Source organism: Rhizobium indicum, assembly GCF_005862305.2.
In the GTDB taxonomy this organism is placed as follows: Bacteria; Pseudomonadota; Alphaproteobacteria; order Rhizobiales; family Rhizobiaceae; genus Rhizobium; species Rhizobium indicum.
In genome coordinates, this window is sequence record NZ_CP054021.1 from 1,406,810 (window position 1) to 1,460,703 (window position 53,894).

63 protein-coding genes and 2 pseudogenes (1 of these 65 cut by a window edge) are annotated in these 53,894 nt (G+C 59.8%); 25 read left to right on the forward strand and 40 right to left on the reverse strand.

The window, feature by feature from the left end:
• Positions 1-121: 121 nt before the first annotated feature.
• Together FFM53_RS06980 and FFM53_RS06985 are read left to right on the forward strand one after the other, a co-directional pair.
• Complete coding sequence (locus FFM53_RS06980; RefSeq protein ID WP_138387822.1) at positions 122-304, forward strand: DUF3606 domain-containing protein; 183 nt, start codon at positions 122-124, stop codon at positions 302-304.
• A gap of 335 nt (positions 305-639) precedes the next feature.
• Positions 640-840 carry a hypothetical protein gene (locus FFM53_RS06985; protein ID WP_128403799.1) on the forward strand — a complete coding sequence of 67 codons (201 nt, stop codon included), beginning with the start codon at positions 640-642 and terminating at the stop codon, positions 838-840.
• Between the two features lie 612 nt (positions 841-1,452).
• Here the strand turns inward: FFM53_RS06985 and FFM53_RS06990 are convergent.
• The 10 genes and pseudogenes from FFM53_RS06990 to FFM53_RS07035 form a co-directional block, all read right to left on the reverse strand.
• A complete protein-coding gene (locus tag FFM53_RS06990) occupies positions 1,453-1,638 on the reverse strand; it encodes a hypothetical protein (RefSeq protein ID WP_012556939.1) in 186 nt (61 codons plus the stop codon).
• A 127-nt stretch (positions 1,639-1,765) separates the two neighbouring features.
• A complete protein-coding gene (locus tag FFM53_RS06995; protein WP_138387823.1) occupies positions 1,766-2,194 on the reverse strand; it encodes a DUF1515 domain-containing protein in 429 nt (142 codons plus the stop codon).
• A 16-nt stretch (positions 2,195-2,210) separates the two neighbouring features.
• The gene (locus FFM53_RS07000) at positions 2,211-3,818 is read right to left on the reverse strand and encodes a hypothetical protein (protein ID WP_138387824.1); all 1,608 of its coding nucleotides are present in this window, start codon (positions 3,816-3,818) and stop codon (positions 2,211-2,213) included.
• The gene (locus tag FFM53_RS07005) at positions 3,815-4,027 is read right to left on the reverse strand and encodes a hypothetical protein (RefSeq protein WP_138388027.1); all 213 of its coding nucleotides are present in this window, start codon (positions 4,025-4,027) and stop codon (positions 3,815-3,817) included. Before FFM53_RS07005 ends, FFM53_RS07000 begins: the two co-directional genes overlap by 4 nt.
• Positions 4,028-4,046: 19 nt before the next feature.
• On the reverse strand, positions 4,047-4,409 hold the full coding sequence (locus FFM53_RS07010; protein ID WP_138387825.1) for a hypothetical protein: 363 nt from the start codon (positions 4,407-4,409) through the stop codon (positions 4,047-4,049).
• A pseudogene (locus FFM53_RS07015) lies at positions 4,409-4,868 on the reverse strand (lysozyme). The gene FFM53_RS07010 and the pseudogene FFM53_RS07015 overlap by 1 nt, the downstream one beginning before the upstream one ends.
• Positions 4,843-5,097 carry a DUF7940 domain-containing protein gene (locus FFM53_RS07020; RefSeq protein WP_138387826.1) on the reverse strand — a complete coding sequence of 85 codons (255 nt, stop codon included), beginning with the start codon at positions 5,095-5,097 and terminating at the stop codon, positions 4,843-4,845. The pseudogene FFM53_RS07015 and the gene FFM53_RS07020 overlap by 26 nt, the downstream one beginning before the upstream one ends.
• Before the next feature lie 300 nt (positions 5,098-5,397).
• Positions 5,398-5,958: an acyltransferase gene (locus FFM53_RS07025; protein WP_029874374.1), complete on the reverse strand. Its 561-nt coding sequence runs from the start codon at positions 5,956-5,958 to the stop codon at positions 5,398-5,400.
• Between the two features lie 50 nt (positions 5,959-6,008).
• On the reverse strand, positions 6,009-7,367 hold the full coding sequence (locus FFM53_RS07030) for a hypothetical protein (protein WP_138387827.1): 1,359 nt from the start codon (positions 7,365-7,367) through the stop codon (positions 6,009-6,011).
• 260 nt (positions 7,368-7,627) lie between these two features.
• Positions 7,628-9,313 carry a hypothetical protein gene (locus FFM53_RS07035; protein WP_138387828.1) on the reverse strand — a complete coding sequence of 562 codons (1,686 nt, stop codon included), beginning with the start codon at positions 9,311-9,313 and terminating at the stop codon, positions 7,628-7,630.
• A gap of 410 nt (positions 9,314-9,723) precedes the next feature.
• Here FFM53_RS07035 and FFM53_RS07040 point away from each other — a divergent pair, with 410 nt between their 5' ends.
• From FFM53_RS07040 to FFM53_RS07070, 7 genes are all read left to right on the forward strand, one after another.
• A complete protein-coding gene (locus FFM53_RS07040; RefSeq protein ID WP_246413104.1) occupies positions 9,724-10,791 on the forward strand; it encodes a lysylphosphatidylglycerol synthase transmembrane domain-containing protein in 1,068 nt (355 codons plus the stop codon).
• 3 nt (positions 10,792-10,794) lie between these two features.
• The gene (locus FFM53_RS07045) at positions 10,795-12,126 is read left to right on the forward strand and encodes a glycosyltransferase family 2 protein (RefSeq protein ID WP_138387829.1); all 1,332 of its coding nucleotides are present in this window, start codon (positions 10,795-10,797) and stop codon (positions 12,124-12,126) included.
• 2 nt (positions 12,127-12,128) lie between these two features.
• Positions 12,129-12,911, forward strand: a complete 783-nt coding sequence (locus FFM53_RS07050) for a methyltransferase domain-containing protein (protein ID WP_138387830.1) — start codon at positions 12,129-12,131, stop codon at positions 12,909-12,911.
• Positions 12,912-12,913: 2 nt separating this feature from the next.
• The gene (locus FFM53_RS07055; protein ID WP_138387831.1) at positions 12,914-13,663 is read left to right on the forward strand and encodes an FkbM family methyltransferase; all 750 of its coding nucleotides are present in this window, start codon (positions 12,914-12,916) and stop codon (positions 13,661-13,663) included.
• Between the two features lie 16 nt (positions 13,664-13,679).
• Positions 13,680-14,543, forward strand: a complete 864-nt coding sequence (locus FFM53_RS07060) for an FkbM family methyltransferase (RefSeq protein WP_138387832.1) — start codon at positions 13,680-13,682, stop codon at positions 14,541-14,543.
• A 313-nt stretch (positions 14,544-14,856) separates the two neighbouring features.
• Complete coding sequence (locus FFM53_RS07065) at positions 14,857-15,864, forward strand: fatty acid desaturase family protein (RefSeq protein WP_138387833.1); 1,008 nt, start codon at positions 14,857-14,859, stop codon at positions 15,862-15,864.
• A gap of 51 nt (positions 15,865-15,915) precedes the next feature.
• Positions 15,916-16,845, forward strand: coding sequence for a class I SAM-dependent methyltransferase (locus FFM53_RS07070; protein ID WP_138387834.1), 930 nt, complete (start codon positions 15,916-15,918; stop codon positions 16,843-16,845).
• A 13-nt stretch (positions 16,846-16,858) separates the two neighbouring features.
• Here the strand turns inward: FFM53_RS07070 and FFM53_RS07075 are convergent, their stop codons facing one another.
• The 15 genes from FFM53_RS07075 to FFM53_RS07145 all read right to left on the reverse strand — a co-directional run bounded on the left by FFM53_RS07075 (position 16,859) and on the right by FFM53_RS07145 (position 30,543).
• Positions 16,859-17,497 carry a hypothetical protein gene (locus FFM53_RS07075; protein ID WP_138328652.1) on the reverse strand — a complete coding sequence of 213 codons (639 nt, stop codon included), beginning with the start codon at positions 17,495-17,497 and terminating at the stop codon, positions 16,859-16,861.
• A 279-nt stretch (positions 17,498-17,776) separates the two neighbouring features.
• The gene (locus FFM53_RS07080) at positions 17,777-18,082 is read right to left on the reverse strand and encodes a hypothetical protein (RefSeq protein ID WP_173883551.1); all 306 of its coding nucleotides are present in this window, start codon (positions 18,080-18,082) and stop codon (positions 17,777-17,779) included.
• Positions 18,082-19,086 (reverse strand): tail fiber domain-containing protein, encoded by a 1,005-nt coding sequence (locus FFM53_RS07085; RefSeq protein ID WP_138387836.1) that lies wholly within the window; start codon positions 19,084-19,086, stop codon positions 18,082-18,084. The genes FFM53_RS07080 and FFM53_RS07085 overlap by 1 nt, the downstream gene beginning before the upstream one ends.
• On the reverse strand, positions 19,052-19,468 hold the full coding sequence (locus FFM53_RS07090) for a GNAT family N-acetyltransferase (RefSeq protein ID WP_138387837.1): 417 nt from the start codon (positions 19,466-19,468) through the stop codon (positions 19,052-19,054). The genes FFM53_RS07085 and FFM53_RS07090 overlap by 35 nt, the downstream gene beginning before the upstream one ends.
• A complete protein-coding gene (locus tag FFM53_RS07095) occupies positions 19,465-21,288 on the reverse strand; it encodes a hypothetical protein (protein WP_138387838.1) in 1,824 nt (607 codons plus the stop codon). Before FFM53_RS07095 ends, FFM53_RS07090 begins: the two co-directional genes overlap by 4 nt.
• Complete coding sequence (locus FFM53_RS07100) at positions 21,285-21,992, reverse strand: phage adaptor protein (protein ID WP_138387839.1); 708 nt, start codon at positions 21,990-21,992, stop codon at positions 21,285-21,287. Before FFM53_RS07100 ends, FFM53_RS07095 begins: the two co-directional genes overlap by 4 nt.
• A gap of 16 nt (positions 21,993-22,008) precedes the next feature.
• On the reverse strand, positions 22,009-22,581 hold the full coding sequence (locus FFM53_RS07105; RefSeq protein ID WP_138388029.1) for a hypothetical protein: 573 nt from the start codon (positions 22,579-22,581) through the stop codon (positions 22,009-22,011).
• Positions 22,582-22,912: 331 nt separating this feature from the next.
• Positions 22,913-23,698, reverse strand: coding sequence for a hypothetical protein (locus tag FFM53_RS07110; RefSeq protein ID WP_138387840.1), 786 nt, complete (start codon positions 23,696-23,698; stop codon positions 22,913-22,915).
• Positions 23,699-23,720: 22 nt separating this feature from the next.
• Complete coding sequence (locus FFM53_RS07115; protein WP_018068848.1) at positions 23,721-24,695, reverse strand: phage major capsid protein; 975 nt, start codon at positions 24,693-24,695, stop codon at positions 23,721-23,723.
• Positions 24,696-24,711: 16 nt separating this feature from the next.
• Complete coding sequence (locus FFM53_RS07120) at positions 24,712-25,785, reverse strand: hypothetical protein (protein ID WP_138387841.1); 1,074 nt, start codon at positions 25,783-25,785, stop codon at positions 24,712-24,714.
• Between the two features lie 35 nt (positions 25,786-25,820).
• A complete protein-coding gene (locus tag FFM53_RS07125; RefSeq protein ID WP_138387842.1) occupies positions 25,821-26,132 on the reverse strand; it encodes a hypothetical protein in 312 nt (103 codons plus the stop codon).
• 12 nt (positions 26,133-26,144) lie between these two features.
• On the reverse strand, positions 26,145-28,274 hold the full coding sequence (locus FFM53_RS07130; protein WP_138387843.1) for a hypothetical protein: 2,130 nt from the start codon (positions 28,272-28,274) through the stop codon (positions 26,145-26,147).
• On the reverse strand, positions 28,274-29,845 hold the full coding sequence (locus tag FFM53_RS07135; protein WP_138387844.1) for a terminase: 1,572 nt from the start codon (positions 29,843-29,845) through the stop codon (positions 28,274-28,276). The genes FFM53_RS07130 and FFM53_RS07135 overlap by 1 nt, the downstream gene beginning before the upstream one ends.
• Positions 29,811-30,284, reverse strand: coding sequence for a terminase small subunit-like protein (locus FFM53_RS07140; RefSeq protein WP_138387845.1), 474 nt, complete (start codon positions 30,282-30,284; stop codon positions 29,811-29,813). The genes FFM53_RS07135 and FFM53_RS07140 overlap by 35 nt, the downstream gene beginning before the upstream one ends.
• A gap of 22 nt (positions 30,285-30,306) precedes the next feature.
• Complete coding sequence (locus FFM53_RS07145) at positions 30,307-30,543, reverse strand: spike base protein, RCAP_Rcc01079 family (protein ID WP_003546281.1); 237 nt, start codon at positions 30,541-30,543, stop codon at positions 30,307-30,309.
• A gap of 988 nt (positions 30,544-31,531) precedes the next feature.
• On the opposite strand from FFM53_RS07145, the gene FFM53_RS07150 reads away from it, so the two are divergent.
• Both FFM53_RS07150 and FFM53_RS07155 read left to right on the forward strand, forming a co-directional pair.
• On the forward strand, positions 31,532-32,566 hold the full coding sequence (locus FFM53_RS07150) for an NAD(P)H-dependent flavin oxidoreductase (RefSeq protein WP_138387846.1): 1,035 nt from the start codon (positions 31,532-31,534) through the stop codon (positions 32,564-32,566).
• A 197-nt stretch (positions 32,567-32,763) separates the two neighbouring features.
• Complete coding sequence (locus tag FFM53_RS07155) at positions 32,764-33,645, forward strand: dienelactone hydrolase family protein (RefSeq protein WP_138387847.1); 882 nt, start codon at positions 32,764-32,766, stop codon at positions 33,643-33,645.
• Between the two features lie 105 nt (positions 33,646-33,750).
• Here the strand turns inward: FFM53_RS07155 and FFM53_RS07160 are convergent, their stop codons facing one another.
• The 5 genes from FFM53_RS07160 to FFM53_RS07180 all read right to left on the reverse strand — a co-directional run bounded on the left by FFM53_RS07160 (position 33,751) and on the right by FFM53_RS07180 (position 36,279).
• Positions 33,751-34,209, reverse strand: coding sequence for a hypothetical protein (locus tag FFM53_RS07160; RefSeq protein WP_138387848.1), 459 nt, complete (start codon positions 34,207-34,209; stop codon positions 33,751-33,753).
• Positions 34,210-34,238: 29 nt separating this feature from the next.
• A complete protein-coding gene (locus tag FFM53_RS36245) occupies positions 34,239-34,763 on the reverse strand; it encodes a hypothetical protein (protein ID WP_246413107.1) in 525 nt (174 codons plus the stop codon).
• A gap of 162 nt (positions 34,764-34,925) precedes the next feature.
• Positions 34,926-35,399 carry a nucleoside deaminase gene (locus tag FFM53_RS07170; protein ID WP_138387849.1) on the reverse strand — a complete coding sequence of 158 codons (474 nt, stop codon included), beginning with the start codon at positions 35,397-35,399 and terminating at the stop codon, positions 34,926-34,928.
• Between the two features lie 14 nt (positions 35,400-35,413).
• A complete protein-coding gene (locus tag FFM53_RS07175; protein WP_138387850.1) occupies positions 35,414-35,833 on the reverse strand; it encodes a nuclear transport factor 2 family protein in 420 nt (139 codons plus the stop codon).
• Entirely contained in the window at positions 35,830-36,279 is a 450-nt protein-coding gene (locus tag FFM53_RS07180) for a VOC family protein (RefSeq protein ID WP_138387851.1), read from the reverse strand. Before FFM53_RS07180 ends, FFM53_RS07175 begins: the two co-directional genes overlap by 4 nt.
• A 51-nt stretch (positions 36,280-36,330) precedes the next feature.
• On the opposite strand from FFM53_RS07180, the gene FFM53_RS07185 reads away from it, so the two are divergent.
• A complete protein-coding gene (locus FFM53_RS07185; protein ID WP_138328671.1) occupies positions 36,331-36,933 on the forward strand; it encodes a TetR/AcrR family transcriptional regulator in 603 nt (200 codons plus the stop codon).
• Between the two features lie 22 nt (positions 36,934-36,955).
• Here the strand turns inward: FFM53_RS07185 and FFM53_RS07190 are convergent, their stop codons facing one another.
• A complete protein-coding gene (locus tag FFM53_RS07190) occupies positions 36,956-37,894 on the reverse strand; it encodes an AraC family transcriptional regulator (protein ID WP_138387852.1) in 939 nt (312 codons plus the stop codon).
• A gap of 79 nt (positions 37,895-37,973) precedes the next feature.
• Here FFM53_RS07190 and FFM53_RS07195 point away from each other — a divergent pair, with 79 nt between their 5' ends.
• On the forward strand, positions 37,974-38,801 hold the full coding sequence (locus FFM53_RS07195) for an oxidoreductase (protein WP_138387853.1): 828 nt from the start codon (positions 37,974-37,976) through the stop codon (positions 38,799-38,801).
• A 25-nt stretch (positions 38,802-38,826) separates the two neighbouring features.
• Here the strand turns inward: FFM53_RS07195 and FFM53_RS07200 are convergent, their stop codons facing one another.
• The 3 genes from FFM53_RS07200 to FFM53_RS07210 all read right to left on the reverse strand — a co-directional run bounded on the left by FFM53_RS07200 (position 38,827) and on the right by FFM53_RS07210 (position 40,174).
• Positions 38,827-39,063, reverse strand: a complete 237-nt coding sequence (locus FFM53_RS07200; protein WP_138387854.1) for a hypothetical protein — start codon at positions 39,061-39,063, stop codon at positions 38,827-38,829.
• Positions 39,060-39,380: a hypothetical protein gene (locus FFM53_RS07205; protein ID WP_138387855.1), complete on the reverse strand. Its 321-nt coding sequence runs from the start codon at positions 39,378-39,380 to the stop codon at positions 39,060-39,062. Before FFM53_RS07205 ends, FFM53_RS07200 begins: the two co-directional genes overlap by 4 nt.
• Positions 39,381-39,454: 74 nt before the next feature.
• Positions 39,455-40,174 carry an SOS response-associated peptidase gene (locus FFM53_RS07210; protein WP_138328676.1) on the reverse strand — a complete coding sequence of 240 codons (720 nt, stop codon included), beginning with the start codon at positions 40,172-40,174 and terminating at the stop codon, positions 39,455-39,457.
• A gap of 197 nt (positions 40,175-40,371) precedes the next feature.
• Between FFM53_RS07210 and FFM53_RS07215 the strand changes: the two genes are divergently transcribed.
• The 3 genes from FFM53_RS07215 to FFM53_RS07225 all read left to right on the forward strand — a co-directional run bounded on the left by FFM53_RS07215 (position 40,372) and on the right by FFM53_RS07225 (position 42,475).
• Positions 40,372-40,962: a TetR/AcrR family transcriptional regulator gene (locus FFM53_RS07215; RefSeq protein WP_138328677.1), complete on the forward strand. Its 591-nt coding sequence runs from the start codon at positions 40,372-40,374 to the stop codon at positions 40,960-40,962.
• Positions 40,963-41,033: 71 nt separating this feature from the next.
• Positions 41,034-41,663, forward strand: coding sequence for a hypothetical protein (locus FFM53_RS07220; protein WP_138387856.1), 630 nt, complete (start codon positions 41,034-41,036; stop codon positions 41,661-41,663).
• A gap of 233 nt (positions 41,664-41,896) precedes the next feature.
• The gene (locus FFM53_RS07225; RefSeq protein WP_138387857.1) at positions 41,897-42,475 is read left to right on the forward strand and encodes a DUF308 domain-containing protein; all 579 of its coding nucleotides are present in this window, start codon (positions 41,897-41,899) and stop codon (positions 42,473-42,475) included.
• Positions 42,476-42,651: 176 nt separating this feature from the next.
• Here FFM53_RS07225 and FFM53_RS07230 read toward each other — a convergent pair whose 3' ends face one another.
• The gene (locus FFM53_RS07230) at positions 42,652-43,032 is read right to left on the reverse strand and encodes a hypothetical protein (RefSeq protein WP_138328680.1); all 381 of its coding nucleotides are present in this window, start codon (positions 43,030-43,032) and stop codon (positions 42,652-42,654) included.
• A 374-nt stretch (positions 43,033-43,406) separates the two neighbouring features.
• On the opposite strand from FFM53_RS07230, the gene FFM53_RS07235 reads away from it, so the two are divergent.
• Together FFM53_RS07235 and FFM53_RS07240 are read left to right on the forward strand one after the other, a co-directional pair.
• Complete coding sequence (locus tag FFM53_RS07235) at positions 43,407-45,341, forward strand: adenylate/guanylate cyclase domain-containing protein (protein ID WP_138387858.1); 1,935 nt, start codon at positions 43,407-43,409, stop codon at positions 45,339-45,341.
• 119 nt (positions 45,342-45,460) lie between these two features.
• The gene (locus tag FFM53_RS07240) at positions 45,461-46,195 is read left to right on the forward strand and encodes a phosphotransferase enzyme family protein (RefSeq protein WP_138328682.1); all 735 of its coding nucleotides are present in this window, start codon (positions 45,461-45,463) and stop codon (positions 46,193-46,195) included.
• Between the two features lie 149 nt (positions 46,196-46,344).
• On the opposite strand, the gene FFM53_RS07245 is transcribed toward FFM53_RS07240, so the two are convergent.
• Both FFM53_RS07245 and FFM53_RS07250 read right to left on the reverse strand, forming a co-directional pair.
• Positions 46,345-46,839, reverse strand: coding sequence for an SRPBCC family protein (locus tag FFM53_RS07245; protein WP_138387859.1), 495 nt, complete (start codon positions 46,837-46,839; stop codon positions 46,345-46,347).
• Positions 46,820-47,182, reverse strand: coding sequence for an ArsR/SmtB family transcription factor (locus FFM53_RS07250; RefSeq protein WP_138387860.1), 363 nt, complete (start codon positions 47,180-47,182; stop codon positions 46,820-46,822). The genes FFM53_RS07245 and FFM53_RS07250 overlap by 20 nt, the downstream gene beginning before the upstream one ends.
• Positions 47,183-47,323: 141 nt before the next feature.
• Between FFM53_RS07250 and FFM53_RS07255 the strand changes: the two are divergent.
• From FFM53_RS07255 to FFM53_RS07275, 5 genes and pseudogenes are all read left to right on the forward strand, one after another.
• Positions 47,324-47,486 (forward strand): annotated as a pseudogene (locus FFM53_RS07255) (SRPBCC domain-containing protein); the annotation flags it as partial.
• Between the two features lie 95 nt (positions 47,487-47,581).
• Entirely contained in the window at positions 47,582-47,914 is a 333-nt protein-coding gene (locus tag FFM53_RS07260) for an ArsR/SmtB family transcription factor (protein ID WP_138387861.1), read from the forward strand.
• Entirely contained in the window at positions 47,907-48,392 is a 486-nt protein-coding gene (locus FFM53_RS07265; protein ID WP_138387862.1) for an SRPBCC family protein, read from the forward strand. The genes FFM53_RS07260 and FFM53_RS07265 overlap by 8 nt, the downstream gene beginning before the upstream one ends.
• Positions 48,385-49,005, forward strand: a complete 621-nt coding sequence (locus FFM53_RS07270; RefSeq protein WP_173883552.1) for a glutathione S-transferase family protein — start codon at positions 48,385-48,387, stop codon at positions 49,003-49,005. The genes FFM53_RS07265 and FFM53_RS07270 overlap by 8 nt, the downstream gene beginning before the upstream one ends.
• A 110-nt stretch (positions 49,006-49,115) precedes the next feature.
• On the forward strand, positions 49,116-49,490 hold the full coding sequence (locus tag FFM53_RS07275; RefSeq protein ID WP_130701419.1) for a VOC family protein: 375 nt from the start codon (positions 49,116-49,118) through the stop codon (positions 49,488-49,490).
• A 359-nt stretch (positions 49,491-49,849) separates the two neighbouring features.
• Here FFM53_RS07275 and FFM53_RS07280 read toward each other — a convergent pair whose 3' ends face one another.
• On the reverse strand, positions 49,850-50,782 hold the full coding sequence (locus FFM53_RS07280) for a LysR family transcriptional regulator (protein WP_138387863.1): 933 nt from the start codon (positions 50,780-50,782) through the stop codon (positions 49,850-49,852).
• Positions 50,783-50,903: 121 nt separating this feature from the next.
• Between FFM53_RS07280 and FFM53_RS07285 the strand changes: the two genes are divergently transcribed.
• Positions 50,904-51,596: a type 1 glutamine amidotransferase domain-containing protein gene (locus tag FFM53_RS07285; protein WP_138387864.1), complete on the forward strand. Its 693-nt coding sequence runs from the start codon at positions 50,904-50,906 to the stop codon at positions 51,594-51,596.
• 65 nt (positions 51,597-51,661) lie between these two features.
• Here FFM53_RS07285 and FFM53_RS07290 read toward each other — a convergent pair whose 3' ends face one another.
• Both FFM53_RS07290 and FFM53_RS07295 read right to left on the reverse strand, forming a co-directional pair.
• Positions 51,662-52,135 (reverse strand): AtaL-like protein, encoded by a 474-nt coding sequence (locus FFM53_RS07290; protein ID WP_138387865.1) that lies wholly within the window; start codon positions 52,133-52,135, stop codon positions 51,662-51,664.
• A gap of 33 nt (positions 52,136-52,168) precedes the next feature.
• Positions 52,169-53,038: an SDR family oxidoreductase gene (locus tag FFM53_RS07295; RefSeq protein ID WP_138328691.1), complete on the reverse strand. Its 870-nt coding sequence runs from the start codon at positions 53,036-53,038 to the stop codon at positions 52,169-52,171.
• Positions 53,039-53,142: 104 nt separating this feature from the next.
• Between FFM53_RS07295 and FFM53_RS07300 the strand changes: the two genes are divergently transcribed.
• Positions 53,143-53,894, forward strand: partial view of a LysR family transcriptional regulator gene (locus FFM53_RS07300; protein ID WP_138328692.1) — the 5' portion only. It continues 139 nt past the right edge of the window; only the first 752 of its 891 coding nucleotides appear in the window; the start codon lies at positions 53,143-53,145; its stop codon lies beyond the right edge, outside the window.

Here is a 53,894-nt window from a genome sequence, read left to right on the forward strand (position 1 = left end):
TCTTTAATTGAGACCAGGATTCAGATTCTAGGCCGACCCGGCCTAAATCATCCTGTTCTAGTGCTGACGCGCGGCGACATGAGCTGATGTCCGGCGCAACATTGCCTTGAAAGGAAAAATCATGACCAACGACACAACCAAAAGGGCCCAGCCCGCCAAAGCGGCCGTGGCTGACGCCCCCTACGACGTCATCTATTTCGCGAAGAAACACCGCATTTCCAACGAGGATGCCAAGGACATCATCGAAAAGCACGGCGCCAATCGCAAAGAGGCGGACAAGGCGGGCCGGCGTATCAGCGTTTAGGGCAGAAAATAACCTCGCAGGCGTTCGAAACTAAAGTCTTTATTTGATGCATGTCGTTGTCCCAAAACCGCTGTACGGTTTTGGGCGAGATGCAGCAGCCTCTATAGTCTTTGCATCTGCTAGCGATGCCACGATGCAACAGCAACGGACGAATTAACCCTACTGGCTTACCTTAATATCAGCATGCGCTTGAATACGTCGACTCCTGTGCCATCGTAGCCTCACGATAAGACTTCTGGTTCGTGAAGCAGCTCGCCGGAACCGTGGCCCGCCTTTCCGGGGAGAGGCCGGCTTGCCTTTACAGGGGCCGAGCTCAATCAAATGGAGGGTGTGCCATGAACAACGTCTTGGAATTTCGTCCAAAATGCCCGCATGTCGAAAGCCTGTCCGACTGCCGGGAAGCCCTTGAACCGGCCGTGATGAAAATCGTCAGCGACGCCATCGGCAGGGGATACACGGCAGCGGAAGCCGCCATGGTGGTTGCCGATATCGCCGACGATTACATCCTGATGCTGTCGCGGCAACTGCAGCATTGACCCACTTTGCGGGCGCGCAACTGTGCCTTCTTGAGCCATCGCAGGAGCTGAACTCGGCGCGGATCGCTGTGTCTTTGCAGGTCTGGATCTTCCAACAGGCCAGGTGACGGATGACAAAATAGCTTCGCGGTTGCCGATAGCCGGGAGCAACGCCCTTTCTTGAGACGCTTGCATGAGTGGATCGCGCAGCAACTGCAGGGGTAGCAGTGGGGTACAGGAGACGAGACCTGCCGCGCGATCCGCCGGCAAAACCCCTGATATTGTCGGAAGTTCCCCGGCAGAGATACGACGCCACAACCCCGGAAATTCCGCCGAGGATCATTGACAACCTGCCCGGGCACGTTGCGACCATCACACCGATGAGCTCCCGCCGGGCGAAAACCGACAGGCAAATCACAACGCCAACGAAAAACCCCGCCGGAGCGGGGCTTTCAGCGGTCCAAGTGGAGCAAGCCGAACATTCGGCCCACGTCTCAAACAAGATCGATCATTTCAAAACCCGGCAAAAGCACCTCTTTCGCGAGCGTTCAGGGCGCTGCTCTGTTCCGCTCAATCTTTGAATCATTACCGTAATGTAGCGTGTAATGATCACGTGCGAGGTGACCCTCCCACCTAACGCCACCTTGGCTGGCGGGGCGGAGCATTGGCCTGGATTTCGTGCAACGGCGCCCGCGCCCCGAGAAGTTTCTTCAGCTTCTTCTCCTCCGCCGGGCCGATCCCAAACTTGCGGCAATGCTCCGCAACATCGTGCTCTCGCGGGCCGGGAATGCGAACTTGGCGATTGCTCATGCTCTTCATGTCTGTTTCCTCCTGAGAGGAAAACCAGCAGGCGGCCGTTTTGTTCGTTAGGGACGTCTAAAATTTGGGGGTTTTGATTGCTTCGGTTTTGGGGCACGTCAGTCTGCTGGCGCCTGGTGCTCGCCGATCAATTGATCTTCAACCAATGCCGAAGCGCCGCCACCGCGCCGTCGCTGGCATAGGCAATCATCCCGCCGATCGTCAGGCCGGCGAAGGCGATCAGGCCTGAAATGCCGTAGCCGATCGATTTCATCCGTTTCCACTCTTCAAGCGGCGGCTCGACAGCATCGTGGTTCTTCTCGACGGTCTCCTTGAGGGTTCTGATTTCCTCGCGGATCTGCACATCCGCGCCGCCGCTGATCGCCACCTTGGTATCGAGTTGGGCGATCTGCCTGGCCTGCTCGTCGAGCCGCTTGTGGATCACGGCGCGGCTGTCATGGGCGTTGGCCTTTTCGTCGCTGACCTCGTTGCGGAGAAGCGCGACGTTTTCCTCGATGCCTGTTAGCCTGCCTTCGACGCGCCCGAGAGCGCGGAGGATATCGTCATTGGATGTCATCTCTCTCAGCGCTCGCCTAAGGGTAAAATTTCAGCTTTTCGGATTGCGGCAAGCGGCTGACAAATCGCAAGACCCCCTGCAGCACCGGATGGACGTAAGACGAAACGTCGAGGTTCATGCCGTGGGCGAGCAGCGCCGCATTGTCCTGGACATTGGTGGCAAAGATTTCAATGACCTTATAGTCCGCCGTCCCATCGCCATTGTCGACGCGGTCGTAGGTGGTTCTCGATGTCCAAAGACCAGGCTGATATTCGAATATGATGCGAGTGCCGTTCGGAACCGAAGCCGGCAGGCTGATCGTGTCCCACGTCGTCACGCCGTCCTGATTTCCGGGATGCCCGACGACGTTTCCGAGCGGAAACATTTCAGCGGCCGGCGACTTCGTCGGATCAGTGTCCGCCGTGAAGGCAAGCAACTGATCGATGACCTTGGCGTAACGAGAACTTGCCTTGATGGTGTTGTTCACCGTCGCCAAGGTGGTTGTCCATAAGGCGGGAACAGTATAGCCGGCGACCGTCCGGCCGCTGTCCGACGAAGCGGTCATGGTCGGAATTATGGTGACGCCAACGACATGGATGCCCGCCCCATAGCGCGTCTTGACGCGGTCGACCAAGCCAAGCTTGGCGTTCGACCAGGTGCTTGCCGTGGCACTGTTATCGTTGCGGCCGGACTGGTCGAGAACGAACGTCCAGATATTCTTGCCGCCATTGTATGTGTCCCGGATCGCATCGATCATAGCCCAGCGCTTGGTTGCCGACGTCGCCAGTTCCTGCACCGACTTCGAGCCTGGGACGCCCATGACGAGGGGTATGATACTGCCCCATACCGGATCTCGGACATCAAGCCAGCGCAGCCACATGCCCATATTACGCCTGGCATCGGCCGTGGCGGCAATCTCCTGGCGCTCGATGAGGCTATCGGACAGGACCATCGGAACCGGCCGGCCGTCCCACCCCTTGGCCAGGACCATTGCAGGGCCATAGGCAAGAGGCTGCGAGTTGCTCTCATTGCCGACCGTATTATAGAACGTATCGCGGGTTGGCGTGCTCGCCCCGTTCGCCAGGGCCAGCGCCCGAATCGACGTCAGATCGGTGGCCGCCCAATATTTTTCGCCCCGATGGCGCTGGCAGCGATAGCCGCCAATATAGGTCTGCCCGATCGTACCGTGCCACACCGTTCGAATGCCGAAGACAGACCAGGCCGGCAGGGCGCTTGGCAGCGTCACCTGCCCATAGACAATGCCGGTCGACGCCGTGACGGTCGCGGCCGCGTTGCCGCCGAAGAGCACCGGGTATTCCGTGCCGTTCGGATGGATGAAAAACACCTCATCGATCGCAATATCGGCATTCGGCAAGATCGTCTCCTGCGGCGCAAGGCCGCCCTCTGTGCAGCCGAAACCCACAAAGGGAATAAGGAAATCGTTGGTTTCGTAATCAGGTGAGCCGAAGAACAGCTTCGAACATTGGTAGTTCAAGCCGGCCGCGTAGGTCTGCGTGAAACCCGCAGGCCAGCGGGTGCCCGTGGCAGCCGGCATATAGCGGTTGACATCCGGCACCCATGGCGGGGGTATCGCAGGGGCCCCGCCCATCGGCTTCGTCAGGGCAAGCGAAATGGCATTCATCATCGGCGTGTTCCGTACTTGCTGGTGAGGTCGTCGTAGAACTGAATGGTGCGCCCCTGGCGGGCATTGGCGCGCTCCAGCGCCTGGCGCTCGCGGGCGAGGATGGCGATGACGGGCTCGCCTTCCACAACAGGCGCATGCGCTTCCTGCCGGCGCAGATCGTCCGGCAGCGGCGGCAGAGCGATGCCGGCCGCCGCCTGCCCCTTCGTCACCGCCGCCTTGTTCAATCGCTCAGTGGCGGAGCAGCCACTGACGATCAGCAGCAGTGACAGCGCAAGCGCGGTTCTTTTCCGAAAGCTGAAGCTCATAGGATTGGATCTCGGTTTCGAGTGTGTCTCTGGCGGCCTGCTCGGCGGCTTCTGCGGCCTTAAGGCGCTTGCGATGCTCCTCGTTCGCCCAGGTGGCGGCGTTGCGCTGGCGCTCCATCTCGGCCGCCTGGGCCTCGGTTGCGCTCTTTTCGGCAACAAGGACATAGCCGGCGCGCGCCTGCCTTGCCGCCGAGGGGTAGCCGATCGAGACCGCATAGAGGTGATAGAGCATCAGGCCACCGGCGAGGCCGGCGCCCAACTTGAGCGTGTCGAGGAGCCCGAACATCAGATGCCCTCAAGGCAGAACTGGCGCTCTTTCTGCCGGCGCCTGACAAGGCCTGGAAAGACGATGCCGGCGGCGCGGTTCCACTTCAACAACGCCTCGCAGCCCTCGGCCGTCCTGCCCTGGTTGATGAGCTTCACTCGAACCGCAGGCGGCCTTGACGCCGACATTATAGGCAAAGGAGGTCAGCGCGATGAAGCGCGCATCCGGCAGGGCCACGCGCACACAACTTTCGACGCCCCCGGCATAGGTCTGCAGCTCCAGCGCCAGAAGCGCCTTGCACTGCTCCACCGTCTTGCGGTCCCCCGGCTTCACGCCATTGGTGCTGCCATAGCAGATCGTCCACGGTTTCCCTCGCGTCGCCGGATCGGGATAGGCATTCTGCCGCAATCCCTCGAACGATCCGACAAGCGCCACAGCCATGGCCGCGGCGGCACTACCCTTCTGCAGGCGGTTTGCCATTCAAATCTCCTGAGATTTTCTGCTGGACGAAGATGCGGGCGATGATCGCCGCAACGGTCAAGAGGCCGGTGATCGCCGACATGGCGAGTTGGATGTAAATGTTGCGCGATACCCAGGTGGCGGCGACGAAGGTGTAGACGGGCTCAACGATGATGAAGAGCAGCGCCAGCGCCATCAACCGCACCGACCAGGCACGCTTCAGCACCTCGCGCCAGTTATGGACGAGCATGGGGTGGGCTCCGGGTTGTGATGGGTGTCGTAGGGCGCGGCTCACGGATGGAGACTCGGCGTGAGTTGACGTCTCAATGGTGCGGGGGTGTCCCGTCCAACAAAAGAGGAAACTAGAGCGCGTCAATTGAACGCGGAATCGGCTTGAGGATTCCGCTTTTACGCGACTTCCGATTCCATTGCCTCCGTTGGTGATTTCGTCGGAGGTAGACCCGTGCTTTTAGCGATGATCTTCGCAGCCGCGTTCTGGCTGTGTCACATGATGGAATGTCAGCGCGACCGGACGAGCCGTGTCTGACCGCTATTCACGATATTTGACAACCCTTGCCGGCGAACCGACAGCGATTGCATATTCTGGGATATCGCTTATCACAACGGCGTTCGCTCCAATCACGGCGCCATTGCCGATTTTGACGTTCATCAGGATCTTCGCTCCGGCGCCTATCCAGACATCGTTACCGATCTCAACTGTGCCGATCTCAGCCTTCTGAAGCCTGATCGGCGTATCGCGCCTCATGCCGTGGCCGTGATCGATGATCTGGACATCAGAGCCGATCAGGACATCATTGCCGATTGATATTCGGTTCTTCGCCGTGATGATGTTGCGCCGGCCGATTACGGTGTTGTTGCCGATGAAGACTTTGGGCTCTGGCATTGTAAGTTGAAAGAACGACTGATCTTGGATGGTGACGTTATCGCCAACCTCAAGGACGGCATGACCGACCAGGCGGAACTCAGCGCTACGCTTCACCACAAGATTTTCGCCGGCCGCGGCGAAGTAGCGGAAGCGCTTGTAAGCAGTGACGAGCCGTTGGATTACGCCGCCTCGATTGCGATATGATGCCTTGTCGACCTGTGCCATTTCTACTCCTGGCGTGATGGCAGCATGTCAAACACAGGTGTGGAGCTTATTCAAGAGCTCCTTCCGCAAGGAAAATGGAAGCCATCATTCCAGATCCAGATGCTGCCGGTAGCGCCGCCCAATGTCATGCGAATTTGCCGACTTGTATTTGTCCATATCTCCTGCGATCCCACTGCGAAACCGTTTGCTACCTGGATAGTGCCGACGTTGGCGCCATCACTGCCGGCGCCGGCAACAAGCACACCTTGTGCAGGGTCGGATAGCAGAACTGCGTTAGTCGTTGCCGACGATGTGAACTCGAAACGCAGCTTCGCCTTGACCTTCACCCCATTTGGCACTGTCAGCGCCAGAAGTGCCGAAGTCGTCGAGATAGCGACACTCACTGCGTCCTTGACCGGCGTCAGGAAGGTATATTCGTCACGCGGATACAGCACAAACGGCCGAATGTTCGAACTTCCATCGGTCAGCACGACGCCGATGCATTTCACGATGGTATAGCCGGTGAGTAGCGTCGTGGTGATGCCGCCGACCGTTGGGGAAGTCGAAAGAACCACATCAAAAGACAGGTCGGCGTCCTTGCGCAGGGCATATGTGAAATAAGCGGCGTTCGCCGCAACGGCGCCGGCGTCGAGGCCGCCCGCGCCCGTTCCGGCCGCAAATGTTCCAGTCACCCTTTTGGTGAATGACGCTGCGCTGGAAACGAAGCTTGCCCCCGATCTGGCGGAGCCGGCGGTGAAATCGATATGGGTGTTCGGGTTGCCGCCGTTGTTGGAAAGGATGAGCCCGACGACGAAATCGCCTACCGCCGAGCTGTCAGCTTTACTCTGTATCCTGGCGAAGAGCTTGTTGGTGAAGAAAGCCGCACCGGAACATATGATGTTGACGCTATAGCCGTCCTTGAGGACAAGCATGGTCGCGCCGTCGATCGTCTCCACCCCGTTGGGATCAATCGTCACGTCCCCGCCGTCGGCAATGACGCAATAGTGCCAGTTTGCGCCGAGCGTCGACGCTGCGGTCAGGGTGAGTGTCGCGGCCGCCGTGAAGCGATGAACCGCATTGTCGTCGGATGCAAGCGCGGTGTAGTCGCCTGACTTGGCCGCATAGACCGAAGCCTTGTCGAACGAGACGTCGACGCCGTTCTGGGTGAACCCAAGCAGGCCGCCGCCCTTCAGATAGAGGCCGGTCTGCGGAGTCGAGGCAAAGCCGAGGCCCGGGCCGGACACGGTTCCGCCTGCGGCCTTGAGGGGCGCGACCATCGGCGCCGAGCCGTCGCGCGGCAGCGAGTTGGTGATCTCGTTGCCGAGGTCGGTGGTCAGCGCGTTCCACGGCACCGGGTCGATAACCTGGCCGACGGAAGGTGTCGTGCCGGCGGGTTTGGAATAGACGCCGGTGGATGGGTTTCTGGGCATTCATCATCTCCAAAGAAAAAGGCCCCGCGGATTGCGAGGCCATTGTGGTGGTGTGGCGACGGCGGGTGCATGGGCGGCCGTATTTTGCACGAGTTGAGCACCTGGAAATCGACAGCCTCGATCTGCCGCCTCAAGATCGTGGATATGGCAATGCACCCGTCTCTTCCAAGGCGGTATTTCAATTTGTCCGTTGTTGAGATCGGGCAACGGGGGGAAGGCCGGACCCGAGAGAGCCACCCGGCTTTCGGCTGACCTGACCCTCAAAGCGCCCGCAGCGTTACATTTACCAGTTCAGCCAGATAATTTTTCAAGCCACTAGGCTCGATGAAGCGGTAATAGAGATATGCAGATGCGACGGAAGCATTGTTCCATGGTCTTTGCGTGGGTGTAATTTCCAGTTCCGCTTGCGGACCGCTCAAATCAATATCTTTTGCGCTGGCCCAAGCATTGCAGAAATATGCGATGCGATCAGGAAGTTTGGAGTGGACGGGTCTCACGCCCGGCTGTGTATCAATACCGAAGAATGAGATGTGCCCGGGTGTGAAAGCCATTCTGGTCTGTCCGCCCCAATGCATGCGAAATTTGGAGGTATAGTCAGCAAATCCGTACTCCGAGGCTTCCGGAGACATCGGAAGTTTGTCGGCTATCCAATAAACAGAAAAAGCAGACCATTCAGGATGATCAGCGAGATACTGAGACACAGCCAGATCCTTCGCTGCCCGCGCTTGCCATGCCGCGTAACTCTCCCACCACCGGCCGGTAAACACGATGAGAAGTGATACAAACAGTACAATTGCAACGCTATGGCTTCGAAGGTTGGTCGATCTGAATTTGACAACTCGCCATATGCCGATGCCCACCACGGATATTGGCAACGGCATAAGCATCGCGTTTCTCATCAATACGCCGGGTGCAGGGCTCTTATTAACAAGGATATAAGGGAGCGTTCCACATAGCAGCAAAAAGAGCCCAAAGCCGATAATCTTGAAACCGTCGCCACGTCGTTCATCTAATTCAGCGTTTCGAGCATCTCCCCTGTTCACGAACACGAAGCACGCGACAAAAAGGATCGAACTCACCGCAGCTCCCAGGTAAAGAAAAGAATTCCAATCATCAAGGCTCTTTGCCAAAGGAAAGACTATTCCATTGACAATGAATTGGTAGGAATTCTTTGCAATGCTTTCAACATCGAGGCTGAAGCCGTTGTAGTTACTGTATAACCCTGATCTTTGATAGAAAATTGCCTTATAAACCCAGTACACAAGGGGCAGAAGGGTGAAATCCGCTCGGGCCAGGCAGAATGACCAAAATGTCGAGATCAATTCCCGCGCATGACGAACTCGGCGCCCTGTCCTTCTCAGCCACACTGCATAGACGAGCACGAAACCAGCCGCATAGAGCACCAGCAAGGAGTTGAGCGTGAATGCAATGAAATAGACGCAAATTGCCAGCGCTCGGAGGAGATAGTGGCTCCTCCCCCGCATCCATTCAATTGACAGAAACAAATACGTAGCCAATAGAAAAAGGGCATAGGCAGCAAAGTATATCGAATATGTAAAAATAACCGTTATTGTGGGGATTGGCAGCAACTGCGTGAATATTGCGAGCACCAAAGACTCTCGCTCCGAAAAAAATCCAGACTTTGAAGCGAGGAGATAGGAGAAGATCGCAATAAAGTAGACGCCGATTATGACAGTGGATTTTAAAAGAAAAACATTCCCAACGAAGGCCATCGGCCAAACATAATACGTAAAGACCGGCACCCCTGCTGAGGAAAACATGTCCGCGATGGCGATCCAATCATTGTAGATCAACGTTGGAAATAAACCAGCATCCTCGGCAAAGATTCCTTCATTGAAGAAGGCCATCCAATGGGTGAAGAGAACAGCAATCGTCAGCAAAAGCAAACTACTCAGTTTCGGCTTGGCTTGAAGCTGATCACGCATCTCATTTCCCGCGCACTAGAATTTTCGGATATCGAGCCTTTGCGGAGCGATTTTCTAAATCAATCACGGTCGTAAGCAAGAGCAAATCCCGCTCATCCATGCTTGGTATTTATCTGCCCCGGTTCGCGCCGACCTACCGAACCAACTGATTCAGCTTGCTTAAGCTCCTCTTTCGCAGAGCACCACTCAAGGCAACGAAAGCAGCAACTCGCCGCCGGGCGATGGTTCGGCGCCGTTGGCCGCGGCGGAATAAACACGCCTTCGTGCGACCCGGAAATAGGAGACTTGTGGGTACCGTAAATTGATATTGCGCCGCAATAAAACTATTGGTAGCGGGCCGCCGGTTTGTGTTGTAGGGGGTCGTTTCATCCTTGACTCGCACTTGCCGCCAATTGAAACGCAGGCCCTTTATGCTCAAACGTCTCGTCAAAAACGCTCTACCCAGTTCGCACTGGCGGATGCGTGAGAGGTTGCACAAATCATCGAGCAAAGCAGCGGCGGCGGCTCCCGCGTATCAACGGCTGCAGATGCTTATAGCCTCGGCAATAAGCGTTGTCCTCCTGATATTCCTGCTAAGGGCGGTGGATTGGGAGGAAGCCATCCGCATTTTTCGTAGCGGAATATCCGTCACATCGCTCCTGTGGTTTCTGCTTGTTACCTTCGGTATCGCTGTAGGTTATGCGGTGCGATGGCGCCTGTTGCTGGATGGTAAGATCGGTTACGGAACGTCCCTCATGGCCTCCCTACTCGGTCTGGGCGCCAACATGTTCCTTCCTGCGAGAGGTGGAGACCTTTTGCGTGTACATTACAGCCGGGTTGTCGCGACTGTCCCCTACGCAGACGCTCTTGGTAGGCTTCTGATCGAAAAGATGGTTGACTTGGTGACGATCATTTCTGTCGGCATATTTTCTTTGGTTTTACTGAGCCATACATTGAATTCCGAATACCGAAATGTTCTTTTGGTCATCATGCTTGGTGCAATAGTTGGGATATTTCTATCGGCAGTGCTGGTAAGGTATTTCGGCGATCGGCTTGTCCCGATACTGCGGCCAGTCTTCGGTCTCCTGCGACTGCGGGATTTCTTTGACCGTCACATTATCTATTTCATTCGAAGTTGCGCACAAAGCTTATCTCTTTCTGTGACCATCGTTCCGGCCGTTCTCACGCTAGTTTTGTGGCTTTCGGTATACGCCCTTGCGTATATCTTCGTTGCCCGATTTGTCGGCGTCGCGCTGAGTTATCAAGAATCGTTGTTCGTGTTGTTTGTCGGCGGGTTGGGCCTGATGATCCCAGCTGCGCCATCCGGAGTCGGTACCTTTCATGCATCCGTCGTTTCGGCATTCGTACTGCTAGGGCGCTCGCCCTCGGAGGGATTGCTCCTGGCGACGGCCGTTCATTTTCTTTTTTTTGTGGTGTACGTCGTGCCTGCAGCCCTCATTCTGGGACATTGGCGCTTGAACCGCTTGGCGCCGAGGTAACTTATGAGGGACTATTTCTATTCTCAATTGAGAAGGTACATTGGCCTCTTTGTCTTGGGCCAGAATTCCGTGGTCGAGATCGATCCGACGACGCCGCTGCTGATTGGTAGATTTCCTCAGGGCAAGGTAACATTTCGCTCGAGAACGCAACCTGCGGAACCTGTGAATGAGTTTGACGAGCACAAGGTCGTCAAGATCGAAGACGTCACTGACACCAAACCTGATTACCTGGTCATCAGTGGCCTCATCCATTACGAACGAGACATACAGAGCATGTTCGCTCAGGCACGTGCATTGTGTTCGCCGGAGACACGCCTTGTTCTTACCTATTACAGTAGTATGTGGCGGCCGCTTGCGACTCTCGCATCGAAGTTCGGTCTGCGCCGGCGGGTTCCTGAATCAAACTGGCTTGCCCATGAAGACGTCCAGAATCTTCTGACGCTTGAAAACTTCGAATTGATACGGCTGGACCAGAAGATCCTGATCCCGTTCTATATCCCACTTATCAGCGGCTTCGTTAATCGCTGCCTTGCTCCTCTTCCGCTTCTTCGAACTCTCTGCCTTCTCAATATTGCGATTGCTAGGCCGATTGGCTACGCCGCTCCGAAGACCGAACCTTCGGTTTCGATCGTCGTTCCGGCGCGAAACGAGGCCGGTAATATCGAGGATATCGTCAAGCGGCTCCCGGATATGGGGCCGGATGACGAACTCATTTTTATCGAAGGCAATTCTACGGACACGACTTGGAACGCGATCCAAGAGGTGCAGCAGCGTTATGGGGGCGAACGGTCCATCCTGATTGCCCAGCAGGACGGCAAGGGAAAAGGCGACGCTGTCAGGAAGGGTTTCTCCATCGCCACAAAGGATGTGCTGATGATTCTTGACGCGGACATGACCGTTCCGCCCGAGGATTTGCCCAAATTCTACAATGCGATCAAGGACGGGAAAGGCGAGTTCATTAACGGCACTCGCTTGGTCTATCCCATGGAAAAGGAAGCGATGCGCTTCTTCAACCTTCTGGGCAACAAGTTTTTCGCATTGGCTTTCTCCTTCGTTCTCGGCCAGAGGTACAAAGATACGCTATGCGGAACCAAGGTAATCAGCCGTTCCAACTATCTGAAGCTTCAGGCGAACAGATCCTACTTCGGTGATTTCGATCCTTTCGGCGATTTCGACTTGATCTTCGGTGCAGCGCGGATGGGCCTTAAGATCGTCGAGGTTCCGATCGGTTATCGCGAACGAGTCTATGGTGAGACAAACATCTCGCGTTGGCGCCACGGTGCCATTCTGTTGGCCATGCTGGTTTTTGCCGCAAGACGGATAAAGTTTCTCTGACGATGGAAATCGAAAGCGCTCTTTATGAGGCCGATCTTGCTCAAACGCTGGCAAATCGCGAGCGGCTGAGCGCAAATCCGAACCTGATGCACTGGTATGGTGAGCTCTACAAGGAGATGTTTCGGCAGGAACCGGATATCGTCACGAAGACCGTTCTGGAAATCGGAAGCGGAACATCGCCTCTCAAGCGCTTCCTGCCGAATGTCATCACTTCCGATGTTCTGAAGCTAGATTATCTGGATATTGTCTTCGATTGCCACGAGATCGGGATGCTGCCTGATATCGCGGACCATAGCGTCGATGTGATTACCATGACCAATGTTCTGCATCACCTGAAGGACCCCCTCATGTTCCTGCGCGGTGCGACGCGCAAGCTCGCAAAAGGCGGCAGGCTGTATGCGACGGAACCTTACCTGTCTTGGTTGTCCTACCCGATGTATAAACTTCTGCATCATGAGCCGGTGGATCTCAACATCCGTCGTCCGGTTCTAGATACCGTGCAGGGGCCTCTTTCGACTTCAAATCAGGCTATGCCGCATATGATTTTCTTTCAGCGCCCGGACTGGCTCGCCGAGCTTACGGATTGTTATAGCCTGGATAAGACAAGAATCAGCTATTTTACCTCGCTTTCCTATATGGCGACCGGCGGAATATCGAAGAAATTTCCTGTGCCTGGTTGGGCTTATAAGCCGTATTTCGAGCTCGACAGGGCAATGGGCAGAACGCTGCCTAAGGTATTCGCCTCGTTCTTCACAGCACGTCTCACTTCACGGGACCAGGTGTAACGATGGTCCTGCTTCGCCTCGCCGATTGGCTCTACCGACATTGCTATCCCATTTACTATCCGCTCTACTCCCTGTGGAAGGCGGTCTCGGAACGACGTGAGCGCACGCTGATGCGCAACATGATTTCACCGGGCATGATCGTCGCGGATATCGGTGCAAACATCGGAATATACACCCGCATGTTCTCCGCGCTGACGGGAGCAACCGGCCAGGTGCATGCCTTCGAGCCCGCACCGGCGAACTTCGAGAAGCTTGAAGCGACGGTAAACGGCTTGTCGAATGTATCGCTGCGACATGCGGCGGTGGGAGCCGGCAGCGGCACCATAAAGCTGTATGTTTCGAACGAGCTGAACGTTGATCACCGGACATTCGATAGCGGCGACGGGCGAGCGAGCATCGACGTGCCGTTGGTGAGGCTGGATGATTATTTTTCTCCGGGGCAACGGGTCGATTTTATCAAAATCGATGTTCAGGGCTACGAACTGAGTGTTCTGCAGGGTGCGGAGCGGGTTTTACGGGAAAACCGCGACATCAGGATATTCATGGAATTCTGGCCTTACGGCTTGTCGAAGGCGTTTGTGAATCCGTCCGAGCTGACCCGATTCCTAGAGATGCTGAATTTCAAGTTCCACAATATTGCGGATCCACCAGGCACAGCTTTCAGCTACGAAAGCCTCGATCCAACCAACGCGGGCCACTACTGCAACCTAGTCGTTGCAAGAAGAGCTTCCGCTAAACAAGATATCAATTAAAGGCAGCGTGCGGACGATGTTATCCACCAGCAACAAAATCCTGATCGCTCGTTACCTATCCAGGGCCGTCTTGTTCGTCCGCGGTTGCGTTGGCTTGCCTGCAACGATCGTAGCGCAGCGCCGTGGAATAAACTGGTCGCTGGACTTGAGGGACGGCGTCGATTTCGCGATCTACCTCCTGGGCGGGTTCGAGGTGCGAACGCTCGACAGATATAGAGAGCTGATAAGGGACGGAGATATAGTCCTCGATATCGGCGCCAATGTCGGTTCTCACACCTTGCCTTTGGCTCAGTTGGTGGGCGGAAAGGGCAAGGTGATCTCCTTCGAGCCCACGGCTCACGCATTTTCGAAACAGAAGACAAATATCTCGCTCAACCCGACGCTCGCCCAACGAATTGACCCTCACCAGATGATGCTGATGGCAAGTGCGTCCGAAACAATGCCGGAAGCGGTCTATTCGAGCTGGCCGCTTGAAGTCGCAGACGATCTGCATAGCGAACATCACGGTCGTCTCATGTCGACGCAGGGCGCGCGGCTCGGTACCCTGGACGAAACTCTGCGGGGTCTTGGGGTCGACAAAGTTGATTTCATGAAACTTGACGTTGATGGCAATGAGCTTGAGGTTCTGCTCGGGGCGACGGCAACTCTTGAAAGATCCAAGCCGCGCATAATGCTTGAATTAGCGCCGTATGTTTATGCCGAGAATCCCGGAGACTTCGATCGGTTGCTGAAGCTTCTCTGGGACTGTGGCTACCAAATTGGAGACGTGGCATCGGGTAGAAAACTGCCGGAAGACGCCAGCAAAGTACGCGCGATGATAGCTGATGGGGGTGGTATGAACGTGATGGCTTTCGATAAGAGTCAAAAGGATTCTAGGTAATATGTCTCAGCTGCCACTTGTTGCCATGCGTCCTTTCCTTAAGGTGGCCGTGGCTGTTAGTGCAGGATTTTTCCTCTCGGCAGGAGACAGGCGATATGCAACGCGCTAACCCGTTTCTACTTGGTTGCCATCTCAATTGTGGTGTATTAATCCGGCACCGGACACCGCAAGCAAGCGATACAGCCGACGGTTTTTTTGGAGAAGCGTCTTTGTCGCGCGGTTTCATCGTAAGACTAAGCAGTTTCGATATCGGCCTTTGAGCCGGCGCTTGCAGATGCGGTTAAATCTTCAAAATCTGAGAATTGGTCACTGAATGGATGCGCAGTTCAATGAATGCATGAAGGTAGCAAGAAAGCTTGTCGACCCGGGTTTCCTTGAATCGTTGAAACAGCCTCAACCGCGCGCGATCATCGTGGCGACCGCGATGATCTGGCTTCAGATAGTTGTCTCCTGGTCGATCGCACTCCTCGGCCCTTGGTGGCTCCTATGGCTGCCATTCCTGATCAACTGCGCAGTAACGCAGGGCATGTTGCTCTGGGTTCACGAGGCATCGCATTTCCATCTCTACTCCGACCGCCGTAAAAACGATATCTGGTGCGACATGTTCTTTGCTGCACCTGTCGGGATGTCGGTTGCCGCGTATCGATTGCGCCACATGAGCCACCATGCACATCTGGGTACAGAGAAGGATGCGGATGGCTATCCCTATCGCGAGCCGATCAAGGGCTTTCGGGCGCTCGCCTGGGTCATGGTCAAGGCTTTGAGCGGGGGTATGGGAGTGTGGCTGGCGGCAGACAAATATGGTGGTTCGGCCCGAAAGCAGGCATCGGGGAACTCGCTGTCGCCTTCCTGGTTGGCGCCGATGGTGACTATCGTCTTCAATGGCTTGCTGTTTGCGCTCTGCATTGTGACAGGCCGCTGGTATCTCTACATTCTGCTATGGGGCTATCCCATCGCGGCCGTAGCGATCGCCCTGAATATCGTACGCACCATTGCTGAGCATCAGCCTGAGGACTATCCGCTTTACGAGGACGGACGGGAGCAGGCCATGATGCCGCTGGCTCGGACGACGGCGCCTAATTGGTTTGAAAAATGGCTTATGTACCAAGCAAATTTCAACTATCACATCGAACATCACCTATTCCCCGCCATTCCGCAGCATAATCTTGCAATACTTCATAGGCACCTCTTCGAAAGGGGGTTCTATGAGCATTTTCCGGGGTGCCTGCAGCGCAGCGGTTTTGCAAAATTCATCCGACTCTCGAGAAATCGTAAGAACGATGATTTCTCCGATTCGGTTCAAGATGCATTGGCTCTCTAAGGCGTTGCACGCGGAAAAACGAAGATACAAGTGACAGCTCAGATAAGATCAATGTCGACGGCATGCTCCGGTTGTGGCAGTCAGGCCTCCACTATCGTTGCTACCGGGCAGGACTACATATATCACGGCACCGAAGACAACTTCAGATACGTTCGATGCGATGGTTGCGGTCATTTCTATCTCAATCCGAGGCCCGACATCAGCCAGCTGTCTTTGATGTATCCGGCCAACTACGGCACCTTCTCGAACAGATTTCAGGGCCGGGCAAATCTTCTTGGTCGAATAAAGACCATCGTCAATCGAAAGCGCCTGAAGGGCGTTGTCGCGCATCTTCCTTTGGGGGGAAGGGTGCTCGATGTGGGATGCGGCAACGGCGAGCTTTTGATCGCACTTCGTCAAGCGCGTCCTGATCTTGAGCTCTTCGGTCTGGATTGGCATTTCCCGGTTGAAACGCGCAACAGCCTGGAAAGCCAGGGAATAGGTCTAATCGAAGCGCCGCTTGAAGCTGCGGAATTGCCGGCACAACCCTTTGATTTCATCATCATGCTCCAGCTTATAGAGCATCTTTGGGAGCCGGAGGAGAGCTTGCGACGCCTCGTCCGTGCCTTGGCGAAGGATGGCCGGCTGTTGATCGAAACGCCTAATACTGACGGCTGGGACAGGCGGCTCTTCGCGGGCGGTGCGTGGGGCGGGTATTATTTCCCGCGCCACTTGAACCTTTACAGTTTTGAGCGATTGGCTGAACTCCTGCACAGAGTGGGGTTGGCCGTTGAATCTCAACGCAATCTTCCCGCTCCATTGATCTGGATTTACTCCCTCCAAGGAGCTGTGCAGGCGCGTTTCGGCTGGAAGAGTTCCTTGACGAAGATTTTCGGCGTCAAAAATATACCTTTGATTGCCGCCTTTGCTTTTCTTGATATCGCCGCCATCGCGATGAGGTTTAAAACGTCAAACCAACAGGCAATATCGAGGAAGGTATAGTCGACGATATCTGTTACCAACCGCCACCACCGCCGTTTCGACCGCGTACTCTAAGAAGCGCGCGTGTAAGAGCAGCCTTCGCGCCGGCTCTACGACCACTTTCCGGAGCGGCTTCGGCCGGCATCATACGGCGCCCCTTTAAAGTATCCATAGCGAGTCCTTTCAAAGCCTCTTCGCTAGCGCCACGGAAGGCCTGCTCGGCTCGGTTGCTGAAACCACCTTCCCCGTTTCCGAAACCTTCAACAGCACCGAGCCCGATGTCGGTCATCCTCCCTGGCGGCAACTTAAAAGCTAGGTCAGAGGCCAAACCTCCGGCGCGCTGCAGCGTTTCGGAGACATAGGGATGCTGTTCGTCGAAGGCTCTGTCCATCCCGCGCTGATTAGCGAGTGCGTTGTCATACCGCTCTCCAAACGTTTCGCCCGGCAGCGGCGGAAACAAAAAATCAGGCAGCAGTGGATCAGCATAGGGCGCCAGCAATGCAGCTGTCCCAGCGTCCATTTCGTCGAGATAAGGGCCGACGACAGTGCCACGGCTGAAGGCGCGTAATGCATTGTTAACCGAGAGGTCGCCGGAGTGCCCCGCATAAGGGTCATTTCTAAGCTCGGCAACTTTTCTCGGTGGTACAACCGGTGTTCTATTAAAGTCTGACATTACGACTCCTGTGGATGGTGGTTGGGATCGACATGGCTTCCGAACAGCAGCTTGGAGATCTGCCTCAGCTTTAGGACGGGTCGGAGCGGACCGCCGGCTTCTTCAGCGCTTGCAGAATTGCATCGCCATCGCGCGCTGCCGCGGTGGGACATTCGCGTTGGCAATGGCCTTCAGAAGCGGCTAGCCTCGGTCCGCTCATCGGATTTGGGGTTGAAGATGGCTGCTGAACCGCGAGTGGGATGCTGGCGCCCCAAGACGGCAACGAAGGCTCATGAGTTGTCAGGGAACACTGCGCTTGCCGCCGAAGATCGACGGCAGGAAGCCGGGAAACTTCGCCGGCGGAGTTGAAGGCGCGCCCATCGGCCCGGCGGGAGTCTCGGCCCTCCCCGCCCGCTGCTCCTCATTCTGCTGCCTGATATCCAGCCCGCCCATCAGCGCCTGCGCAAGCCGCGCCGCGCCCTGCCATGGCGATTGGACCGGGCTCGTATCCATGCCCTGCTGCAACATCGCGTAGGCCAGCCGCTTGCGCTGGTCGCTGACCTCGCCCTGTGTCTTGCCTGTATCGCCGCCGAAGATATATGCCATCAGCCCACCGCCCTTCCGTAATCGACGCGGTCGAAACCGTCTGCGTGTTCGAACACCGCGTCCGGATGCATCGTGCGCACATCGTCGGACATCAGGCCGATCTGGGTCGGGCCGCCCTCCTTGTACCGGAAGGCATAGACCGCCAGGCCGTTATCCAGCGTGCCGACGCGTTTGATGTTTTCCTTCAGCCGACGGTCGGATTTCGCCCAGCCGCCGAGCAGCGAGCCGCCAAGACCAAACAGACCGCCCATTGCGGCGTTCGACTGGGCGAGCTGCTGGTTGTAGAGACCCATCTTCTGATTGAAATTCTCGTTGATCAGCCCAGCCTGATCCACAGTCGGCAGTTGCGTCGTCGGCGTGTTGACATAGCTCGGCTGGTGGACCTGCGAGCCCGACATCAGTGCCGAAATCTCGTTCAGCGGCTGGTTTCGTTCGGTCAGGATCGAGTTCTGGGCATTCGAATACATGTCGCCGAGATACTGGTCGGATGCGGCCTGCTTGCGCGTCGAAAAATCGCTCAGCGCATTGTCATAGGCGGCCGAGCCCATCGAGATGCCCTTGTCGGCAAGGCTCTGATCGAGGCTCGCCTGATCGCGGTCCCACTGGTTGTTGAAGCCGGACCGCCAATGATCGTTGACATATTTGTCGACATTGCCGGCGCTGAGATCGACATTGGTGCCGAGCACGCCCGAAATCTTGCCGGTCTGGTCGTTGGCGAGCTTGGCAAGGCCGAGCTGCGTCTGCTGCGTCTGGTCGTAGATCGCCTGGTTCCCGGGCGAATAGGTCTGATAGGCCGAATAGGTGGGCAGCCGATAGGTCTTACCGTTCTGGTCGGTCATCGTCTGGTAGCCGCTGACCTTGTATTCCAGCGAACCATCCGGCGTGTATTGGTTGGTGTGGCTGAGCCCCGCATTGGCAATAGCGGTGTCGACGTTGGTGGCCGTCTGCGCCGCTGCGGTCTGTGTCGGATCAGGCGCCTTTGGGGCCTTCGGCGTGGAGACCATAGGGAAAATCCTCTTTCATGATTGCGTAAAGCAGCGCGTCGCAGTCGCCGAAATAGGCCTGCTGGCGACCTTCCAGGCGTGCGCCGAGTCTTGCCAGAACCTGCTGGGATTCGGCATTGTCGGCGCGGGTTCTTGCGGTTGCGCGGCGGCAGCCGAGCTGATGCACGACATAGCGAAAGACCGATCGCATCAGCGTCAGCGTCAGCCGGTCGGCGGCCAGCGAAACTTCGACGTCATGCTCGGTCCAGACGTTGAAAACGAAGCCGGCGATGATCCGGCCGCGGTCGATATGGGCGAGCGTCGTGTAAGGCGGGTGAAAGGCCACACCGATCCTGTTGCCGACCCAGGCCGCGATCTGCTCGCGCGGTTCGGAGACGATCAAATCGGCGCGCCCTTTTCGTAAAGCACCGAGCCGCCGACCACGGCCGCCTCGGAGACCGAGCCGGACGAACCCGAGATCAGCGCCCGGATCGTCGGCGCCAAGGCCGAGCCCGCGCCGCCGGCGGAGGCGAATTTACGGACGAGCGAAATGCCGGGGAATTTCGCGACACCCCAGACCGCCGTTCCCCACTTCGCCGCCGCATTGTTTTCGACCGACGACAGAAGGGCTGTCGGAATCTTGGTCTGATAGTCCACCGAGATCCCGGCATACATCAGCGTCGACACCCCGATCTGCGCCGTCACCCCGATCAGCTTCGAGAGCTTGGTCGAGAGCCCGTCGCCATAGCGGCTCCAGGCGCCGACCATCAGCGCGTCGATCGCCACGCCATTGTCGTTGGCGCCGACCTCGGCCTCATAAACCGTGCCGTCGCCCGCGCCGAAGAACAGCCGGTCCTGCCAGGTCGCCCAGCAGGAGGCCGGCATGCCGACGAAGCGGCACCAGGCCCCAGTTTCGGTGTTCATCACATATTGATAGGGACCGAAGGAGGACGGCAGATTGACGATCGCCATCTGCCTGGCCGGGAAGCTCGAAAGCTGCCACTCCTCAGAGGTCGTGCCGGTCGCCGCAACGGTCTCGCGCCAGGTCGGGCCGATCTTGGCGGTGATCGCGCCGAGACTGGTGGCACCGCGATCGAGCTGCACGGCCTTGGTGATCGGCACGATGCCGTCGGTGGTCATGATCGCCAGATCGGCGCCGACCGACAGCAGGCATCGATCGGTGCCGAGCGGCCGGCCGAGCTTGAAGGTGCCGATCAGGCCCCAATTGGAAGCACTCGAGGGATCGGAACCCTGGAAAACGATCACCTCGCCTTCTGAGGAGATCAGCACCAGGCACTGCTGCAGGCCTGTCGAAACAGGGATGGTCCAGACGTTGATCGCAATCAGCGTGCCGCCATATTTCATGTTGCCGCCGACCGGCAGCACCGTCGCCGTGCCGCTGACGGCATCGGTGGCGAGATACCAGACATTGGTCGAATTCTTCTCGATGAACCAGAGACGCGAACGATAGGCGGTGACGGCGATCAGCAGCGAGGCGTCCGGAATGCCCGTAATCATCGTCGAGGGAACGTAAGCTGTGGCGACCGCGCCCGTCTCAAGCTGCGCATTGGTGACCGTTCCCGAGACGGTGACGACAAGCGTGCCGGCCGCCGGCGTGAAGGTGAGCGTCACCCGGTTGGCGACGCCCGTGCCGTTCAGCGTGCCGGTGAAGGCGCCGGAAAGGGTGACCGAGCCGGTGCCGAAGAAGCTCAGCGTATAGGGCGTGTTCCTGACGGCGACGTTCTGGGTGGCGAGCGTTGCCGTGCCCACCAGAAAATTATTCGTCCAGGTGGTACCGTTGAAGAGCAGCGGCGTGTCGAGGCCGTTGACGAGGCGCAAAAACTCCTGGCCGGCCGGGTTGGTATATTGCTGCACCGACCAGTGGGCGCTGGCCATGCCGGAGACGACGGGCGCACCGGCGGCGCCACCCGCCGTGACGTCGAAGATCTTGTCTCCGGCGGCGGCAAACAGCCTGTTGCCGACGCCCGAATAGGCAATGACCGTCTGCACATCGGCGCCAAGCCCGGTGGCGAAAGCGAGGAAGCCATAGCGGGCGCGCACCCGGTTTGCTTCGGGAAAGAAATTGTCGAGCTGAAACGCCGCATCGGCGGGCATATCCGCCATCTCGACATCGGTTCGCCAGCCGCCGATCGGCGCGATCCAGTCTTTGCCTGGTGAAACGCGGCCGGTGCGCCCATTTTGAGGGACAGGTCTGCGGGTCATGGGTTGGACACCGTGATCGTGCCGGGCCAATAATTCTCAGGCGCCTGCCCCCTGCCCGGCAGCGAGAGGTCGACGGGCGCTGCGGCGCGATCGGCGCCGATCGCGGCTTCCTTGGATCGCTCGAAACTGGCGATCTCCTCGCCATAATCGAGGCCCTTGGCCCGCTTCCAGCGCCAGATCAGCGAAAGTTCGAGAAGGTCTTCGGGAAAACGGGCCGTATCGGTATCGTTCGCCCAATTGGCGGCATAGGTCGCCTCGCCGTTCAGCGCCACCCAGAAGCCGGAAATATACTCGTAAGCCATCGTCTCGCCTGCAGCGTTCGGGTGGATGTCGAGCCTGCCGCCGGCCATGCGCCAGATCTGCGGCACCGGGTTCGAATTGATGATCCTGTTGCGCTGCCAGGTCTGCGGCTCCACCGGGCCATTCAGCTGCCAGAGGCGCGAGGCATTCCAGACCTTCGAATTGGCGGCGAAACGGTCCCAGTCAGCGGGCGGCTCGGCCGGTTCCGGGTTGGCGCCCGTCGTTGTGAATTGCCGCTGCACCATCAGCGTCGACCAGTCATGCTCGCGCATCAGGTCGCGGCCGGCTCGGGTGGAGAGGATGCGCAGCTGCATGATCTGCGGATCCGCCGAGGACATGACAGCCGTCGGCGGATCGAGGTCGATTTCCGCGCAGACATTCTGAATGATGGTCAAGAGCGACATGCGCGGGATCTCCGGTTCAGGCGGCGACGCGGCCGCGGGATTTGGCCCCGCCTTGACGTTCGTTTTCGAGAGTCTCGAAGCGGGAAGCCATCTCCCTCATCTGCTCCTGCAGGCGGGTGACCTCGCCCTTCAGCCGCTCGTTTTCGGCGGCAAAGGCCGAGGCAGCACTCGAATTCTCGGCGGTGGCCAGATAGGCCCGGGCGGCGGCGACGAGCTCGTTTGCCCCCATGCCGATCTTCTGCTTGACGGTGTCGGAGAGGGCGGCGAGCTGCTCGACGGTATAGATGTTGACCGCTTCCAGCTCCTTGATCTGGCTGGGCTTGAGATAGGGCCATTGCGCCAGCGGCGTGCCGGTCAGCTGCTCGCGGGCGGCAGCGCCTTCCTTGAAACGCTTATAGGCATCGGAAAAGCGCTGTTTGTCATTGTCGGTCACCTCGCGATAGACTTCGGTGTGCTTGTCGCCGGAGATGAAGATGCGAACGAATTCCTTGTCGGCGAAAATCGGCCGGCCCTCCTTCTCCGTCAGAAAGGTCTGTTCGACCGGTTCGAGGCTGAAAGAGGCATAAATTCCGGTGTTGCTGTCGGGCATGGTGTTGTCTCGCTGTTGATGGCGGGGAAATGGGAACGGGCGTCGAAGCGCCTCGGGCGTGATTGGTGACAAACAATACTCGGCGTCGTCATCGACGCAGGAGATCGCCGACTGCCCCTCATCCGGCTGCCGCCACCTTCTCCCCGCAGGCGGGGAGAAGGGGATATGCCGCGCCGGCTTCGTCAATCTCGACGTTGCGTTTGGCACGTCCCCTCTCCCCGTTTTTACGGGGAGAGGGTTAGGGTGAGGGGCAGCCATCGGCACGAACTGGATGAGGGGCAGGCCGCGTATGGAGAGGTCGACGAAACGGGCGCCAAAGCGCCCGTCGATGTTAGTTCACCTTCGACAGGAACGGACGCATCAGCGTCGCCTCGAGCACGCCCGTCGCCGTGATGGTGATGCCGGTACCGTTAGCGGTGGCGTTGGCCGAGAGGGTGATGCTCTGGACGACGCCGCTCGGGCTGTAGGTGATGACCGAGATGGTCGTGCCGCCGGCAATCCCGGTGCCCGAGACGGCCGCGCCGATGAACGGACCGGAACCGGCATTCAGACCGGAAAGGCTCGTCAGCAGGTTGGAACCGTTGACGGTAGTTGCCGTGAACGTCTGGTTGGCCGCCGCGAAGTTGACGTTGGCGATGGCCTTGGTGGTTGCCGTGGCGGATGCGGGGGCGCTCGCCTGGCCTGCGGTGGTGGTGGTTTCGGCAACGACGAGGGCCGCCGTTGCGGTTGCGACCAATGCCGGAGCCTGGCCATTGCGCTGCAGCCAGACGTAATAGGTGCCCGGTGCAAGGGTGATGGCACCGATCGGGCCACCCGTGAGGGTCGGCGGCTGGGCGGCGCCCGAGAAGACGCCGCAGCGCTGGCCGACGACGGCAGCCGCCGTGGTCAGCAGCGAGGCGACATAATCCCGGGTCCACTGGAACCATTGGCCGGGCTGAAGGGTCGTCTGCGAGGCCAGCACGAGCTGGCAATAGACCCATTCGGATTCGCGGTCTCCGCCGGCGACAGCGCCGAGGGAGAAGTTCGGGCCCGGAATACCGGAGCCGGAAACGATCGGGCCTTCGACGACGAACGGGTTCGCGCCAAGACGATCGGACTGGATTGTTGCGACCGACATTTGCTTTTCCTTTCGTTGACGATCAGGCGAACAACACGCCCTGCAGGAAGGCGTTGTTCATGGTGAGGTTGCCGGCGAAGCCCATGAGCTGCACGAAGGCATCCTGGTTGGTGTTCATGCGCTCGTCGCCGATCGGCGCCATGTCGCGGTCGCGGTGCGGGCGGTAGAACAGATACTTGGTGTTCAGGAAGAACATCTGGTTGAGAGGCGCACCGCCGCCGAAGCCGCCGTCGAAGATCACGTCGGCGCCCATGTACTGCAGCGACTGGAAGCCGGCCATGCCCTTGTCCGCCGAGGTGATGCGCTGGATTGCCTGCAGCGATTCCCAGTAGAGGCGGAAGAAGTTGTTGTCGGCGACGACCAGATCAGGCGCGTCGGAGCCGCGAACGCAGGACATGTAGAGCCGGTTCATGTAGCTCTGGATGTTGGCATTCGAGGCCGCGGCACCACCATCGGCCGAGGCCGAGAATTTCTGGTTGCGCCAGAAACCCCAGGTGGCGCGCGAAATGCCGCCGACGGTGCCTGATGTCGGCGAGGTCGAGACCAGCAGCTGCAACCCGCCGATCTGACGCCCGCCATCGGCCGTGCCATCGGAATAGCAGTCGAGCGCGATATTGTTCTTCAGGGTCGTTTCGGCATTCTCGATGCGCTGCTCGAGCAGATCGAGGATCGCATCCTCGCCTGAGTTCTGCAGCTGTTCGAGGCCCGACATGGAGACGGCGACCGCGGCCTGCTTGAGGTCGTATTCGGCAGCGGTGATGACGTCGGAGGGTTGCACATTCAGGATATCGTAGCCGGAATAGCGCTTGAAGGTGCTGTTTTCCTGGTACTGCAGTTCCTGGACGATGGTGCGGCCGCCGGAGATGGGCTTCTTGCGGCCACGGCTGTTCAGACGGGTGAGAAGACCGTTGTTCTTCGTCACGTCGTCGGCGACCGTGCCGCTGCGGTTGCGCAGCGTCGTGGTCACGATTTCAGAGAGGTTGGGCGAGATGGGCATTGATCATTCCTTTTGATCAGACTTGCCCGCGCGAAAAACGCATGGCGTCGCGCAGCGAGTCTCGGATGGAAGTGGGCTGGCCTCTTGCCGCATCGCGGGTCGGGCCCGGCGCGGAAGATCCAGAGATGGATCGCGAGGCGCGGCGGGCTTGATCTGCCGCTGCTGCCCTCTGGGCTTGCTGCTGGTGGACGGGTGCCGGCGCAGTCTGGCTGATCAACTGCTGGCGAATGTCCGGGCGCATCCAGCATGCGGCGTCGTAGGCGTCCTGAAGCGATGATGCCCGCCCTGCGTTGATAAGGGCGATCATGTCATCAAGTACGTCATCGGCGTGCGCGTTTGCCGGGTCGGAAAGGAAGGCATCGACTTGAGTTTCGGTGTCCCTTTTCCGCAAAACATGTTCGACCGTCGCCTCGACGTTGACGGGTCGAGGCTGCGGTCCGCCTTGCTGTAGTCCGGCCTGCTGCGAACTCCGCTGCAGGACCTGATCCGTCTGGCCATTGACCAGGGCATGAAGGTTGACCCCGGCCATCCTGGCGACGTGAACGACGGTGTTGACGGGGTCGTGGATGAGCGCCTTTTCCCAGTCGATCGCTCGGCGCATGACATCGGCATGGGTCATGCCGGCCTGGCGGATGAGCGGCGTGAACTCTTCGAGCCCCTTGTAATCCTGCAGGACGCGGAAGCCGTTATCGACCTCCTGTTCCCGCTTGGTGATGGCCGCCTGCACTTCCCCGGGAAGGGTCGCGAATTGCGCCTTGGCTTCCGCCGACCAGCCGGGCGGAACCCGGCCGCCGATCCCTGCCGGCTGCTCCCGGGTCTGCATCTGGCTCTGTGCTTGCGGCGTCTGCTGAGCGGCATTTACCGCGGGCGACGGCCCTGCCCTCGCCGCTGTGGCGGCCTGCTCCTGCCCCTTGGCCAGGAAGCGGCCGTTTTCCCCGTCGCGCGGCTGGCCGGCGATATCGCCCGGTCCATTGCCTTCGACGGTGTCGATCGCCGCCTTCAGGCTGTCGCGGATGCTGACCGGCTGCTCGTCGAACGCGCCAAAATCTTCGCTGCCGTTGCCGGCCTCGTTCAGGTCTTCCATATCCATGTCGGAAAGTTCCTTTGTCGGGGGTTGATGCCCGTTCAGGCGTTGTATTCGGCGTGAACTCGCCGCAATTCATTGCGGATCGCCTTTCGATCCGCTTTCGGCTTCTCGATCGGCTGTGGCTTTTCGTTGCCGATCTCGACCACGCCGGCCGCCCGGTAGGCGGAGCGCAGCTTGGCTTTCGAGGTGTAATGCCTGCCGTCATGCATCGACTGGATATCGATGCTGTCACTGACGAAATGCGGCGCCGGCAGATCCGACTGCGCCGAGTTTTGCGCCGGCATGCAGTTGTGCGGCCATTTATCGAGCGCGTGCCAGCCACCGCAGACGCGGCAATAGCGTTCTCTCATCTTTCACTCCGTTCACTGATAGGCGGGCTGCTGCGCCTGGAACTGCTGCAAGCCCTGCGCCGCCGCCTCGCCGCGCGCCTGTTCGACCACGGCGCGATGCTCGATCTCGGCTTGCGCCACACCAAGCTCGGCTTTCCGCTGTTCCGCACCCGCCTTCACCTCAGCCGTTTTCAGCTTGATCATCTGCTCGGCCGGCGGCTCCGGTGGCGGTTTTGGCGCGGTGGCGGCCTCGGAGAGCTGGGCGCCGACTTGTTCCAGCGTGCTTTCGAGTTGGCGACCGGCCCTGAAGCCGCGGGCGGCAAAGAGCAGCGTCTCGACCATCACGGGCACCAGCATCGGGTTCTGCTGCGCCATGGCGCCGGCCTGCTGCAGGAAGCCGCCGATCATCTGCACGAATTCCATGCGGCGCTGCTTTTCGGCGTCTTCGTCGGGCTCGATCGTCGAATCCGTTTCGATGTCGATCTGGAAGCCGCGAATGCTGTCATTGCGGAGCAACTGCACGACCTCGTCGATCGTCGGCTGCTGCATCATCTGCTCAAGCTGCGGCGGCATCTGCGGCGGCGGCGGTGCGGGCTGGCCCGTCTGCTCTGCACGCATTGCCGCCTGCTGTGCCGCCATCTGCATCTGCTGCATCTGCATTTGGACCTGCTGCTTTTCGGCCATGGTGGGAAGCTTGATGCCGCTGACGAGCATCAGCGTTTCCGGCTGGAACTGGTCGCAGATGATTTCGCCGGCAAGGCGGATGATGTCACGGGCGAAGCGGGCAAGCTCCGACTGGCGGTCGCGGATGCGGATCGAGCCCCACTGGCTCTTGATGCGCTGCGCCGTTGCCGTCTCCGACGCCTGGGTGTCGCCGCGGACGATGTCGGAGATGCCGGTGATCTGATAGACATCCTCGATCAGCTGCTTGCGGGCCTGGATGCAGGCGATGATGACCTTCTGCACCTCGTCGATCGGCAGCGTCACGATCGCCTTCGAGCCGCCCTTGTCGGTGAAGGCAGCCCATTCCGGGATCGGCACCATAACTGTATCGTTTTCCGGCCGCATCGCCTTCTCGATCGCCGGCGAGATCGCGCCGTCGCCGGAGGGATAAAACACTTTCAGGCGCAGCTGATCGGTCAGCTTGTTGACGCGCTTCGTTAACAGATCGATCTCGTCGCATTGCTGCTGATAATAGACATAGTCGGGAACCGGGATGAGCGAGCTGGTCGACATCGTGCCATAGGCCGGGCGCGGGCAGGGCCAGAAATGCGTCAGATCGAGCGGCGGCTCCGACACTTCGAGCGCCACCGGCGCGCCGTCGGCGATCCACAGCGTATAGTTTTCGCTCTTGCACCAGATCTCCCAGACATGGGTCTTGCCCTCGTTCTCGGCGCGCTCCGTCTGATTGGTGCCCTTGTTGCTGCCGGCACCTTGCGCCTGGAGCGATGTCATGGCGTCAGGGCCGAACCGCTTCTCCATTTCCTCGTCAGTCATCGGCACGCGCCGCGCCACCCATGTCACATCCTTCCAGCGCCGCGCCGGCGAATGCAGGAAATCCGACCAGTGGACATAGTCGATGCAGACACGCTCGTCGCTGATTGCCTCCGGCGGAACGCCATTCTCGCCCATGCCACCGGGCAAGCCGCCTGGGAAGCCACCGGGGAGACCCTCGGGAAAGCCCCCATTGGCCGGCGGGTCGGAAGGCTCGACGCCCATGTCGAGCGGCTCGAAATCGGCCTCATAGCGCAGCCACACCGTGCCGCGGGCGCAGAGCAGGAAATCGTCGCGCACCGCCCGCATGATGGAATCGATATCGGCTTCGTCGCCCATATAGGCGAGATTGCGTTCGACGAGCTCGGAGGCCATGCGCGCCACCGGCTGCGCATCCTTGAAGCGGCGCTCGACGACGGGCTGCGGCACCCGGGCATAGACGGCCGGCTGCAGCACAGAGGTGTTTGCCCACAGCATCGGAAACCTTCGCTTGGCCGCATTCGTCTGGTCCGACTGCTGGTCGAGATAAATCTTCTCGATCTTGACGCAGCGGTCATGCCAGGACTTGAAATAGCGCTGAGCGCGCTCGAGCTCCTGCTGCCAACGGGCGCCGACCTTTGCCAGGTCCCATTGCTGCCCGCCCTCCAAAGCCGTTGTTTCATCTTCCATCAAACACGCTCGCTATATGCAGGGGTGGAATCGGCAAATTCGTTGAATGTCATCGTCTGGAAGGTCGGCAGCGCCTTGGCCTGCGGCTTCAGCGGTTCCGGCGCCAGGCCGGTGAAAATGATCGCCAGCCCGCCGAAAGCATCGGCGCCGTGCGAGGCCCAGTTGTGCAGGGGCTCGTCGCGGAAGACGCTCAAATCCTCGTCCCAGTCCTTGCGGTAGTTCCTCAGGCATTTGATGCCCTGGATGCAGCCGGCCTGATCGAACTCGATCTTTGCCAGAATGCGCCTGGTGCCGTTGATCCGGTCATGGACATAGGCGCGCTCGATCTTGCGGACGGTGCCGAGACCGCGGGCCTTGACCTCTCTCAGCATGACTTCGATGCGGGTCATGCCGCCGCGTGTCCATTCCCTGACCTTGATGTCATGCGGCATGTTGTGGACGCAGTAGACATAGCCATGCTCGGCGCCGCGCCGCTCCAGCTCGGCGAGCATGCCATCCATGCCGGTGCCGGTATGCTCGAAATAACCGATCATCCTGACCCTGCCGGGCAGCACCTGAAACAGCCAGACGCTGTTGGTGTCATCCATGCCGATGTCGGAAATGGTATGGACGGGATAGCCTTCCACATGCGGGAAAACCCCGATGCGCTCTTCGGCATCGGCCACCGCCATCTGGTCGGCGTAATAGGCGCCCTCGACGCTCGCTTCGAACGCTTCGGCCGGCGTCGAGGGATATTCGCGCTTCATGTCGCCGAGCTGGGTTTCGGCCTTCTTGACGTACCAGGCCTTCTGCCCGTCCGTCAGCGTGATGCCCTGATCGGCCAGATTGCGGAAATATTTTGCGAAAGCATCGGTGATGATGACGCCTTGGGGCGCGATTGCATATTGCGGCTCCTTCCACCAAGGGAAGAAATGGAATTTGAAATCGAGTTCCGTCAGCTTCGCCGCCTGGCGTTGCTTGACCTGGCCATCTTCGCAGAGCGTGTAGAAATGCCCTTCCTGGCCTTCCGCCGTGCTTTCGACGAAGACCAGCTGACCGGCCTGCACTGTGTTCAGCGCGCCGGTGCGGACTTCCCTCGCCTTGTCGGGATATTTCGCGCAAAGCTTTCCATATTCGGAAATATGCAGATATTGCAGCGTACCAGAGCGCAGCGAGGTGCCGACACGAATGCTCGAATTATTGCCAAGCAGCAGTTCGGTCTGGTTGGCTCTGACGACAGGCACGGCGTTGCGGATACCATCAGGCAGATTGTCATAGGGATATTTGATCTTGTCCCGGAAGATCGTCTGCACGTCGCCCAGCGTATGGGCGATGGTGCCGGCCCTTATATCCCGGTTGAAGACGCAGGCATCGAGCATGAAGATCTGAATGAAGGTCGTGAGGCCGAGCTGGCGGGCTTTCAGCAGCACATTGAGGTAATGCATCTCTTCGAAAAAGGTCATCTGCGTCCAGTTCATTTCGAACCTGACGCGTTTGCCCGATTTGTCGGTGATCCAATAAAGGTTGTTGAGACGCCAGCGCCAGTCGGAAAACTGGTCAATTGCCGTTTGGAAGTCCGCGCGTCTTGCCATTGATATCTTCCAGCAATTGCGAAACCTCGCCGGTCACGGCGCCCTGGTCGGGCTCGACCTTGGAACCGTATTTCTTCGGCCTCAGCTTCTCGGCGACCCACTGCCGGGTGGCGATGCGGAGCTGCGAACGCCTTATGGCCTCGCCATTCTCCTGCCAGCCGGTGGTCTCGCCGCTCGCATTCTTCTTTTCGATCCAGTCGTTTGCGCGGTCATCGGCAATCTCGACCATCTCGTCGACAAAGCCGTCCGCCTGGATCTCGCGCGCCAGGGCATATTTGACCCGAAAACCGGCCTTGTTCTCATCGGCTAGCCAGGAGAGCACGCTCGACATCGCCGGCATCTCTTCATCCCGACAAATCGACCGGAGGCTTTCCCTGTCGGCGATGCGCTCGCAAATCCTGTCGGCAATCGCCTGGGTGAACTTCGTCGGTCTGCCCATATGGCCCGCCTTCTGGAGGGTTCTAGAACAGTGCGACGATATTGGAGGCCGTAGTCCCGGTCAGCGCCACAATGGCAGCGTGAACCGGCAGGATCGTCCCGGCCGGCACGTTTCTGAAGATGACAGGATCCATGTCCCGGCGCGGCGCAATGGCAACATCGCCCGCCGTGCCGATATAAAGCGCGCGCGCACCGACGATGGCAGTATCGTTCGGAGTCACCACTGCCGCCCGCGAGGCCGGAGCAATCGAAGGGTCCATTACAGTTCTCCTTGTGAGAGGCGAGCGCTACCCGGCCCGATCCCAATGTGATCGAAGATGAGAGGTCAGGCGGAAGAAGATGGGGGATCAATGATGATCTGGGGAAGCTGGCCGGACGGTGGCAGACACACCGATCGGAGGGCGGCGCCGACTTGGTCGACATCACCGTCTGGATTCAAATTTCGCAGCTTGGATTTACGGTAGTCTTAACTGATTTGCCGGGGGGTGATCAAGGATTGATTGTAGGTCGCGGGTTGGTCTGGAATCTAGCCTGCCCGACCAAGCGGGCGTCAGAATGCCATCGGCCCTCTGGTGAGTTTGGCAAAACACACGCCCCATCCTCCGTCATCCCAGGCCTTGAGCCTGGGATCCATGCCCGCTGCTGATGGAGACCAGCGTGGATCCTCGGGTCAAGCCCGAGGAGGACGGAGCAAGGGGTGAGCTTTGTGGCAAACCCGCGATCGTCGCTCAGTGACGCTGGCCGGCTCTCAAGCCTTGGCGAATGGCGCGTACTATCGAAGGGTGCCGCCGACTTGGTCGACATTCCCTCTTGATTCAAATTTCGCAGCCTGGATTTACGGTAGCCATAACGGATGTGCCAGGGGGTGATCAAGGGCCGGTCGGGGTCGTGCGCAGTTCGTGCGCCGGTGGGGAGTTTGGCGGACGCTTCCCCAACCTCCGTCATCCCAGGCCTTGAGCCTGGGATCCATGCCCGCTGCCAATGGAGACCAGCGTGGATCCTCGGGTCAAGCCCTCGTTGGAATCGAACTCGGCAAATTGTGAAGAACGCTTGAGCTGGTTCACTCGCAAGCAGCATGTTAAGTTAGAGCCATTGCATATAGACAGGCCTTCAGCCGCATTCTCCAACGAGCTTATCTAGCGTTCGAAAGGCGTTGCATTCTCCTGTCTTCGCAGATCCTGCGGACAGCCGGGATGACCGCTCTCAGACGCCCAATCAACAAGCGCGTTCAGAAAAGGAAGCACCCTCATGGATGCCGACGGACCAATTACCACTCCGTTCACTCGCTTGCTCGGTATTCGCCACCCAATCGTATCGGCGCCGATGGGACGTGCCTCTCAACCGGAACTTGCCGCAGCAGTGACCAACGCCGGCGGCCTCGGCGGGCTTGGTTTCAGTTGGGACAGCCCGGAGCGCATCGAAGAGCTCGTTGGTGCCGTGCGGCAGCTTACCAATGACGGTCCCTTCCTCGCCAACTTCGCCCTTGAATGGGATCAGCACCAGCGGATGGATGCCGCGCTTTCGGCCGGCGCTCGGATCATCTCTTTCTTCTGGGGTGACATCGCGCCCTACGTGGATCGAGCAAAAGCCGCAGGTGCGCTGGTCGTCCACACCGTCGGAACTCCGGAAGAGGCGCGTCGATCGATTGATCTCGGTGTGGATATTCTGGTTGCGCAGGGCAATGAGGCCGGCGGGCACGTTTGGAGTCGGCTATCGACGATGGTGCTCGTACCGCTTGTGGCCGATGTCGCCGGCAAGGTGCCTGTTCTCGCCGCTGGTGGAATTGCCGATGGTCGAGGTCTTGCAGCGGCTCTCATGCTGGGCGCATCAGGCGTGTGGATCGGCACACGGTTTCTTGCCTCGACTGAAGCGGCCTGCCACGCCGATTACAAGCGCCGCCTCATCGAAGCTGCCGCGAGTGAGACGATCGAGACCACTCTTTTTGACGGGGGCTGGCCGGACGCACCGAGTCGCGTGCTGCGGAACCGCGCAGTCGAAGTATGGGAAGCGGCGGGGCGCCCCAAGTCGGGTTCGAGACCTGGGGAGGGCGAGGAGATCGGACGCACACCCGACGGCAAACCCGTACGGCGCTACTCGTTCCCCAGCCTGCTCAGCGGCGGTCAGGGGGATATCGACGACTTCGCCATTTACGCCGGCGAGTCCGTCGGACTGGTGCGTGAGATTCTACCGGCGTCTGCCATTGTCAGAGCCTTGGTCGAGGATGCGGCAGAGATCATGGCGCAGCGATCCGGGCATCGCAGTGGCCACTCGACAAAGAGCTGAAAGGCTGGAGTTCCTGTCGGAGGTGGCGGCTACGAACAAATCTCGCAGCCTGGATTTACGGTAGTCATAATGGATGTGCCAGGGGGTGATCAAGGGCTTTTGATCGCAGGTCATGCGCCGGTTTGAAGTCGACTCAACCCGGCCCAATCGGCGGCAGAACGCCTCGCCGCTTTGCGAGCCTTCAGGTCCGGCGTACAATGCGCAGGCTGTTGGTCAAACGGTGGAGAAGTTCAGTGAAAAACACGAGACTTTTTCTTTGCCTCGTCGCTTTTCTCAGCGTCACCTTCGCTGGAAACCCGGCTGATGCCGACGAACTGGTTCACTTCGAAAGCGCGCCCGTAAAGCTAAGCCCATTTCGAATAAGCAAGGCTAGAGAACAGGGAGAAATTCTTTCTCAACCGCAAGGTACGCCCCTGCTGGGATATCTATCCCGCCCCCGGGGTGATGGTCCCTTCCCGGCGGTTGTCGTCCTGCATGGATGCGAGGGTATGCGTCTGAGCGTCAAAGACCTTTGGCCAAAACGACTGGTCTCATGGGGCTACGTCGTGCTCGTCGTCGATAGCTTCACCACCCGCAACATCAAGGACACGTGTCAAAGCCATCTCCCCGATCGCGTCTTCGACGCCTATGGCGCTTTGGCTTTTCTATCGGAATCGAGCTTTGTCGATATCAGGCGCGTCGCCTTAATGGGCTTTTCAACCGGCGGCACGGCGACGCTGGAGGGAACAAAAATCGAAGGCAACGAACAGCTGATGGACCACAAATTCCAGGCAGCGGTTGCCTACTATCCCCGCTGCGCGGCAACTCAGGGCGATGCGACGGTGCCGATCCTGATTTTGACAGGCGAACGAGACAATTGGAGCCCGGCCGACCGATGCCGGAAGAGGCTTGCCAATCTGAGTGACGATAGCCCGCCCATCGAACTCAATATCTACAAGGGTACCTACCACGATTTCGATGCCCCGGAGTTTAAGGTGGGAAGGAAGGTGTTGGGGCACATCGAAAAATACAATCCGGACGCCGCCGAAAAGTCGATCCGCAGCGTTTACACATTCCTTCGAAACTACATCTCGAATTAAAACCCCGGCTCGGAGCGCGTCGCTGGCAATATGGTAAAACGCGCCCCTACCCTCCGTCATCCCAGGCCTCGAGCCTGGGATCCATGCTCGCCGCCCGCGGAGGCACTACCGCGAGAGCATGGCCTTCAGCCGCTGTTGCAAGACAGGAGGTTCGCTGGACATTCGAACCTGACCGAGCGCATAGCGCATAGCCGGCGTGAACGGCAGCCAATGTTGTAGACGGTCCAGCAAGTCTTCCGACATCATATCTTCGAGCGGGCCGGCGCCCAATTGGCCGAGCGCTTTTTCGTGGCGAGGCAATTGGGCTTGCTCGATAATAGCGAGCACTCGCTTCAAGACGATCTCGCTCGGATCATGCAGCAAAAGTGTCGTCCAATACCATTCGCCGGGATCTGCGAGATAGGCATCTACATAGGCATCAGCAGTAAGCGGTGGCTTTCCAACAGCCGTCATATCCGGCAGCCACGTCAGATCCGATGCGAGCGCGCTCCGGGTGAACGCGTCGACCGCTGGAGCGTCGGCGGTGTGTTTTCCCGAGCGCGGGTTGCTACGGTTCTTGGTCACTTTTGCGCCTTCTACGTCTGCGGCCTATTCTACGGTTTCTTGAGAACTGACGTCTCGACCCAAACATTCAACAGGTCTTTACCAACGACGACCACCGTCATCCACGTATTCTCACCCTCGATCAAATAGGCCATGCCGCTTTCCTTGCGGTCCTTCGTGACTGAACCCAACGAGGCTGCCGCGAGCCCAGCTTCGAAGGCTTCGAGCTCAGCGCTCGAACAACGCAGATCCTCGGAACGATCCGCCGCCAGGACGCCGAAATAGTCGAGTGAACAGGTGGCAGAAAAGAGGTTTCGGTATTCCCGATAAAACATGGCGAACCGCAGTCCGCTCGGCATCGTGTATTGCTCGCTGCCGGTTCGAGGCTCAGAGGTCGGGTTGACGGGAGAAGAAGGCGCTTCAACGGTCCAATCACCTCGATCGACGCCGTTGTGCAGGGCAGCCAGGCTTCGACCATTCAAGACGCAAAGCTTCAACGTATCATTGAGAGGGCATGCAACCGCCCCCTCCCCACTCAACAGGATCGCAATCACCAAAGCTGCAAAGAAACGCACTCGACTACCCCGAAAGTCATCACCATTAAACCACCGGCACCGTAGTTCAGATGCCGGAGAAAACAAGGCAATGGCGCCAGAGCATGATGCCGAAAGTGTGCGCGGTTTTCACGCGACGTCAGGCTCTCACTCTGCTCTAGGTTCAGGAGCTGTTGAGAGGCTCTAAGCCTTGCCCAGATGCTTCGGCCAGAATTGCTGATGGACTTCGGCGGCTTCTTCTTCGAGGTTCGTCGGGCCAACCACAGTGACGTTGCGTGCGCCGGTTTGCAACACCGCCCGGCTCGGTACGTTCAACCCGATCCCGGCGATCTCGCCAAGCCGTGTTTCGGAGCACGCAAACACCATGCGCCCGATGCCCGACCAGTAGATCGCCCCGGAGCACATCGCGCACGGCTCCGTGCTGGTGTAGAGCGTGCAGCCGGCGAGAAAAGCAGTGTCGTAGTGTTGTGCCGCCAGTTTCACCAGGTTCATCTCGGCGTGGTTGGTCATATCGTGGCCGGTGAAGACGCTGTTTTCGGCGCGCAGGATGACTTCGCCGTCCTTCACCAGCACCGAGCCAAACGGTTCGTCGCCGTTTTCGACCGCGGATTTCGAGAGTGCAATCGCCTCGCGTAAAAACGGCTCGTGGTTTTCCATCAGAGTCCCCTCAGCTAGAGCGGGATGATCTTGTCTTGAATCGGAGCGATTTCCAAGGGGCTGCAAACAGGGGTGAGGTGGGTCAGTACGCACCACCACCTGTTACCCTCCCGGTGATAGACGTCGGTGATCCATTCGTCGGCTGATATCGGTTCGCCACGGAACATCCCCGTGTTCTGCCCGCGACCGGTAACCGTGGCGACATTGCCGAGCAGATGGACGTGATGCGTCGTCTTGGTCATCGTGTCGTGGCTCAGGACACCGGATCCGATCGCCGAAAGAATAGCCTGCGCAGGGATTGGGCCACGCTCAGGCGTCACCAGCACCCAATCGTCCGTGATGCAGGCGGCGATCTGGGCGGGATCGTTGGAAACCATCGCCGCGTTGAAGGCGCGCTCAGCCGCCTCGAGCGCTTCAAGGGCTGCGGCACTCACGCCGACATATCCTCGTTCCAGCGGCGTTGCATCTCCTCAGCCGTGACCTGCTCGATGGTTTGCGACAACATCCAGCGATGACCGAAGGGATCAAGCACCTGCGCCACCCGCTCGCCAAAACTCTGGTCGGTCGCCGGGCGCAACATCGTCGCCCCAGCCGACAGCGCCTGCGCCAGTGCTTCATCGGTCGACACCGTGTCCATGTGGAAAGTTACCGGTGAGCCTCCGATGGTATCGGGAGACAAGGCGCCGAAGTCCGGATATTCGTCTGCCAGCATCATCAGCGTCTCTCCGAAACGCAGCTCGGCATGGCCGATCCGCCCGTCCGAAGGATCGGTCATGCGGAAGACTTCCGTGGCGCCGAAAGCCTCCTTGTAGAAATCGATGGCCCGTGCCGCATCCTTGACGATGAAGTAGGCGCTCACTTTTCGGGCAAAACTCGGCATGGATGATCCTCCTTGACTGGGTCCTTTATTAACGTTACGTATCGTAAAGATATGAGTCAAGAGAATAACGCAACACCGAAGAAACGAGGGCGGCCGCCAAGCGCTGCCGCGCAGAGGCGTGCCTTGGAGGCCGCCCATGAGATCCTGATGGCCGAAGGTTTTGGCCGCATGACGATCGAAGCCGTGGCGGCGCGGTCCGGTGTCGGCAAGCCGACGATCTACCGCTCCTGGGCCAACGCGCAGGAACTGGCGATGGCCGCTCTTCTGGTCAACCGGCTACCGGAAGCGGAGGTTGGAGGGGCCACGGCGCAGGCGGCTCTCGGCGCGCAAATGAGCGGGCTGGTGACCGCCTTTGCGAGCACGCGCGGGCGGCAGATCACGATGGCACTTGCGGCCGCCGACCCGGAAAGCGAATTTACCAAGGCCTTCCGCAATCAGGTGATCCTGTCGAGCCGCAACGCGGGTCGTGTCATCCTGGAGGAGGCTCTGGCTCGAGGAGAGATCGTTGCGCCGCTGGATATGGAGGCGCTGCTCGACATGATCTACGGACCGGTCTTCTTCCGGCTGCTGGTCGGCCATCGCCCGGTCTCGCCGGAGTTCGGCGATGCGATCGTCAGGACTGCGTTGCGGGCCGTTGCACCGTCGGGCGCGTGACGCAGGCGGCCGACCAGGCGACCTAGCCGTGATCGCCACCCAGTTCGCCAAGGTGGCGCTGGACCCACTTGATCTCTTCCGACGCGGTGCGCCCGAAATGCCGTTTGAAATCGCGGCTGAACTGCGCAGGGCTTGCGTAGCCGACGGAAGCCGCGATCTCGGCGATCGTTCTCGTCTGGCGGGCGATCATCAATCTTGCTTCGTGAAGGCGCATCGCCTTGACGTATTGCATCGGACTGCTGCCGGTCAGACCCTTGAAATGGACATGGTAGGACGGAACGCTCATGCCGACGTCTCTTGCCAGATCGGTGACCGCGACCTCCAGGCCATAGTTTTCTCGCAACCAGGCCAGGCTCTGGATGATCTTTCCGGATCTGCCTTTCTGCTGGAGGGCGGCGATCATCGCGCCGCCTTGCGGACCGACCAGGACGCGGTAGTGCAGTTCGCGCAAAATGCCGGCGCCAAGCACATCCGTCTCAACGGTGCTGCGTAGCGCCGTCAGCAGGCGCAGCAGGACATCCTCGATATCAGCAGACATCCTGCTCGACACGAGACTTCTCGCCTCGTCGCCTGGCAGTTCGGCATGCTTTTCCACTTGCAGTGCGATCTCGGCTGCCATCTGCATGTCGAACTCGACATAGACCGCAAGCAATGGCCGCTCGGGACTGGCCGTCGACGTCATCCGGAATGGGACGGGCAGCGACACCGCCAGATAATGCTCCTCATCATAGAGGAAGACCTCGCCTTCGAGGATGCCCTGCTTGCTCCCCTGCAGGACGAAAACCGCGCCCGGTCTATAGAGGACAGGGATGTCGTGGAGCACGGCTTCGGTGCGCAATATGCGGACGGGAGCAAGCGCGGTCGGATTGTATCCGTGACGAGGGGCGAGACGTCCGGCCAGCTCGACCATCTCCCCTCGCCTCGATAGGCCACGATCACCATTCATAGGATTTGGCAACATTTTGAGAGAATCCGCAATCGATTCGCCGGTTTCTCCATACTATTTGTCAAATCGCATCCTCAATCAAGGAATAATGCTGATGTCACGAAAGACCTTCTTCATCACCGGATCGAATTCCGGCTTCGGGCTGGCCATCGCGTCTGCGGCGCTTCAGGCGGGCCACACGGTGATCGGCACCGTCCGCTCGCAAGCCGCGCGCACAGCGCTTGCCAAAACCCTGCCTGCCCTGCAGCCGGTCCTCTGCGACGTCACCGAGTTCGACCGGATCGATGATGTCGTCCGGCAGGTGGAGGACGAGCATGGGCCCGTCGACGTGCTGATCAACAATGCCGGTTACGGCCACGAGGGCGTGCTCGAGGAGTCGCCGATCGAAGAGATGCGGCGGCAGTTCGAGGTGAATGTCTTCGGCGCCGTCGCCGTCGCCAAGGCGTTTCTGCCGCGGTTTCGCACGCGGCGCCAAGGGTTCATCGTCAACGTCACCTCGATGGGCGGCATGATCACCATGCCCGGCATCGCCTATTACTGCGGCAGCAAATTTGCGCTGCAAGGCATATCGGAGGTGATGCGCGCGGAAATGGCTCCGTTCGGGGTGCATGTGACGACCCTTTGCCCCGGCTCCTTCCGGACAGACTGGGCCGGACGATCGATGGTCCGCACAGAGCGGTCGATCGCCGATTATGATGGGCTTTTCGACCCGATCCGCGAGGCGCGACAGGCCGTCAGCGGCAAGCAGCTCGGCGATCCCGCCAAACTGGCAGCAGCGGTTCTGAAGCTCATCGAATCCGATAATCCACCGCCGCAGCTGCTGCTCGGCAGCGACGCCCTCAAGCATGTTTCGGAGAGGATCGGTCGCCTGCAGCAGGAGATCGAGGCTTGGAAATCCGTCACCGTCTCGACCGACGGCTGACGGCGGAACATCAATCAGCCAGCTCTCATTGGATGATTTTCCCACCCTCGGCCGCCAACTTCCGCCTGAGTGCCTGCTCCTGTTCGTATGATTTATGCGGGAAATGCTCAAAGCACCACCAGCGCGTTGGCACGGCCGGGGATGGGCTGTGGCCCCAGCCTCCCCATTCCTTGCAGCCTGTGCCGTCGGCATGCCGGTGCTCGCAATAATGTTCAACGATCATATTGGCGCCCGGCGCACTCGAATGGCCTTCGTTGCTCATCGGTGCGCCGTCCTTGGTTTCCCGCCTTTGATGCTCTCGTAGATCATTTCCAGCCGCCTCGAGGCGACATAGGCACTTTCCTCGTATCCGGCTGACGGCCAATCCAGTCGAGGGTTGCCATCTGTCGCCACGATCCAGAACCATCGATTATCGATCCCTTCGCCGGCCTGAGAGCGGAATATCCTTCCGATCTGGGTATCGCCGTCAAAAGCGACGTAGTCGTCACCGGGTTTCTCCTTCCAGGCGTGCCGCCATTTGTATTTGATTTCTCGGCCGCTGACATGTTCCCACGATTTCCATGTGATTTGTTCTGGCATGCGTCGTCCTGTCCTCTCGCGAGGTTCTCTTTGACCGCATGGTTGATGGATGGCTCCCGCCCGAGCCGGTGAATTCAGATCAGCGTCGGTTCCGGATCGGGGTCGATCGGATCGATAATGTCAGCCGTGTCATTCTTGGGCGAACCCACATTGCGGCCGATCGGCCACATGGTCATCAGCTCCGCCGGGAACGGCTTCATCAGGTCGTTCGGATCGGGTTCCGGCGATAGCCAGCGTTCATAATCCTCTCGATGCAGGATGACCGGCATCCGGTCATGGATCTGCGCCATCATCTCATTCGGCTCACAGGTGACGATTGCGAAGTTTCGGACGTCTATGCCTTCCGGGCTGCGCCAAATCTCCCAGATGCCGGCGAGCGCAAAGGGCGAGCCGTCAGCCATGGCGATCGCATAAGGCTGCTTGTTCTTGCCCGTGCCGAAGATATCCTTCCACTCGAAGAAGCCGTTGATCGGCACCAGGCAACGGCGCGATCTGTAGGCCGAGCGGAACAGGCCGTTGGTACTGATGCCCTCGCAGCGGGCATTGATCGGCGGCGGCCGCCCACCCGGCTTCATCCATGCCGGCATCAGACCCCAGCGCGCCGAGGCGAACACCGGCCCCATGATATCAGGCTCGCGGACCATGTCGCGAATGATGATCGGATAATCCAGCGTCGGCGCGCCGTTGTAGCGCGGAAATCGGTTCCCGAGCGCATCGATCGCGCCTCGCTCTGCGAAGGCGAAATTGCGCACCAGTTCCTCAAGCGAGGTCTTGATATAGACGCGGCCGCACATCCAGAACTCCATTCCGTATATTAGGTGTTCTGATTATGTTCTGGGTGTCCGAGGCGAGTCAAGGCCAGTCGCTACAACCGATGCCATCATCACTTTCGCCCGCATCAAGGTGAAGCCGGTGACCGCCTCGACGACCGCTGACGGTGGAAAATTTGCTTTCGGCTTGACAGCCTTCCTACTGGAAGGTAGATAGACTTATGAGCAATCTTTTGACGACGTCAGACGAGATCCTGGCCTCCGCCCGCGCACTGATCATGACCGGAGGCTATAATGGCTTCAGTTATGCCGATATTGCTGCCGTCGTCGGCATCCGCAAGGCCAGCATCCATCACCACTTTCCGAGCAAAACCGACCTGGTGCGCATGCTTGTCGTGCGATATCGCGAAGATGCCGAGGCGGGTATCGCGGGCCTGGAGCAGCATGTGAAGGATCCCCTGGCACTCCTCAAAACCTATGCGGGCCATTGGGCCCAGTGCATCGAGGACGCCAGCCGGCCTTTTTGCGTCTGCGCCCTGCTGGCGAGCGAACTGCCGGCGCTGCCGCCGGAGGTCGCGGCCGAGGTCAAGGCTTTCTTCCGCTTTGCGTCGGCATGGCTGACCTCGGTGATGGAACGGGGCGCTGAGAACGGGAGTCTGACGCTGTCGAGCGAACCGCGCGTCGAGGCCGAAGCCTTCATGGCCTCCGTCCATGGCGCCATGCTGTCGGCCCGTGCCTACGGGACCCCGGAGATCTTCGCCACCATTCTGGCCCCCACCTTGGAGCGGCTTACTCCGGCCGCCGCCCGATAATGCTCCGGGCGGAATAAAGCCCGGAGCGACAACGACGTTCAGCGAAACTACCAACTAGTAGGAAGAACGATATGATCAAGACCATTCTCCCCGCCCTCGTGTTGGGGCTCAGCGCCATCGCGACGGCGGCACTTCCAGCGGCGCCTGCCCATGCCGAAGACCAGAAGCCCGAGCAGATTCATGTCAGGGGCAGCATCGTCACCTACAGCGGCTCTGTTCTCAAGGTGAAGACCCGCGAAGGAGAGACCGTCGATGTGACGCTTGCCGACGGCTGGCAACTGGCGAGCGTCGCAAATGCCGCGGTCACCGACATCAAACCGGGCGACTTCGTCGGCATCGCATCCCTGCCGAGTGACGGCGGCGGCGACGGCGCGCTTGAGGTGCTGATCTTCCCGCCGGCGATGAAGGGTGCGGGTGAAGGCAGCTACGGTTGGGACCTCAAGCCGAACAGCAGCATGACCAATGCGACCGTGGCCGACGCCGTCAAGGGCGTCGATGGCCGCACCGTCACCGTCTCCTATCACGGCAAGGAAAAGAAGATCGCCATTCCGGACGGCACGCCGGTCGTGACCATCGCTCCGGCCACCAAGGACGATCTCGTTGCCGGCGCCGTCGTCTTCATCCCCGCCGAGAAGGCTGCCTCGGGTCCCCTCGCCCATCAGGTGCTTGTCGGCAAAAATGGCGTGGTCCCGCCCATGTGACCACGTCGTTGCCGGTCGGCCGGGCCGCCCCCGGTTCGACCGGCGATTTACCGGGGAATGTCGCCTGACCGCAGCCGATGGACTCGAACGACGGAGAACGTCGTCGCGGCAGCAGCCCGGCGGTGCTGGGGCGGTTGCGAAAACCCAGGAAACCCAATCGCGATGACGGACGCCACCGCTCATGACGGTGAGCCGCCCCTATCAGACCAACACCATCACACTGGAAAGAGATCATGATGAACACCGATCAAACCACCGTCGCGTCCGGCGACAGGGAAGAGTGGCTGACGCGCTATTATTTCACCCGAGCAGCCTTTTCCGCCATCTGGGTCGCAGCCGCCTTGACGGCCGGCCAGCAGTCGCTTGCCGTCGCGGCCGCCTTGCTGATCCTCTACCCGGCCTGGGATGCCGCCGCCAACCTCATCGACGCAGCGCGGAACGGCGGCCTGGCAAACAACCGCAGCCAGGCGATCAACGTCGCCGTCAGCGCGGTGACGACGGCGGCCGTGATCGTCGCGCTGACAATGAGCATGAACTGGGTTCTCGGCGTCTTCGGCCTCTGGGCGATCTTTTCCGGCCTGCTGCAGCTTGGAACCGCTGTCCGGCGCTGGAAGACCAATGGCGGCCAGTGGGCGATGATCCTCAGCGGCGGCCAATCCGCGGTGGCAGGCGCGTTCTTCATCGCCCAGGCGCAAATGCCGGAACCGCCGTCAATCGCCAACATTGCCGGCTATGCCGGCCTCGGCGCCTTCTATTTCCTGGTGTCGGCCGTCTGGCGGAGCGTCACGCAGATGCGGCGGAATCGGGCCTGAGGCGAGCGGAGCGGGAGAGTGCCGGGGCGGGGTCGGGCCGGCCCGCCTGCACCGCTTATCTCCAGACCGACGGGATCGGAGAAGGCTTTCCAGGGGTGATAGCCGCTTGAGCGAAGCGCTATCATGTGGTCGCCGACTGTCACCTGATTGCGGCGGCGGCCAGCCTCGAGCCTCACTCAAGATCCGATGGTGAACGTGAACCGGCGATCACCGATCCAGCCTGTGCCGGTTCCCTTCTCGCGCTTAGAAGGGCGAGTGAAGGAGAAGGAGCCGCTTTGTCCGCCATTACAGGTGAACGTCCCTTCGCCCTTGCGGCGGGTAACGCGGCCAGAATAGCCTTGGCAATCAATCCCCTTGCTACTCCAGATGTGAAAGTCGGTAACACCGTCTGCAAATCTCATAGCAGAGCCTGTGAACGTTTCGTCCTCGCTCTCCATCCGCCCCTCCAGAGGCAGCACCGTTGTGCAACCGGAAAGTAGAACGGCGAGGAGTGCCAAGGGAATAAGCGATTTCATGGATTGCTCTGATAAAATCATGTTGCGAACGGCATCAAGCATATTGCCTTGCCCAGTGCCACAATCTTTTCTCACCCCTTGCCGCAAAGGCGGACCGTTTTGGGCATCATCCGCCCCACCTTCCGTCATCCCAGGCCTTGAGCCTGGGATCCATGCCGCTGCTGATCGAGGCAAGAGTGGATCCTTGGGTCAAGCCGGAGGAGGAAGGAGCGTGCGGTGGCGTCCGGAGCAAGGACAGCGGCGCATGCGGACATGATCGGCGACAGCTCGCACGGTCGCCGATCTTGTTCTGCCGAAACGCGCAGCGGCGGTGTGGCCACACTCACCGCCTTGTGTAAGTTTTCAAAAAGCGGTTAGCTGCCATCGTTGACTATACTTCGTGTGCTGAGACGTGTCCGCATTTCGGGGGAAATCTCGTGCACTGGTCCAAACCCCTAAGACTGCATCTCGGCGTCCTGGTTGTCGCATCGCTGCTTTGCACGTCGACGCCGATCATCTGGCTGGCGTTCAGGCAAGGAAGCGATGCTGCGGTCAGTGCGGGCGTGCAGCAGATGCGCGAGATGAGCCTGCGGCTGATCGAGGGGTACCGCAATACGCTGCAGGGCGGCACCGAGGCGGTGGCACTGGCATCGACCCTGCCGCAGCTCACCTCGCCGCCGCCCCAGGATATCACGGAGAAACAGCAATTCTTTCTGGAGGTTCTCAGAAATGTCCCCAACGCGACGAGCGTCTACACCGGCTATCCTGACGGCTCGTATCTACAGGTCATCAACACGCAAAGGCAGGATGTCCGCCGGATCCTCGCAGCACCCGATGGCACGGCTTTCGCCATCCGCACGATAGCACGCAGACAGGGGCCGGACGTCATATCGACGTTTCGCTTCCTCGACCGCCAGGCAAGGCCGATCGCCGAGCGTGACGTCGACTTTGCATCATTCGATCCGCGGCAACGCCCCTGGTACCAATCCGTCATCCAGCAGGGCGAGGAAGTATCCGTCGGACCCTATGTTGCCGGAACGCTGCAGCTTCCGACGCTGACGATCGCAGCACCGATGAGAGACGACGATCAGGTTGTCGTCGGCATCAACATCCACCTGATGACTGTCAGCCGCCTGCTGGATGCGCAGGAAATTTCGCCGCGGGCGCGCGCCTACATCATCGATGATGCCGATGATCTGATCGCCCATTCCGACCCGGCGATCATGAACAGGCTTCTCGGCATATGGTCGAAAAGTGCCGGTGACGGCGCCGTTGCCGTCGATACGACGACGGACAGTTACGACACGAGCCTCGAAACGGTGGCGAGGCTCAGGCGGGATCCGGCCTTTGCAAATGGCGGCGTGGTGCGGATCGATCTCGATGGCGAACGCCAGATCCTGCAGATCGCCCCCGTCGGCGTCTCCGGTCTGTTCAAGGGAAGCGTCGCCGCAATCGTCGTGCCCCTGGAAGATCTGGTGGCTGAGGCCAATCGGCTGCTCATGCACAATCTCCTGATTGCGGCCGCCTTCGTGATCGCGGGCGTCGCTGCCTCCGTGATGCTGTCGCGCATGGTCAGCCGCTCCCTCTACCGGCTGGCGGACGAGGCGCGCAGGATCGGCGATCTCGACGTCGGCGAGAAAGGCGTCTCCCATTCCTTCATATCGGAGATCAACACGCTCGCAGGCGCGCTGGCGGCAAGCCGCCATGCCATCAGCCAGTTTGCCCTCTATGTTCCGCGTGAAGTCGTCAGGCGGATCATCGATCCCAAGGGAAGAACCGCCGTCAAGGCGCAGCGGCAGGATGTGACCGTGCTGTTCACCGACATTCGCGACTTCACCACCATATCCGAGCAGCATTCGCCCGAGGACGTGGTCGATACGCTGTCGGCCTATTTCGAACTCTTGAACACTATCGCCGAGCACAATGGCGGGACTGTCGTGCAATATCTCGGCGATTCCATTTTCGTCATGTGGAACGCCCCTGTTCCGGATGCCGGACATGCCGAAAACGGCTGCCGATGCGCGCTGGCCATGAAAGCGGCGGTCGACGAGTTGAATGAAGCCAACCGCCGGAATGGCCGTCCCGCGCTCATCACGCGATTTGGATTGCACACCGGCCCGGCGGTCGTCGGCAGTTTCGGCGCGATTTCGCGACAGCAGTACACAGCCATGGGCGATACGATCAATGTCGCCTCACGGCTGGAAGGACTGAACAAGGAATTCAACACCTCGATCCTGGTGAGCGCCGCCATATACGAGGCCGTCGCCGATCGCTTCGCCCTTCGCCCGCTTGGCCTGGTGCAGCTCAAGGGGCGCGGCGAGAAGGTCGATTTATGGGAACTTGTCGAGGAAGGCCGGAGGCCGCAGGAATGAATGAGGCGTTCGGGTTGCTACCAACGGCAGCTTCGCGCCCGCCGCCAGCGGCCTTGTGGCGTCGCAAACTTTCTCTATTTCTTCCGTCAATTTAATCATGGCCGCCAAGGGTATCGCCAATGGGATGGGAAGCACTCGGGCAATGGGGTGAAGACGCGGTTCGCATCGAACCGCTCACCGGTGGAGTTGCCAACGACGTGTGGAGCGTTCGCTTAAACGGGCAGATCGCGGTCGCTCGTCTCGGCTCCAGGAGCGACGCTGATCTTGCATGGGAAGCCGAGCTGCTCCAATACCTCGACCGTGAAGGCATGACCGTTCCGGTGCCGATGCCGACGACTGACGGCCGGCTGTTCGTGGACGGGCTGGTGGTGATGAAATACATGGAGGGCGGACCGCCCGAGACGAAGTCCGACTGGCGTCGCGTCGCCGACACGCTGCGCGAGCTGCATCGGCTGACGCAGGGCTGGCCGCAGCGCCCGGGCTGGCGGTCGTCGAGCGACCTCCTGCATACCGAAACCGGAACGAGGATCAACCTTACCGCGATGCCGCCTGAGGGCGTTATTCGATGTCGAGCGGCGTGGGCACGGCTCATCGGGCGTCAGACATGCGTTGTCCACGGCAACCCCAACAGCCCCGGCAACGTCCGCATGACTGCAGATCGGGTCGCGTTGATCGACTGGGATGAGTCACATGTCGACGTCCCCGACCTTGACCTGGTGCTGCCCGACAATGCTGCCGATCTCGACGACGGCGCACATGACATCGCCGCGCAAGCCTCAGCCGCATGGGAAGCCGCCGTCTGCTGGCAGGACGAATACGCAGTCAAGCGGCTTGCCGAGGTTCGGGCGGTCTGAGTAGTTTCGCCGGATCGACAGGCGGCATCCACCCGTGAATTGCGCCATCGCCAGCGGAACATGGGTTGGCGGCGGACTTCAGGAAGCAGTCACGCTGCGCCAATTCCCTGTTTCGTCCTGTTCGAGGCATGGCCGAATGAGTCGAGCTGTCACACGCTCGCACTGAGCGTGATGAGAAGTTCATCCAACTGCTCGAACTGCTCGGGCAACGCGTCTTCCATACCGACGAAAGACTGGTCGAGCGCTTCCTTCGAGGGATAGAGTTCCCGCAGCACCAGCAGCGTCCTGCCGTCCTCTTCCTCGAAGGTCACCGTGGTGACGGCGCCCTCCTCCCCGCCTTCGTCATTGCTCCAGACGAGGCGCGATGGCGGCGACACGTCGAGATATTTGCCGAAGAAGGCCATGGCGTCGGCGGCGTCGTGTCCGAACGTGATGCGATAGCTGCCCCCGGTGCGAACATCCATCTCGCAGGAAAGAATGGGCACGCCCATCGACTTCGGCGCCCACCACAGCTTGAACAATTCGGGCTTGGTCCACGCGTCGAATACGAGGCGAACCGGGCCGTTGAAGGTGCGCGTCACCACGAGTTCAAGCTCCGATCTCCGTTCGACCACCGTGCGGCCGTTACTCGCTCTGTCCCCCATCGACTTTCTCCTTCCGTTTTAGTGCCTCGATGACGTCATCAAGCGCGTCGAAGCGTGCGTTCCAGATCTGGCGGCGCGCTTCGATCCAGGCCGCCTCTTCCTCGAGCCCGCGTGATCCCAGCCTGCAGGTCCGCACACGGCCGACCTTCTCCGTCGTCACCAGCCCCGCCTGCTCCAGGACGCCAATGTGCTTCTTCATGCCCGTGAGGGTCATGTGGAATTTCTCTGCGAGCTCCGTGATCGAAGCATCCGCACTCCCGAGCTGCTCCAGAACGCCGCGTCGCGTGGCGTCCGAGAGCGCGGCAAAAGAGGCGTCAAGGCGAGCTGTCGAAAACTGAACCATATAGTTCAGTGTCTAGCACGCAGATCGGCGTCATGCAAGGGACCGAGATCCGCCTCAGGCGATCGGCTAGCGTTGGAAAGTGAGGTGGCTGGTGCCGCTCGATGAGGTTTCCGCCTTGACGGTGCAGCCGGCTTCCAGGCCGCGCAGCGCTTCCCGAACCTCATGCACTTTCTGAAGTTCGTGCCGAAACGAGCGGATCGTGATGGACTATGGCACGCCCAATCCCGGCGACCCCGAGCATTTCCGCGCCACGGTGACCTTCGATGAGCAGGCTGACGGCAAGACGTTTCTGACCCTGCGCCAGCGATTTTTGCCCCGTGATTTCGCCCACGCAAAATTGCCTTTGACATTTCGCTGAACAGAATATATCCATATGGCTATATAGCTAAATGGTGATATATGGACGACAAGCTCGATGCGATTTTCTCCGCACTCGCCGATCCCACAAGGCGAGCAATTCTTGGGCGGCTTGCGAACGGCAAGGCGACGGTGGCTGAACTCGCTGATCCCTTCGAGTTGTCTCAGCCTGCCATATCAAAGCATCTCAAGGTCCTGGAACAGGCCGGATTGATCCGCTCCGGCCGTGAAGCGAATTCGCGTCCCCGCGTCCTCGAGCCGACCGCGTTGAAGACGGTTGCTGATTGGATCGCCGATTACAGAGGCTTCTGGGATCAAAGCTTTGATCGTCTCGATGACTATCTGTCCAAGGTACAAGGATACGACAATGACTAATCAAGAGACCGACACCGCCAATACCCGCGACCTAGTTCTCGTCCGAAGGTTTGATGCTCCATGCGATCTGGTTTTCAGGGCATGGACCGACCCGAAAGCGTTAGCACAGTGGTGCGGTCCTCACGGTTTCAAGGCGGTGGGCGACCAGCTTGAAGCTTGGCCCGGCGGTAGACACCGCGCCTGTCTGATCGCGCCAGATGGAGAAGAGCATTGGGTCCGCGGAAAATATCTGGAGGTCGAGCCGCCGCACAGGCTTGTCTTCACTCATGCCTGGGAACTCGCAACCGGCGAAAATAGCCCGGAAACGGTCGTCACCATCACGTTCAGGGAAAGCGACGGAGGTACGGAAATGACTTTTCGGCAGAGTGGATTTGATAGCGCATCGTCACTTGCGGGTCATGAAGCCGGCTGGTCGCAAAGTCTCGAGCGGTTGAGCTTGTTTCTCGGAACTGAATCCGAAGGGCCGGATCATGCTTAAGGCGGCGATGAAGCTCTATTACTGTGAGACGCTCAATCCCCGGAAGGCCTGCGCCGCCGCTCGTTATCTCAAAGCCGACGTCGAGTTCGTCAGGGTTGACCTGGCAAGCGGAGAACAGCGCAGTCCAAAATTCCTGGCGCTTAACCCGAACGGGAAAGTGCCGGTGCTGCAGGATGATGCGGGAACTTTATGGGAAGCGAACGCCATCATGTGCAGGCTGTCTGACAGCGTCGCATCGGATTTTTGGCCGCATGACCACCGGCAAATCGACGTGCTGCGCTGGTTGAGTTGGGATGCCAGTCACTTCACCCGGCACGGAGCAACGCTGTGGTTTGAAACCTTGATCAAGCCGTTGTTCGGCGGGGAGCCTGACGTCGCCGTGATCGACGATGCGAAGACGAGTTTTCGGCTCCACGCTCGCGTGCTCGACGATCATTTGGCCAACAACAGCGTCGCCGTCGGGGAGACACTGACTGTGGCAGACTTCGCATTGGCCGCCGCACTTCCTTATGCGACTTCTGCTGAGATTCCAGTTTCCGAGTTTACGCATATACAGGCGTGGTACGAACGGCTTGAACAACTGGATGCGTGGCGAAACCCTTTCCCAGCCTAAGAGGGCACGAGCGAAGGACCTCTTTTGCCAGGGTGAAAGGCGTTGGCAAAGGCACGTGAATTTATCGAGATCGGCCACCGATCTATTGGCTACCTTTCTGGAGATGAAGCATGTTCACCCACGTGATGATTGGAAGCAACGACTTGGAGCGGGCCAGAAACTTCTACGACGCCACGTTCGCTGCCTTGGGAGGCAAGCCCGGCGAGATGGATGCAAGAGGCAGGCTGATCTATGCCCACGAGGGTGGTCGGCTGATGATCACGAAACCGATTGATGGCAAGCCGGCGACCGCAGCCAACGGTGGGACTATCGGTATCGCCGCCGCGAGCCCCGACCATGTTCTAGCGTGGCATGCCGCCGGTACTGCGCATGGTGGCACAGCGATCGAAAGCCCGCCACGGGAACGTCCGAACGGGTCATTCGTCGCCTATCTTCGCGATCCTGACGGAAATAAACTGACCGTACGGTCGCAGCCGACGAAATGAGTTAGCCTTCAGCAGCGCCTACTGGACAGCATGGTCGAGAGCGACCCATGTACCATCAATCCTGCGCCGGCTCCCACAGCTCGACTGGATTGCCTTCGGAATCGTGAATCCGGGCAAAGCGGCCGTCAAGATAGTCTTTAAACCAAGCAGATACTCGCTATCAGGCAGGCGCTGGCCTCATCCACTTCCCGGAAGGAGGAGGCCAGAATGGATCCTCGGGTCAAGCCCGAGGACGACGGAGCGCGGGGTGGCGTCCGCAGCCGGAACAGCGACGTATGCCGACATGATCGGGTGCCATCAACACCGGTTTGGCCCGCAATTCGCCCGTGAAGGCCTAGCCGAGGTCTCGGACAGCCGTTTCAATTTCCAGCCATCGCTTCTGCCACCGGAGCGCCGGAGACATCCTTTGCCACCTCTGATATCAATGACCTCAGCCACCGATGGGCGGGGTCGTTTCGGTAGCGGACATGCCATGCCAGCTCGACCGGGAAGCTGCCGAGATCGACCGGTGCGGGCAGGACTTTGAGACGCGGGTCGCGGGCAAGGCGATGGCAGATCAGCCGGGGCAGCGTCGCGCAGTAGTCCGTGACGGCCACCATTTCCGGGACCGCCAGGAAATGAGTGACGGAGACCGAGACGTCGCGCCTGAGGCCTGCCTGCTGCAGCATCTGGAACAGGCCGACGCGCATCCGGCCGGGCGGAAGCACGTTGACATGCCGCATCCGCTGATACTGTTCCTCGGAGATGCTTTCGGCGATCTCGGGATGATCTTTGCGCACGACACAGGCCAGCCCATCATCCATGAGATGCTGCACGACCATGTTATCAGGCGGCTCGACGATCCTGCCGAGCACCATTTCCGTCGCCCCTGACATCGCGCCGGTCTCGGCCAGATCATTGCCGAAGGGCGTCAGGCGCAGCCTGATCCCGGGAGCGCATTCGCGCAGCCGCGCCACGATCACCGGCATCAGCACGAACTCGACGTAGCTGTTGGGGGCGATGGTGAACTGCCGTGTCGCTCGCGCCGGATCGAACGCCTGCTGACCGAGAATGACGTCATCGAGGCTCGCCAGAGCCGTGCGGATCACCGGAGCAAGTGCCTCTGCCATCTCAGTCGGCTTCATGCCATAGCGCTCGCGGATGAACAGCGGATCGCGCAGCGTCTCGCGAAGGCGGTTCAAGGCGTTGGAGACGGCCGGCTGCGTCATGCCCAGTTGTTCGGCTGCGCGCGTGACGTTGCGCTCTTCCATGAGCGCCACGAAGACAGGGAGAAGGTTGAGGTCATACTTCATCCAGATATATTGCCGAACGCATATCTGAAATCAAAGAAATAAATTTCCGGAATGATAGCGGCCGAGGCATGATCCCCTCAACAAAAGCAACCGATCACATCTGTCTCGAAAGGATCTCCAGATGAAAATCCTCATGGTTCTCACCTCGCACGACCAACTGGGCAACACCGGCCGGAAGACCGGCTTCTGGCTCGAAGAGTTCGCCGCCCCCTATTATGCCTTCCTCGAAGCCGGCGCCGACATCACCGTCGCATCGCCCAAGGGCGGACAGCCGCCTCTCGACCCGAAGAGCGACGAACCCGGCTTCCAGACCGACCAGACCCGTCGCTTCCATGCCGATCCGGATGCCCAGGCGGTACTCGCCTCGACCGCAAAGCTCGCTTCGGTCTCCCATGACGATTACGACGCCGTGTTTTATCCGGGCGGCCATGGCCCGCTGTGGGATCTGGCGGAAGACAGGAATTCGATCGCCCTCATCCAATCGCTCTATCAGGCCGGCAAGCCCGTCGCCTTTGTCTGCCACGCCCCGGGTGTGCTGCGCCACGTCAAGGCTTTGGACGGCACGCCGCTGGTTCAGGGCAGACAAGTCACCGGGTTCAAGAACTCCGAAGAAGACGGCGTCGGTCTCACCCAGGTGGTGCCGTTCCTGGTCGAGGACATGTTGAAGGAGAATGGCGGCATCTACTCCAGCGGCGACGACTGGTCGTCCTATGCTGTGAAGGACGGCCTGCTCATCACCGGGCAGAACCCCGGTTCATCGGTGGAGACCGCCGGCATTCTGCTCGCCGCCGTGACGGCGGCAAAGGCCGCCTGACACACGGCGGCTGGTCGGGGATAAACCCAAGACCAGCCGCTCTGTTATTTGTGTTGCGGCGATACTCAGAGCTTTCCCTCTGCCAGCAGTTCGCGGGTCCGCTTCAGTGTCGATAGCAGGGCGGCCTTGTAGCCCGTTTCGCCGTCGAATTGAGCCTGCTCGGCCTGCTCTTCCGGGCCGTTCGGCTGTTTGCCACGCAGCCCGAGATAGCAGTAGAAGCGTAGCTGCAGCCGACCGTCTTCATCCTCGAAAAGCTCATTGACGATCGCTCCCTCGCGTGGCCCCGCCGTCTGAAAGAAGGTGACCTTGCTTTGCGGCTCCAGGGTGATGATCTCGCGCAGATCCTGCCCGGCAATCGTCGCCTCGCGCACGAAATGGGTCGGGCTTTCCTCTACGACATCGCAACGGGTGCAGAGACCGGCGGGAAGAAAGAGCCGGGCGTCGCGCGCCTTGCGTTCGAGACCTTGCCAGGCCTCAGCGCGCGTCAACGGGGTTTCACCTTCCGGGTTCACCGGAACTGTGGCGGTCGAATAGATCATCGTGATCGTCCTTTTGAGATCGCTGTTGCTGCCTCAGGCGGAGGCAACGGTTTCCGCGGCGAAGGCGGAATAGGAGCGCAGCGGGCGTCCGAGCAGCCTTGTCAGACGCTCGACGTCGCCGGCCTCAGGCAGCATCCCGTCGGTCAGGAAACGCTCGCCCATCAGCCGCATGTCGTAGGCCATCCAGGCAGGCATGAACTGCCTGAGATTCTGCTCGAAGCCCTCGGTATTGTCGCCGCCATAGTGGATCGGACGGGCGAGCACGTCCGACCAGATGGCGGCGATATCGATTCCGGTGAGTGTCTCCGGACCGACGAGGTTGATCCGCTCGAGCGCCAGCGGCTCTGCAGCCTGTTCGCGGCGCAGCAGTTCTAGGGCGGCGATCTCGGCGATATCACGCACGTCGATCATGGCGAGACCCTTGGGCCCGATCGGCATCGGGTAGGCGCCGTAGCCGGTGATGACGTCTTTGACCGTCAGATCGTTCTGGATGAAGTAGGCCGGGCGGAGGATCGTCGCCTTGAAACCCATCTGCTCGATCATCCGCTCGACACCGAACTTGCCGGCGAAATGCGGCACGTTGACGTAGACGTCGGCGTGGATCACCGAGAGATAGACGATCCGCTCGATGCCGGCCGACCGGGCGACATTCAGCGCAATCAAAGCCTGGGTGAATTCGTCCGGCACCACGGCGTTGAGCAGGAACAGCGTCGACACGCCTGACATGGCGTTGCGCAGCGCGTCGACGTCGAGGAAGTCGCCCTGCACGACGCTGACGCCAGCCGGGAATTCGGCTTTCGACGGGTCGCGGACAAGAGCACGGACATCGGCGCCGCGCTTGACGAGGTGTTCGACGACTTGGCGGCCAACATTGCCTGTGGCGCCGGTGACGAGAATGGTCATGGTCTTTCTCCGTGTTGGGTTGCTTGACACGTCGAATATGTGTGGTTCACTGGTAGTCCGATAGACAGCAATTTTGGACACGCTGTCTCGCTGGTGGAACACTCATGGATCTTCTTGCGCTTGCCGATTTCAATCTCGTTGCCCGCCATGGTGGCTTCGGCAAAGCGGCAAGGGCGACAGGCCGGCCGAAGGCAACCCTGTCGCGGCGTGTCGCCGAGTTGGAAAGCAGCCTCGCTCTGCGGCTGTTTGAACGGGGCGCGCGTAACCTGAAGCTTACCGAGGAAGGACGGGCGCTGTTCGAGCGAACCGGCGCGCTGCTCGCCGAACTGGACGAGACAGCGTCGGCGATTGCCTCCGGCGGTCAAAAACCCAAGGGCAGATTGCGGATCAGCGCACCCTTGCATTTCTCCCAGACCGCAATGGGAAGGATCGCCGCCGGCTTTGCCCTTAAATATCCGGAGGTGAGGCTTGAGGTGACGAGTGAGGACCGGCCCGTCGATATGATCGAGGAAGGCTACGATCTGGTCATCCGGGTCAATCCCGATCCCGACGAAAGCCTGGTCGGACGAGCGTTTCTGCGCGACCGGCTGGTGGTGGTGGCAAGCCCCGATCTCCCCCGCCCGACCGGCGGACACGCCGCTCCAGGCGTTGCGCGCGGGACAGGCGAAGCTCAAACATGGCAGGTGAAGACAGCCGGCGGCCGGGCGACGATCAAGATCGAGCCGGTCCTCACCTTGTCAACACTCATCACGATCCGGGATGCAGTGCGTGCCGGCGTCGGTGCAGGACGTCTTCCCATTTCGCTGGTCAGCCACGACCTGGCTGACGGCACGTTGGTCAATTGGGGGGATATCGA

Excerpts from the sequence above, each read along its gene's own strand:
- FFM53_RS06980 (WP_138387822.1), top strand. The coding sequence starts at position 122 with ATGACCAACGACACAACCAAAAGGGCCCAGCCCGCCAAAGCGGCCGTG.
- FFM53_RS06985 (WP_128403799.1), top strand. The coding sequence starts at position 640 with ATGAACAACGTCTTGGAATTTCGTCCAAAATGCCCGCATGTCGAAAGC.
- FFM53_RS06990 (WP_012556939.1), bottom strand. The coding sequence starts at position 1,638 with ATGAAGAGCATGAGCAATCGCCAAGTTCGCATTCCCGGCCCGCGAGAG.
- FFM53_RS06995 (WP_138387823.1), bottom strand. The coding sequence starts at position 2,194 with ATGACATCCAATGACGATATCCTCCGCGCTCTCGGGCGCGTCGAAGGC.
- FFM53_RS07000 (WP_138387824.1), bottom strand. The coding sequence starts at position 3,818 with ATGATGAATGCCATTTCGCTTGCCCTGACGAAGCCGATGGGCGGGGCC.
- FFM53_RS07010 (WP_138387825.1), bottom strand. The coding sequence starts at position 4,409 with ATGTTCGGGCTCCTCGACACGCTCAAGTTGGGCGCCGGCCTCGCCGGT.
- FFM53_RS07020 (WP_138387826.1), bottom strand. The coding sequence starts at position 5,097 with ATGCTCGTCCATAACTGGCGCGAGGTGCTGAAGCGTGCCTGGTCGGTG.
- FFM53_RS07025 (WP_029874374.1), bottom strand. The coding sequence starts at position 5,958 with ATGGCACAGGTCGACAAGGCATCATATCGCAATCGAGGCGGCGTAATC.
- FFM53_RS07030 (WP_138387827.1), bottom strand. The coding sequence starts at position 7,367 with ATGCCCAGAAACCCATCCACCGGCGTCTATTCCAAACCCGCCGGCACG.
- FFM53_RS07035 (WP_138387828.1), bottom strand. The coding sequence starts at position 9,313 with ATGCGTGATCAGCTTCAAGCCAAGCCGAAACTGAGTAGTTTGCTTTTG.
- FFM53_RS07040 (WP_246413104.1), top strand. The coding sequence starts at position 9,724 with ATGCTCAAACGTCTCGTCAAAAACGCTCTACCCAGTTCGCACTGGCGG.
- FFM53_RS07045 (WP_138387829.1), top strand. The coding sequence starts at position 10,795 with ATGAGGGACTATTTCTATTCTCAATTGAGAAGGTACATTGGCCTCTTT.
- FFM53_RS07050 (WP_138387830.1), top strand. The coding sequence starts at position 12,129 with ATGGAAATCGAAAGCGCTCTTTATGAGGCCGATCTTGCTCAAACGCTG.
- FFM53_RS07055 (WP_138387831.1), top strand. The coding sequence starts at position 12,914 with ATGGTCCTGCTTCGCCTCGCCGATTGGCTCTACCGACATTGCTATCCC.
- FFM53_RS07060 (WP_138387832.1), top strand. The coding sequence starts at position 13,680 with ATGTTATCCACCAGCAACAAAATCCTGATCGCTCGTTACCTATCCAGG.
- FFM53_RS07065 (WP_138387833.1), top strand. The coding sequence starts at position 14,857 with ATGGATGCGCAGTTCAATGAATGCATGAAGGTAGCAAGAAAGCTTGTC.
- FFM53_RS07070 (WP_138387834.1), top strand. The coding sequence starts at position 15,916 with ATGTCGACGGCATGCTCCGGTTGTGGCAGTCAGGCCTCCACTATCGTT.
- FFM53_RS07075 (WP_138328652.1), bottom strand. The coding sequence starts at position 17,497 with ATGTCAGACTTTAATAGAACACCGGTTGTACCACCGAGAAAAGTTGCC.
- FFM53_RS07080 (WP_173883551.1), bottom strand. The coding sequence starts at position 18,082 with ATGGCATATATCTTCGGCGGCGATACAGGCAAGACACAGGGCGAGGTC.
- FFM53_RS07085 (WP_138387836.1), bottom strand. The coding sequence starts at position 19,086 with ATGGTCTCCACGCCGAAGGCCCCAAAGGCGCCTGATCCGACACAGACC.
- FFM53_RS07095 (WP_138387838.1), bottom strand. The coding sequence starts at position 21,288 with ATGACCCGCAGACCTGTCCCTCAAAATGGGCGCACCGGCCGCGTTTCA.
- FFM53_RS07100 (WP_138387839.1), bottom strand. The coding sequence starts at position 21,992 with ATGTCGCTCTTGACCATCATTCAGAATGTCTGCGCGGAAATCGACCTC.
- FFM53_RS07105 (WP_138388029.1), bottom strand. The coding sequence starts at position 22,581 with ATGCCCGACAGCAACACCGGAATTTATGCCTCTTTCAGCCTCGAACCG.
- FFM53_RS07110 (WP_138387840.1), bottom strand. The coding sequence starts at position 23,698 with ATGTCGGTCGCAACAATCCAGTCCGATCGTCTTGGCGCGAACCCGTTC.
- FFM53_RS07115 (WP_018068848.1), bottom strand. The coding sequence starts at position 24,695 with ATGCCCATCTCGCCCAACCTCTCTGAAATCGTGACCACGACGCTGCGC.
- FFM53_RS07120 (WP_138387841.1), bottom strand. The coding sequence starts at position 25,785 with ATGGATATGGAAGACCTGAACGAGGCCGGCAACGGCAGCGAAGATTTT.
- FFM53_RS07125 (WP_138387842.1), bottom strand. The coding sequence starts at position 26,132 with ATGAGAGAACGCTATTGCCGCGTCTGCGGTGGCTGGCACGCGCTCGAT.
- FFM53_RS07130 (WP_138387843.1), bottom strand. The coding sequence starts at position 28,274 with ATGGAAGATGAAACAACGGCTTTGGAGGGCGGGCAGCAATGGGACCTG.
- FFM53_RS07135 (WP_138387844.1), bottom strand. The coding sequence starts at position 29,845 with ATGGCAAGACGCGCGGACTTCCAAACGGCAATTGACCAGTTTTCCGAC.
- FFM53_RS07140 (WP_138387845.1), bottom strand. The coding sequence starts at position 30,284 with ATGGGCAGACCGACGAAGTTCACCCAGGCGATTGCCGACAGGATTTGC.
- FFM53_RS07145 (WP_003546281.1), bottom strand. The coding sequence starts at position 30,543 with ATGGACCCTTCGATTGCTCCGGCCTCGCGGGCGGCAGTGGTGACTCCG.
- FFM53_RS07150 (WP_138387846.1), top strand. The coding sequence starts at position 31,532 with ATGGATGCCGACGGACCAATTACCACTCCGTTCACTCGCTTGCTCGGT.
- FFM53_RS07155 (WP_138387847.1), top strand. The coding sequence starts at position 32,764 with ATGCGCAGGCTGTTGGTCAAACGGTGGAGAAGTTCAGTGAAAAACACG.
- FFM53_RS07170 (WP_138387849.1), bottom strand. The coding sequence starts at position 35,399 with ATGGAAAACCACGAGCCGTTTTTACGCGAGGCGATTGCACTCTCGAAA.
- FFM53_RS07180 (WP_138387851.1), bottom strand. The coding sequence starts at position 36,279 with ATGCCGAGTTTTGCCCGAAAAGTGAGCGCCTACTTCATCGTCAAGGAT.
- FFM53_RS07185 (WP_138328671.1), top strand. The coding sequence starts at position 36,331 with ATGAGTCAAGAGAATAACGCAACACCGAAGAAACGAGGGCGGCCGCCA.
- FFM53_RS07190 (WP_138387852.1), bottom strand. The coding sequence starts at position 37,894 with ATGTTGCCAAATCCTATGAATGGTGATCGTGGCCTATCGAGGCGAGGG.
- FFM53_RS07195 (WP_138387853.1), top strand. The coding sequence starts at position 37,974 with ATGTCACGAAAGACCTTCTTCATCACCGGATCGAATTCCGGCTTCGGG.
- FFM53_RS07200 (WP_138387854.1), bottom strand. The coding sequence starts at position 39,063 with ATGAGCAACGAAGGCCATTCGAGTGCGCCGGGCGCCAATATGATCGTT.
- FFM53_RS07205 (WP_138387855.1), bottom strand. The coding sequence starts at position 39,380 with ATGCCAGAACAAATCACATGGAAATCGTGGGAACATGTCAGCGGCCGA.
- FFM53_RS07210 (WP_138328676.1), bottom strand. The coding sequence starts at position 40,174 with ATGTGCGGCCGCGTCTATATCAAGACCTCGCTTGAGGAACTGGTGCGC.
- FFM53_RS07215 (WP_138328677.1), top strand. The coding sequence starts at position 40,372 with ATGAGCAATCTTTTGACGACGTCAGACGAGATCCTGGCCTCCGCCCGC.
- FFM53_RS07220 (WP_138387856.1), top strand. The coding sequence starts at position 41,034 with ATGATCAAGACCATTCTCCCCGCCCTCGTGTTGGGGCTCAGCGCCATC.
- FFM53_RS07225 (WP_138387857.1), top strand. The coding sequence starts at position 41,897 with ATGATGAACACCGATCAAACCACCGTCGCGTCCGGCGACAGGGAAGAG.
- FFM53_RS07230 (WP_138328680.1), bottom strand. The coding sequence starts at position 43,032 with ATGCTTGATGCCGTTCGCAACATGATTTTATCAGAGCAATCCATGAAA.
- FFM53_RS07240 (WP_138328682.1), top strand. The coding sequence starts at position 45,461 with ATGGGATGGGAAGCACTCGGGCAATGGGGTGAAGACGCGGTTCGCATC.
- FFM53_RS07245 (WP_138387859.1), bottom strand. The coding sequence starts at position 46,839 with ATGGGGGACAGAGCGAGTAACGGCCGCACGGTGGTCGAACGGAGATCG.
- FFM53_RS07250 (WP_138387860.1), bottom strand. The coding sequence starts at position 47,182 with ATGGTTCAGTTTTCGACAGCTCGCCTTGACGCCTCTTTTGCCGCGCTC.
- FFM53_RS07260 (WP_138387861.1), top strand. The coding sequence starts at position 47,582 with ATGGACGACAAGCTCGATGCGATTTTCTCCGCACTCGCCGATCCCACA.
- FFM53_RS07265 (WP_138387862.1), top strand. The coding sequence starts at position 47,907 with ATGACTAATCAAGAGACCGACACCGCCAATACCCGCGACCTAGTTCTC.
- FFM53_RS07270 (WP_173883552.1), top strand. The coding sequence starts at position 48,385 with ATGCTTAAGGCGGCGATGAAGCTCTATTACTGTGAGACGCTCAATCCC.
- FFM53_RS07275 (WP_130701419.1), top strand. The coding sequence starts at position 49,116 with ATGTTCACCCACGTGATGATTGGAAGCAACGACTTGGAGCGGGCCAGA.
- FFM53_RS07280 (WP_138387863.1), bottom strand. The coding sequence starts at position 50,782 with ATGAAGTATGACCTCAACCTTCTCCCTGTCTTCGTGGCGCTCATGGAA.
- FFM53_RS07285 (WP_138387864.1), top strand. The coding sequence starts at position 50,904 with ATGAAAATCCTCATGGTTCTCACCTCGCACGACCAACTGGGCAACACC.
- FFM53_RS07290 (WP_138387865.1), bottom strand. The coding sequence starts at position 52,135 with ATGATCTATTCGACCGCCACAGTTCCGGTGAACCCGGAAGGTGAAACC.
- FFM53_RS07295 (WP_138328691.1), bottom strand. The coding sequence starts at position 53,038 with ATGACCATTCTCGTCACCGGCGCCACAGGCAATGTTGGCCGCCAAGTC.